Origin of the sequence: Candidatus Poriferisodalis sp., assembly GCF_965214215.1 — a bacterium.
GTDB lineage: Bacteria > Actinomycetota > Acidimicrobiia > Acidimicrobiales > Poriferisodalaceae > Poriferisodalis.
This window is the reverse complement of record NZ_CBDCBD010000002.1, coordinates 346030-403169: the sequence shown is the minus strand read 5'-3', so window position 1 is coordinate 403169 and position 57140 is coordinate 346030. Positions and strand designations below refer to the sequence as shown.

Below are 57140 nucleotides of genomic sequence, written 5' to 3'. Positions count from 1 at the left end.
GAATGGGGCGGCCGGGTGCGTGCGCTACGGGTAGTGGGCACGAGCGGCGAGCACACCTTCTCATTCGATCGCTGGGCGCGCGATCCGTTCCGCAGGGCATTCCCGGCACTCGTGCTGTCGGACTGGTATCGCTTCCCGCAGTTCGACGGCGGCCAGTCGCCGCGTGAGCCGGCGCCGTCGATTGCCGAGGCGCCGCTGTGGGTGCTCAAGGCCGACGGGACTGTCGGGGCACATGGGCTGGCCCGCCACTACGGCGATGCGTCGGAGCTTGAGCTTGACGCGGACTTTGTCGACATCGCGGCAACCTCGACCGGTAAGGGCTATTGGCTGGTCACCGCGTCGGGATCGGTGCATGCATACGGCGACGCGCGGCACCATGGCGATACAGCGGGGACGGATTTCGCGGGCGACGTCGTCGCTATGGCTCGGCACCGGACGGATGGCGGATACTGGCTGGCGACTTCGGGCGGCGACGTGCTGCACTTCGGCGACGCGCCCCATCACGGCGACGTCACCAACATCAGCGAAGCAGCCGTCATCGTTGACGTCGAGGCGACCCCGTCGGGCGATGGCTATTGGCTGCTCGCCGCAGACGGCAACGTGGCGGCGCTGGGAGGCGCCTCCGATCTGGGCGATGCGGAGATGGTCGCGGTCAGCATGGCCGCCACGCCTGATGGTGAGGGTTACTGGCTCCTGAGTTCGGCCACTGAGGTTGCAGCTTTTGGCTCGGCGTCGCGGCTTGGCTCTCGTGGCAACGAGCCGAACCGCCTGAATTCGGTGTCGATGGTGTCCTCTGGCACCGGCGACGGCTATTGGCTGGTGTGGAGCGACGGCACCAGCTTCAACTACGGAGATGCCCCGGATTACCGCACGAGCCGTGCCGGTCCGGGAGTCGTAGCCGCTGATTCGGTGCAGTAGAGCATCGTGGGAGTTGTGACCCGCCCATGAGCTCGCCGACCTCGCAAGAGGCAACAGCACCCGCTGCGACCGAGCCGGTGGCCCCCGCACCCCAGCCGGCGGTCGCTGCAATCGTCACGGCGGGGTCGAAGTGGTCCGACACCGAATTCACTTTGCGGGCATTGGCCGCTCAGGACTACCCGCGGCTCGCCGTTCTGGTGCTGTGCGACGCAGACGGTGTTCAGCGCGAACGGGTCCGAGAGCTGTATCCCACCGCCGCAATCGCCGATTCGGTGTCGTCTCGGACAGGTCGCGGTCGCCGAGCCCAACGCGGGCGCATGGGCGCTGTCAACAATCGGGGAGCTTCGCTGGTCCGCGGAGCGGACTACCTCCTTTTCCTTTCCGGTCGCGTCGCGCTCGCGCACGACGCCGTCAGTCTGCTCATCGAAGATGCCGAGAACGTCCCGGGACGGATTGTCGGCGTCGCCGGCCCCAAGCTGCTCGACGCCGAGGACGGCTTGACGCTGCGCGATCTCGGTGGCACCGCGGATCGCCTTGGAGTCCGGATTCCGGTTGCCGGCCTCGACGAGCTGGATCAGCAACAGCACAACGAGGCCCGTGACCTGTTTGTGGCGCCCACCGAGGCGATGCTCGTGCGCGAAGACATCTTCCGCATCGTCGGCGGATTCGATCCGGCGCTCGAAGGCGACGGCGCCGTGGTCGATCTGTGCTGGCGCATCCAGCTCTCGGGCGCACGGGTCCGGATCGTGCCGTCTGCTACCGGGACCCTGCGGACCGGTCCGACCGTCCAACGCCATGGGCCCTCGGCACGTCAGCACGAGCACCGGGCCCGGCTGCGTACCATCTCGAAGTGCTACGGGTGGGTGCACCTGCTGCCAGCGGTGGCGCTCGCAGCCGTACTCGCCGCAGGCGAGGTGTTGTTCGGGGCGCTACGTGGCCGGTTCGCTCAGGCCTCCGACGTGGCGCTGGCGTGGCTGTGGAACGCCCGGCACATCGGGGGCACCTTCGCGCTGCGAGGCGCCGCCAAGAGGTACCGGCGGGTGCGAGACGTGGATCTGCGGCGACTGCAACAGGGCGGCTCGGTACGGGTCGCCGACTGGTTCCGCTACCGCCTGAGTCCCGAAGGAGGACTGGCCGCGCGGACCACGATCGATGAGAGCATCCTGGGCACCTGGCGACGCAACGCGCATCGAACGGTGTGGGTGGTCTGGCTGGGAGTGATCGGCCTGATCACGTTCGGTTCTCGTCACCTGCTGACCGGCGGGATTCCCGCATACGGCCAGTTCACGGCATTTGCCGATGTCGGCACGATGGTCGGGGCGTACCTGGATGGCTGGCGCGACAGCGGGGTCGGTGCAGCCGGGATCGGTCATCCGGCGATGGGCTTGCTGGGCCTCGGTGGAACCGTTGTCTTGGGCGCAGTCGGTCTGTTGAGGAACATTGCCATCTGGGGTCTGGTGCTCACGGGCCTGATTGGCATGTGGAGGCTCTGTGACACTCGGTCACCCCGAGACGGACCGAACCGCAATGGCCGATTGGTCGCTCTGGTGCTGTACGCCGCGTGCCCGCTGCCGTACAACGCGTTGGCCAGCGGCCGCTGGGACGTGTTGTTGGCCTACGGAACCGCGCCGGCGATCGTGCTGCTCGCAAGCCGACTGGTCGGCGCTTCGCAAGCGCCGCAACCACGCGACGGAAGCCGGCGTGCCACCGTCGCCAGGGTGGCGTCGCTCGCCTTGCTCCTCGCGGTGGCGGCAGCATTCGAGCCGTTCATGCTGGTGCTGGCGTTGGCTGCGGGGCTGGGGCTCGCAGTCGTCGAGTTGGTGCGACGCGCGGTACGCCGCGAGCGGCTCGGTGCGCCGGTCGCTGGCTTGCTGCAGGTCCTGGTCGCGGTGGCGCTCGCCGCAATTGCGCACCTTCCCTGGCTGATCGAGTTCGATTCGCTGCGGGAATACCTCGATGTGTCGCTCGGCAGCCGCACGCCGTCGACACCGTCATCGCTGTCCGAGCTGCTGCGTTTCCAGACGGGCCCACTCGGCGAATTGCCGCTCAGTTGGGGTCTGATAGCTGCCGCAGCGATACCTCTGCTGGTCGCGCGCGGCGGGCGGTTGTGGTCGTCGGTCCACGGCTGGGCGGTGGCGCTGGTCGGTTTCGCCTTTGGATGGGTCATCGTGGCTGGTTGGGCAGACACCCTGGCGGACGGTGTGAGCCTGCGACACTCGCTTGCCGAGGTATCGCTGGCGTTCGGCGCCGTCGGCCTGTGCTGGACAGCGGCGACGGGTCCCGCAGCTCTCGCCGCCGGCGGCGACGCACCACCCCGGACGCGCAGCGCGATGGTTTTGCTGAGCGGCATTGCTGTGGGCGCCATGGTGCTCCCGACCGCGTGGGCATCGATCGACGGCAACTGGTCGGCACCGAGCTTCGACCACCGAGTGCCGCTGGGACTCGTCGACGACCGCGGTGTCGGACCTGACTACCGGGTCCTGTGGCTCGGCGCTCCGGAGGTCTTGCCGCTGCGTGGTACCGATCTCGGCGTCTCCGGACTCGCTGCTGCGACGTCAGTGCGGGGCTATCCCGATGTCCGGCATGCGTTTGCGACGCCGCAGACGCTCGGCAGCGAACGCTTGGCAGACGCCGTTCGGATCGGGCTGGCGGGTGACACGCTGCGACTGGGACGGCTGCTGGGATCATTCGGCATCAGGTATGTCGTGGTGGTGGAACGCTCGGGGCCCTCCTATACCGACGGCTGGGACCGGCCGGTGCCGCCTGCGGTGTCCGAGGCGCTCGCTTCCCAGATCGATTTGCGCCCGCTGGCAGCAGATCCGTCGGTCCAGGTGTTTCGCAATGAGGCCTGGTGGTCCTCGCGGTCACAGTTCGAAATGCCGATCCCGACGGGCTTCGCCACCGACCCGGTGGACCTCGTGGTCAGCGACTTGACCGACGGCATCGGCGTGTTCACCGATTACCGGTCCGTCACAAGTCAGCTTGGACCGGTGGGCATCGGCCCGGTGCTGGTTGCCGAGACCTACGACCCGGGATGGCACCTCGAGATCTCCGGTGAGCGGACTGAGCCGACCCCGGCTCTCGGCTGGGCGATGCGCTTCGACCCACCCGAGGGCGGCCAGGCCGAATTGCACTTCGAGCGATCGAGCGCCGCGGCCTCCCGGATCATCGCCCAGGTGCTGATCTGGCTAGCGCTGATCTGGGTGGCGATCGGCCAGCCCACCCCGCTCGCAGACCGCTTCTCTGCCCTTGTGCGAAGGACGGCGCAGGGGTCTGGGCGGCGCAGCGGTTCCGGCGGCACCGTGGTCGACTCATGAGGACGGCGCGGCCATGAACATCTTGCGGTGGCTTCCTCGGCTGCTGATCCCGCTGGCAATCGCGGCGGCGCTGGTGATCGACGCGCTCGACGACCGAACGCCGCTGTCAGCCGTCGTCGAAGACCCCGAAGCGCTGACGCAGGTGGTGGTTCCGCCCCCCGATGCGTTGACGTCGAGCTGGTTTTGCGCCGTCGTCGGCATGCGGGCACCCGTGCAGGGCTTTGGAGAGGTCACCTCAGAGCTACTGCTGACGAACATGACCGCCGAGACGGCATCGGTGTCGGTCGAATTCCGTGGTCGCACGACAGGCCGGCAGTTTGTGACCGCAGACGTGGCACCTCACAGCACCGGGGTTGTCACCACTTCGGATTACGTGCGTGACGAGGTCATCGGGGCCTTGGTGGAAGCCACTTCGGGCGGGCTGGCCGTGACGCGGCGACTGGTCTCCCCGCTGGGGGTCGACGAGGCTCGCTGTTCGAGCACGCTGGCGCCGAACTGGTTTGTCCCCGTCGGCGACACCCAGGCCGACGCGTTGGGCGTGTTGGCAATCATGAATCCGCTGCCGCGCGATGCGATCGTCGACGTCACGTTTGCTTCGGAAGCGGAGTTCGGACCGTTCGTGGCGCCCGCGTTGACCGGTGTGGTGGTGCCGGCGTGGAGCACGGTTGTCGTCGATGTCGGCGAGCATGCCCGTCGCCGAGACGTCGTGGCCGCATCAGTCAGTGCCCGTACCGGCCGCATCGCGGTGGATTCGTTCTTGGCCTACGACGGGAGTGTCGGGCGACGCGGCCTGGCTGCGGAGTTGGCCTCTGTGGCCTCTGGCGACCGGTGGCTTGTGCCCGTGGCCGGCATCGATGACCGGACACATCTGTGGTTACGGGTCTTCAATCCCTCTGACGACGTTGCGGAAGTCTCGGCGTCGGTCGCGTCTCACGACTCTCGCAGCGACCGTGTGGCGTTTGCCGTTGCATCACACGATGTCATGGAGCTGCAGGTCGAACCTCCAGGCGAACTTGCACCCGGACTCGCGACACTGCTTGCGCCGACCGGTGCCCCCTTCGGAATCGCTGTCGAATCACAGAACGGCGTTCCCATCGTCGTGTGGGCCGAAACACTGGTCGGCAGCGCTGCCAGCCCGCTGACCGACATCGGTGCCGCATCCGCCAGCGTCTCCGCCGCTGGGAACACCGAAGTTCCCGATTCTGGCGGCGAGTCCACCACGGTGGTTGCGCAAACGGGCGGTACTCAGGGTGCTGACGCGCCGGTGGGCGACGCTGCATCCGACGAAGGCGATGACGAATCGCCAGTCGAGATACTGCCCCCGGTGCACCGAGCACAGTCGGGTCTGGCGTTCGTGCCCGGCATCGTTCGCACCAGCGACCGGTGGCTCGTGGTCATCGCTCCCGAATCGGGAGGCGAGGCACTGCTGACGATCATGACCGATCCACTCGCGGCAGCCGACGCGGATGGCTCGCAGGACGATGATTCATCGGTCTCGACGAACAGCGATCGCCGCGTGGTGGTCGAAACGCTGGGCCGCGAGACCGTCGCCTTCATCGACGTGCCAGCATCGGGCGTGGTCACGCACCGGCTGGCGAGCGGTACGACCCGTCTGCTCGTCTCCGACACGCCGTTCGCAGTGCTGCTGTGGCAGGCACGGAGCGGGACTCAGGGGCTGAGCGTGGCTCACCCGCTGGTGTGGTGAGGGGCTGATGGAGCGCTTCATCATCGCTGCGCTGCTGATCGTCGCTGCGATCGCAGTCGCCTGGCTGATCCAGCGTCGCCGCGGCGCACATGGCGCAGCGGTGCCACGGTCCGAACTGCCTTCGGCCGTTGACCTCGGTGCGGTGGGCATAGCGGTCGGCCCGGCGTTGGTGGCCTTCACCGAAGAGACCTGCCGCACGTGTGCGGCAGTGCTCGCTGTGGTGCGCGGCCCCGCGGGTGCGGGACTGCCTGTCGCCGAGGTGTCCTTCGGCAATGATCGAGAGCTGCATCGTCGCCACGGCATCGACACCGTGCCCACGACGGTGGTGGTCGATGTCACCGGTCAGGTCATCGACGGCTGGGTCGGCAGCGTGGATCTGTCCGCACTGGCCGCGGCACTCGCGCAAGTGGCGCGCGGCCCTGAGCCCTCGCCGGGTTAGTCGGCTACGTGAGGCGGGGGCGCCGTTCGCTCGATGAGCGGGACGTCGGGCGCAGCGTTGTCGTCGGCGACCGGATCGTCTGCGTCCGATTTGGCTGGGGTCTCGAGCTTCCCGTTGCTGGCCCCGTCTGACCCATCGGGCGTCGGCTCGGCTACGAGCGCCCCGATCTGGGAACCCGTGACGGTCTCGTGTTCGAGCAGGGCAGCCGCGATCCGGTCCAGCGCAGGGCGGTGATCGACGAGCGCTCGGCGCGCACGATCCTGCTGCGTACGCAGGATCCGTTCGACTTCTTCGTCGATGACCCGGGCGGTCTCATCGGAGTAGTCACGCCCCGACACGAGGTCCTCGCCGAGGAACACCTGTGCGTGTGATCCCCACGCCATGGGCCCCACACGGTCGCTCATGCCCCATTCCGAGACCATCTTGCGGGCCAGCTCTGTGCCCTGTACCAGGTCGTTCGCGGCGCCGGTCGAGGTCACGCCGAACACTGTCTCCTCGGCCATGCGGCCGCCGAACAGCACGGCCAACCGATCTTCGATGTATTCCTGGCTATAGGCGTGGCGTTCCTCAGGCAGCTGCATGGTGACGCCCAGAGCCTGGCCGGTCGGCAGGATGGTCACCTTGTGAACGGGGTCGGCATGGGGGAACAGCGTGGCGATCAGTGCATGGCCGCCTTCGTGATAGGCGGTGACTTCCCGCTCCCGCTCGGAGAGCGCCACCGACTCGCGTCGCTGGCCCATCAGCACTCTGTCGCGCGCTGCCTCAAAGTCTGCCTGTGCGATCGTTTCGGAGTCGCGCCGCACGGCGTGCAGTGCCGCTTCGTTGACCAGATTGGCCAGGTCGGCACCGCTCATGCCAGGAGTGCCCTTCGCCAGGGCCTCGAACAACACGTCGTCGTCGGTCTTCTTGTCCTTGGAATGCACAGCCATGATCGCCAGCCGCTCTGAGTACTCGGGCAGCGGCACAACGACCTGGCGGTCGAACCGACCGGGGCGCAGCAACGCGGGATCCAAGATGTCTGGCCGGTTGGTCGCAGCCATCATCACGATGCCGCCGCTCTCCTCGAATCCGTCCATCTCGGCCAGCATCTGATTGAGCGTCTGCTCGCGCTCGTCGTGCCCGCCGCCGAGGCCTGCCCCACGTTTGCGGCCAATCGAGTCGATCTCGTCGATGAAGATGATCGCTCGGCCCATCTTGCGGGCGCTCTGGAACAGGTCGCGCACGCGGCTGGCGCCGACGCCCACGAACATTTCCATGAAGTCTGAGCCGGTCACGGACAAGAAGGGCACCCCGGCCTCTCCTGCCACAGCCCGGGCAATGAGCGTCTTGCCGGTGCCGGGAGGACCGACCAGCAGCACGCCCTTGGGGACCTTGGCCCCGATCGCTGTGAAGCGCTCCGGTGTCTTGAGGAAGTCGACGACCTCGGTGATCTCCTGCTTCACGCCGTCGTACCCGGCAATGTCGTCGAACTTCGTCGAGGGGCGCTCGGTGGTGTAGGTCTTGGCCTTGCTCCGGCCGATCGACATGATCCCCGACATCTGTCCCTGAGCACGTCGCTGCATCCACCAAAAGAGCAGGAAGATCAGGCCGAAGGGCAGCAGGAAAGGCAGCAGGCTGACCAGCAGGTTGGGTCGGTCGGTGTGGAACTCGATGGACACCCCGCGCTCGCGCAACAGGGCGAGATCGGTCTCGGGCAGCTCGAGGGGACCTTCGGAAGAGAACGTCGAGCCGTCGATGTACTCGCCGCTGATCTCTCCGGTGCCGTTGGTGATCGTGACGCTGTCGACGCGTCCCTCCGATACCTGCGCGATCAGACCGCTGTAGTCGACGGGATCGCGATCTTCATTTCGCAGCAGTCCTGGCAGGAACATCACCGACAGCAACACCATGGCGAGCAGCCAGATCGACCAGCGGGGCCAGCGTTCGTTTCGCCGGCGGGTCCCCGTTCCTCCCGACGAGTTCGGCTGCGCTGAGTGATCGCTCGAGCCGTCTTCGACTGGCGCGTCGGGAGACTCGCCGACGCGCGGCTTGCGCGCACGGGAATGCCGCTCGCCCGAGGGCACCTCAGATGCCATGTGCTCATGCTATGGCGGCGCTCCATCGACCAGTAGCCGCGCTGTGTCACCGACACGACAGCGGTACCCCCGAACGCCAACAGCAGACCGCAGCCGAGCCCGCGACAGGCTGACATTCACGAACCGTGGCGGCGGGCATGGGCCGCCTGCGGTAGGGCGCGTGTCGTGATCGTTAGCCTGCGCGCGTGCCGACGGTGACCGTGCGCCCCACTCGCGCGGGGCCGGTGCTGCGGGCGTGGCTTGAAGCTGCGGTCGTCGTGGCGAGCTGTGTGGCCGTGGTGGTGTGGCTCGACCCCGGCGGGTTGGTTTCCACAGCCACGCCCACTGGTGGGGACATGGGCGCTCACGTGTGGGGTCCGGCGTTCCTGCGGGACGAGCTACTGCCGTCGGGCTCGCTGCGCGGCTGGTCGCGCGACTGGTATGCGGGCATGCCGACGGGGCATTTCTACATGGTGGTGCCGTACCTGCTGGTGGTCGTCGCCGACGCGGTGCTGCCCTCCTACAACGTGGCGTTCAAGCTGGTGGCGATCAGCGGGGTCGCCACGATGCCCGCAGCGGCGTGGCTGATGGGCCGGCTGGCGGGCTGGCCACGCATGCTGCGCTCGCTGCTGCCTGCAGCGCTGCTGCTGTTCGTCTTGGACGTGAATTTCACGATCTACGGCGGGAATGCAGCATCGACGCTGGCAGGCGAATTCGCGTTCTCGATCGCGCTCTCGGCGACGCTCGTGTATCTCGGCATGTTCTGGCGCTCGCTGGAGCGGGGGACGGGGCGCGCGCGGGCGAGCCTGCTGCTGGCGTTCGTGGCCCTGTGCCATCCCATCCCGCTGGTGTTCGCCGTCACGGCCAGCATCTTGATGGTGGCCGTGCGCGGCCTGCACGCGCTGCCTGACCGCATCGGCCGGCTGCCGGCGATGGGCGCGGCGGTCGTGGCGATCGTGCTGTGGGCGGCCGTCTGGAATGTCACCGAGGCGCCGTCGGCCCGGCTGGCTGTGCCCGTCGCCGTGGTCGCGGCGCTGCTGGCCACGGAATGGCGTCGGTCTGCTCATGCGCTCGTCATCGGCAGCATCGGCGGGGCGCTGTCGGCCTTCTGGACGGTGCCGTTCGTCGTCCGACGGGCATACCTCAACGACATGGGCTGGGAGCGGCTCGCGTCCGTGCGCGAGCACCTGTTCTTCACCGACGAGATCAGCGGCGACGGGACGCACCACAGCATCACCTGGCTGCTCGTGCTGGCAGGTGTCGGCGCCGCAGTCGGCCTTGCGCGCTGGTATCGCCCGGCGATGATGTGGTCGGCCATCGCTGTCACGATGGCCATGGGTTTCATCCACTGGCCGCAGCACCGGCTGTGGAACGCGCGCATCCTGCCCTTCTGGTACTTGGCGGTGTACGTGCTGGCGGCGATGGGCCTGTGGCTCATCATCGACGGGCTGACGCGTGCAGACTCCAACAGGTCTGACGGCAACGGGATCCACCTCGCTGCCGCGGCGCGCTGGGTGCGCGTGCTGGCTCCGATTGTCGCGCTGGGGGCTGGGGCAGGCCTGCTCGCACTGCGATTCGGCGACCTTCCCGGAACCCGGCTGGACGCAAGCGGGGACACTCGTTGGGGCCCGTTCACGGTGTCCGCAGACGACCGCAACTTCGTCCGCGGCTGGGCGCGGTGGAACTTCCGCGGCTATGAGGGACGCCCGTCATATCCCGAGTACTACGAGTTCGTCACTGCGATGAGCGATGTCGGCGCCACGCCCGGCTACGGCTGCGGGCGCCTGCTGTGGGAATACGACCGTGACATCGTGGGCGCCTACGGCACCCCGATGGCCCCGATGCTGCTGCCGAACTGGACGGACGGCTGCATCGCCTCCATGGAGGGCCTCTACTTCGAATCGTCACCCACGGTGCCGTTCCATTTCCTGATGCAGTCGGAGCTGTCCGCAGCGCCGTCACGTCCGATGCGTGGCCTCCCGTACAACGCTTTGAATTTCGATCTGGGCGTGCCTCACCTGCAGATGTCTGGCGTGCGTTACTACGCAGCCTTCAGCCCCGAGGCCACTGCGGCGGCGGACGAATCGGCAGACTTGCAGCTCATTGCCTCGGCGGCGCCATGGTCGATCTACCTCGTTGCAGACAGCGATGTGGTGTCGGCGCTGCGGTTCGAGCCGGCAGTCGCACCCGATGTGCCACAGGCCGGACGGGCATGGACCGATCCAGCCGCGATTTGGTGGAACGACCCCACGGCATGGGATGTGCCGATTGCGGCAGAGGGGCCGCAGCACTGGTCACGGGTGTCGCTGCTGTCGGCCCCGAATCCTCACGCAGCGCCTCCCGCTTCACTGACTCGATTCAGCGCAGCACCACGGCGTGCACTGCCACCGGTGCAGATCGGCGATTTCGAGTCGGGACAGGACTGGCTGTCGTTCTCGGTGGACCGGACCGAGGTGCCGGTGCTGGTGAAGGTCTCATACTTCCCGAACTGGTCGGTGAGCGGCGCCGACGGGCCCTACCGGGTGACTCCCAACTGGATGGTGGTGCTTCCCACCGACGAACACGTCAAGCTCACCTATGGCGCCACGGCGGTCGAGTACCTCGCCTGGCTGGCAACGCTGCTCGGAGCAGTCGCTCTCGCGCTGGTCGCCGTGCGGCCGCCGGCCCGTTTCGGTCGCTCGCCCGCGGCGCGCGGCTTCGATCCCGAGCGACCGGCAGCGGAGTTGGGCCCCGCGCCGCCCGAGGTGTCGGTCGTTGTGCCGGCCTACCAAGCTGCGCATCTCGTCGGTACCGCCGTGTCGGAGATCAGCGCCGCTCTACGTCGAAATGAGGCTCTGAACGGCCGAATGGAGATTGTCGTCGTCGACGATGGTTCGACCGACGGCACAGCTGAGGCGGCTCGGCGAGCCGGGGCCGACGTCGTGGTGTCGTCGGAAGCGAATCGCGGCAAGGGCGCGGCGGTGCGAACGGGAATGCTCGCAGCGAGCGGTCGTTTGCGACTGTTCACCGACGTGGACCTGGCCTATCCGCCCGGCCAGCTCACCGAGCTCGTCGATGCACTCGACCGCGGGGCCGATGTGGCGCTCGGGAACCGGCGCCATGCGCAAGCGCGCACCATCAGCCCGGCGGCGCCCGCTCGCGCGATCGCGAGCCGGATGTTCAACGCATTCACCCGCCTCGTGCTGCTCCGCCGCTACCGCGACACGCAGTGTGGCTTCAAGGGCTTCACCGCTGAGGCTGCCCAGGAAATCTTCAGCCGTGCCGTCATCGACGGCTTCACCTTCGACGTGGAGGTCCTGTACCTCGTCGAGCACCTCGACCTGACATCGGTCGAGGTGCCCGTCGCCGTCGACCATTCAGCGGACACCACTGTCCGGCTGGTCGCCCAGTCGCTCAAGGTCGTGACCGATATCTGGCGTATCCGTCACCGCGCCGCAGCAGGCGCCTACGACACGCCCCGAGCACCGGCCGTCGACACAACTCCCGATTTGACCTCTTAGGCCTGGGCGTCTTGGACCTCAGCCGCCGGACTGCTGGGCAGGCTCTTTGGGTGCGGCCTTCGCTCGTTGCTCGCGACCACGGCCATGAGCGGAGCGGGCCGTGATGAGCCCGGTGTCCGTTCCTTTGGAGCTGCGCGGTGCCGAGAGCGAGATCGCGGAACCGTCACGCCGCTGGGGCGCTGCTGAGAGAACAGGCCGGCTTCATCTAACAGCACCCGGTCCTCGTACTCGTCGAACCACAGTGCTTCGGGGTTCCGGCCGACGATGGTGACTTTGCCTCGGTCTGGGGCACTGGCCGGATTGCGCAGGACCTTGAAGATCACCACGCCGTCCTCGGCACCCCGCAGACCGGCAATCGGCCCGTCGGTCACCGCCGAGACCTCCGTCTTGCCCTTGTAGTGCACGATGGTCAAACGGGCGTGCGACTCCACGCCCGACAGCCCGCGCTGCGAGTCGTTGAGAAGCTGCCATGCGGTCTCAATGGGCACGTTGAACGCCTTGTAGGCGACGATGTTCCTTCCGCAGAAGAAGTAGTGGTTCTCGACGCCGACGCTCTTGAGCGTGCGCTGGAGGATCCGCAATGCGTCGGCGTCGTCGTTGACGCCTGCGATGATCGGAGTCTGGTTCTCGACGCTGATCCAGCCGCGTTCAACCAGCGAGTCGACCGCTCGCCGGGTGTTCTGACGCCACTGAAGGAACCCCTTGACATCGGCAATGTACTGACCGTCGGGATCCTTCAGCAGGAATTCGTCTGGATGGTTGAAGTGGATCATGAACCGCAGCGAAACATCCGGATAGATCTCGTGAAAGCGATCGATCATCGCAAAGAAGGCTTCGTCGAAGCGGTCCGGGTAGAAGGCCAACTCCTTGGTGCCCACGCGGATGGCTTCGGCGCCCGCCTCTGCCAAGGCCGTGAACCATGCTGCCAGCTTGGAGTTCGGCAGCACCATCGGGTCGCCGCCTGACAAGAGAACCTCACGCAGCTTCGGCCTGCCGGTCTCGGGATGAGATCCCCCATTTGCCGCAACGGCGTCATTGTGCGACCGGATGTACTCAGTGATCTCGCCAACTTGTGCGAGGCCTTTCTTCTTGACTGTGCCGTCGGAGCGCTCAATCTCCTTGCGCCCGATCAGTTCCTCGCGATAACAGAATCTGCAATGAGCTGAGCAAGTGGAAATAACGTAGAGCAGCGCCATTTCATACTTGTGCAGCAGTCCCTCGATTGGGCTGTAGTCAAGTTGGTTCGCTGGGTCCGGATCGCCTTCGAGATCTGTCGTTTCGTCTGGTGAAGCCTTTACCAGCTTTTGTATTGCTGAGCTTGACGTAGCCATTTCAAAGTAGTGGCGGGTCAGCTTGACGGGCATCCTTGCTTCAACATCGCGTTCAGTGCCGCGTAATTTGCCTAAGTTGTTGAGCTCTTCCTTGCTATAGAAATTGCGGAATTCCTCAGGCGCGGAGCCACTCATGAAGGGTTCGAGACCATTAACTATCTGACGGTCGTACCTGGGGTTCTCGACCTCGTCAAGTACCAATTGTTCTCGTTCTGTTGGCTGATATTTCCTCTTGATCATCGCCTCGCTCGCTCGCTTCAGGCAGGTTCGCATCCCACTCTCTGAAGCCACCCTAGGGAAACGTAGGTGCAAATTGCAAGGGCGTTGCCCGCAGCAGCCGCGCACTGCTGCGCGGAACTACCCTCTTCGCGCCGCCAAGTTGCGCGCGAAACGTGAGCTTCGATAGCCGCAGAATCTGGCGAAAGCACGGGTCTCGCGACGGCCGCAGACAGCGTTGCGAGACGCACGGCTTAGGCTTCCGCAGCACTATGGCGGACAGTATCGATCCTGTGCCCGAGGACGTATTGCGTGGGATCTTCAAGGCATATGACATACGTGGCATTTGTCCCGACGAGCTGAGTCCGTCGGCTGCGCGTGGCATCGGACACGCCTTCGCTGAATGGTCCGCAGCCAAGCAGATCGTGATGGGGCGAGACATGCGCCCAAGCGGCGTTTTCCTGGCCGACGCGTTCGCTGAGGGAGTCTTGGCGGCCGGGGTCGATGTCATCGACATCGGACTGGCCTCGACAGACCTGCTCTACTTCGCGTCCGGCCACCTGGACATGCCCGGTGCGATGCTCACCGCTTCGCACAATCCGGCGGCCTACAACGGCATCAAGCTGTGCGGACCCCGAGCCGCGCCAGTGGGTGCCGACAGCGGGCTCGCCGAGATAGCGGTGCGCTCGACGCGGGGTGCCCGTTCGCCCGTCGGCGGGGGCCGACGCGGCAGGGGTGACCTGCTCGACACTTTTGCAGCACACGTCCGTTCGTTCGTCGACGTCGCATCGCTTGCGCCCTTGCGGGTGGTGGCCGATACGGCCAATGGCATGGGGGGCTATGTGCTGCCGGCGGTGTTCGAGCCGCTGCCGTTGGATTGGGAACTGATGTACGGCGAACTCGACGGCACGTTTCCCAATCATCCCGCCGATCCGATCCAGCCTGAGAATCTTTCCGATCTCAGCGAGCGCGTGCTGAGCACCGGCGCCGACGTCGGGCTTGCGTTCGACGGCGATGCCGACAGGGTCTTTCTCGTGGACGAACGCGGCCGTGCTGTCAGCGGATCGCTCCTCACGGCGCTGGTGGCCCAGGCGATGCTGCGTCGCAGCGGGCCGGGGCCGATCCTTCACAACCTGATCTGCTCTCGCGCCGTGCCTGAGGCGATCACCGAGGCGGGCGGTCAGCCGTTGCGCACTCGCGTCGGGCACAGCTACATCAAGTCCGAGATGGCTCGCACGGGGGCGGCTTTCGGGGGCGAGCACAGCGGCCACTACTACTTCGCCGACAACTTCGGCGCCGACTCCGGCCTGATCGCTGCGCTGATTGCGCTCGAGCAGTTGAGCACGGTCTCGGTGCCGCTGTCGGAACTGCTGGCCCCTCTCGACCGGTACGCATCCTCGGGCGAGATCAACACCCCTGTCGCCGATATCGACGAGGTGGTGGGTCGGGTATCGGAGCACTTCTCCGGTCTCGCGCAGGATCGTCTCGACGGTCTGACGGTTGACGGCGGCGACTGGTGGTTCAACCTGCGGCCTTCCAACACAGAGCCGCTGTTGCGGTTGAATCTCGAGGCGCCCGACACTGCGGCGGTGAACGAGCGGGTGAGTGAGATCAGGCCACTGCTGGCATGATCGCCGCATGGATTCGCAACCGACGCCACGCGGCTGGCGCTCCGAGCACCTCGCGGACCCGCATGGGACTTGACCCCGCGCTGGCGCAATTCCTGGCCTGCCCGCAGGACAAGGGACCGCTCTATTTCGTGGCGGACCAAGATCTGCTCTACAACCCTCGCCTCGCGCGTGCTTACGCCATCAACGACGGGATTCCGGTGTTGCTGATCGACGAGGCTTCCGCCGTCGATCCTGCCGCTGCCGCAGCGCTGGATGCGCGCATCGCCAGCGATGAGCTCAGTCCGACGTTCGACCAATGACCGACACCTCGCAGTGGCCGACTGCCGGCACCGGAAGGTGCCTGTGATGACTCCGACGACGGGTTCAGCGGTATCTGGCATCGACACGATGGGGATGGCGGCTGCGGTGGCCGGACTGCCGGCTCAGATGCAAGACGCCTTGGCCGCGGCGCAAGGCGTGAGCGGTCTAGCTCGCAGCGGCCCGAGCGACGATGCGTCGATTTCGAACGTGATCGTCATGGGCATGGGCGGATCGGGCGTGGCCGGAGACATCATCTCGGCGCTGGCGGCGCCCCAGATGCGCGTCCCGGTAGCTGTCGCCAAGGGTTACGAGTGCCCTGCGTTCGTCGGCCCGCAGACGCTTGCCATCGCGGTCTCGTTCAGCGGCAACACCGAAGAGACGCTTGAGGCGGCCACGACTGCTCACAACGCCGGTGCCTCGATGATCGCCGTCACTGCCGGCGGTCGGCTGTCTGAACTGGCCGCGCAATGGGGGGCTCCGCTGTACGAGGTGGACGCCAGCATTCCGATGCCCCGGGCCGCGGTGGGCGCCATCTCGGTTGCGCCGCTTGTGGCGCTCGAGCGCGCTGGTCTGCTGACGGGCGTCGCCGATTGGGTGCGCGCCACGGCGAGTCAGCTGCAGGTGCGCCGGGACAGCGCCGGAAGCGATGCTGGCCCTCCCCAAGGCATCGTGCGAGCGATCGGCGAGGGCGAGATGCTGCCGGTTTTCTACGGCGGAGGGGCGCTGGGGGCCGTTGCTGCGGGTCGAGCCAAGGCCCAGATCAACGAGAACGTCAAGATCCCTTCCTACGCCAGCGCGATGCCCGAGCTCTGCCACAACGAGCTCGCAGGATGGGATCTGGCAGGCCCGCCGGAAGACGGCTCGCCGCTGGCGGTGATCGCGCTGCGGCACGGCTTCGAGCACCCCCAGACCCGGCGACGTTACGACTTTGCCCGACGCGTCCTGGAAGGCGCCCGCACAGCGGTGCCGTACTGCGAGTTGTACGCGAACGGCGACGGCGAGATGGCGCAGCTGTTCGACCTTATTTTCCAGGTTGACGTCCTTAGCCTTCGCATTGCCGCAGCAGCCCAGCGCGACCCTGGGCCCATCGGCGTGCTCACCGAACTGAAGGATTACCTTGCCCGACATTGACTTCGAGGTTGCTGATCTCAGCCTCGCGGCAGCAGGCCGCCTGCAGATCGAATTGGCAGAGACCGAGATGCCCGGCCTCATGGCCCTGCGTGCGCAGCACTGCGATTCTCAGCCGCTGCGCGGCGCACGCATCACCGGCTCACTGCACATGACCGTCCAGACCGCTGTGCTCATCGAGACCCTGGTTGACCTCGGTGCGCAAGTGCGCTGGGCGTCCTGCAACATCTTCTCCACCCAGGACGAGGCCGCCGCAGCAGTCGTCGTCGGGCGGGACGGCGGCACGCCCGACGAGCCGCGAGGCGTGCCGGTCTTCGCCTGGAAGGGCGAGACGCTGGCTGAGTACTGGCACTGCAACTACCGCGCGCTGCATTGGCCGGACGGACCCGGGCCCACGCTGATCGTCGACGACGGCGGCGATGCGACATTGATGGTTCAGCTCGGTGCCCGCTACGAGAGCGACGGCGACGTTCCCGAGCTCCCATCCGAAGGCCCCGACGCAGCGTCGCCCGACGAGGTGGTGTTGCACGGCTTGCTCGCTGATCTTCGACAGACCCACTCAGGCCTGTGGACCGAAATCGCTGCCGGCGTCCGCGGGGTCTCCGAGGAGACAACGACGGGGGTGAACCGGCTCTACGAGATGGCAGCGCGCGGGGAGCTGACCTTCCCCGCCTACAGCGTCAACGACTCGGTGACCAAGTCCAAATTCGACAACCTCTACGGCTGCCGACACTCGCTGCTCGACGGCATCAACCGGGCGACCGACGTGATGCTGGGCGGCAAGGTGGCCTTCGTGGCGGGCTACGGCGATGTCGGCAAGGGGTGCGCGCAGGCGCTGCGAGGCCAAGGCTGCCGGGTCATCGTCTCCGAGATCGATCCGATCAATGCCCTGCAGGCCGCCATGGAAGGCTTCGAAGTCGATCGGCTCGAGAATGTGCTGGGCATTGCTGACATCTACGTCACTGCCACGGGCAACCGCGACATCATTTCCGCTGAGCACATGTCGCGAATGAAGCACCAAGCCGTTGTCGCCAACATCGGCCACTTCGACAACGAGATCGACATGGCTGGACTGGCTGCGATGTCCGATGTCCAGCGACGGTCGATCAAGCCGCAGGTCGACGAGTTCGTGTTCCCGGGCGGGAACTCGGTGATCGTGCTGGCCGAAGGCCGATTGGTGAATCTTGGCTGTGCTACTGGGCATCCGAGCTTCGTGATGTCGATGAGCTTCACCAATCAGGTGCTTGCTCAGCTCGAATTGCATGCACGCGCGGAAGAGCTTTCCGCCGATGTTCATGTGCTTCCGAAGCGCCTGGACGAGGAAGTGGCCCGCTTGCACCTCGACAAGCTTGGGGCCAAGCTCACCCGGCTGACGTCCGGACAGGCCTCGTACCTCGGTCTGGATGTCGACGGTCCGTACAAAGCAGACCGTTACCGCTACTGAGTGCCGTTACAGCCGATTGAGCGTCGTCGTGCCCGCGGCGAGGGCGGCAGTGACCTCTGCCCCCGCGATCCGGCAGGTCGCAACGTCGCAGAGTCCCCTGCCGCCCTCACCGCTCGGTGATCTGTTCGTTCGCCTTGTCGCCTCTTAATTCTCTTGGTGGGCGATGTCCGCAGCCGTATGGTCCAGCGGGTGCTGTTTGAGGTTCGGTGCGCTGGCTGTGGGGCGTTGGGATGGTGTCCTTGTGCGAGGTGCATCGCAGCGCTCGCCGATCCTGAGCCGGCGTGGATTGCGGGTGCGCAATCGGTCGCGCTGCTGTTCTCCCACGACGATGTCGGGCGCGAATTCGTTCATGCGCTCAAGTACCGGGGCGAACGGGCCATTGCCCGCTGGCTGGGCGACTCGCTGGCGTTGGCACATCTCGCCGCGCGTGACGGCCCCGCATCGATTGACCCCGCGGCGATTGACACAGTCACCTGGGCGCCGACGACTGCGGCACATCGCCGCGCGCGCGGCTTCGACCAAGCCGAGACACTGGCCCGCAGCACGGCTCGGGCGTTGGGAGTGCGTCCGGCGAAGCTGCTCCGGCGCGTCGGCTCGGCAGCGCAGTCAGGCGCCAGCCGCGATGTGCGATTGGCAGGTCCTCGCTTTGAAGGCCGCTCGCGCGCTGGCGGATGCCGGGTCCTGCTCGTGGACGACGTGGTTACCACGGGTGCCACGCTGCGAGCGGCGACGGCTGCGCTGGTGGGTGCGGGGGCACAGACCGTCCATGTGGCAGCGTGTGCTCGACGGGGTCGTGACCGCGTCCCCGCTGATGCCTAACATGGCACTCCCTTCAGTTCGAGCGGGGCGACAACCGCCGTGCGCCTGCTCAGAAAGCCGAGGCGATGCAAATCACCATCACGGGTCGCAAGGTTCAGGTTCCCGACGATGTACGGGCTGCGGTAGAGCGGAAGATCGGAGCACTGGATCGATTCGTCGCTGGGCTGGATCGTGCTGAAGTGGTATTCCGTGAGGAGAAGAATCCGCGCATCGCTGAGCGGGAGCAGGTGGAGGTGACGCTGCTCGGTCACGGTCACCATGTGCGCGCCTCGGTCGCTGGTGTCGATCAGCACCAGGCGGTCGATCTCGCGGTGGGCAAGCTCGGCAAACAGCTGCGCAAGCTCAAGACCCGCGTCGTGCGACGGCACCGTCCCAATCTGCACCGCGACGAGACCCATCATCCGCTCGCCCGGCTCGAAAACGACCTCGTCAACGGTGCTGCGGCGCCCGAGGCGGCGCCACGGCCTGATGATCCCGAGTGGGTGCCCCGCATCGTCCGCCGCAAGTCGTTCGACTTGGAGCTGATGGATCCCGCCGAAGCCGTGACCCGCATGCAGCTGCTGGATCACGATTTCTTCCTCTTTGTGAACGCGGAGACTGGCAAGCCCGGTGTGGTGTATCTGCGCTCAGATGGCGACGCGGGCCTCATCGAGATCGACGACTGAGAGCCGGGCTGCGACAGAAAACTCTCGGCTCTGGTGTCGGGGGGCAGCGGTAGCCTGCGCTTGTGGCTCTGTTTCAGCGCGTGCTCCGTGCCGGGGAAGGCAAGAAACTGCGCCTGTTGGAGCAGTTGGTCCCCGAGATCAACGCCGTCGAGCCGGAAGCTGAGCGCCTCTCCGACGACGGGCTGAGGGCTCGCACGGGCGAGTTTCGAGCTGAACTCGAACGCGGCGCCGATCTCAACGACATCTTGGTGGATGCCTTCGCGGTCACCCGCGAGGCGGCGCGACGGGTCATCGGTCAGCGCCACTACGACGTGCAGCTCATCGGCGGCGCGGCACTGCACTTCGGCTGGGTGGCCGAGATGCGCACCGGTGAGGGCAAGACGCTCGTGTCGACCTTGCCGGTGTATCTCAATGCGCTTGCCGGCAAGGGCGTCCACATCGTCACTGTCAACGACTACCTGGCCGCCCGCGACGCCGAGTGGATGGGGCGCATCCACCGCTTCCTGGGTCTCGATGTGGGGCTCGTGGTGCCTGGTCCCTACGACGCTGCGCACAAGCGTTGCCAGTACGACGCAGACATCACCTACGGCACCAACAACGAGTTCGGATTCGACTACCTGCGCGACAACATGGCTCCCTCACGGGACGCCCAGGTCCAGCGAGGGCACAACTACTGCATCGTGGACGAGGTCGACTCGATCCTCATCGACGAAGCCCGCACACCGCTCATCATCAGCGGCCGGGTTGCCGACGCCGCCAAGCTGTATCAGCAGTTCGCACGGATCGCTTCGACGATGACGCGCGACGTCGACTACGAAGTCGAGGAAGATAAGCGCAACGTCGCCGTGCTCGAGCCGGGCATATCCAAGGTCGAGCGGGCGCTCAACATCGACAACCTCTACGACGAGGTCTCGGCCAACCTCGTCCACCAGATGAACGCGGCGCTGCGGGCCAAGGAGCTCTACCGCCGCGACAAGGACTATGTCGTCTCGCACGGCGAGGTCAAGATCGTCGACGAGTTCACCGGCCGCATCCTCGAAGGGCGCCGCTGGAGCGAGGGTCTCCACCAGGCGGTCGAGGCCAAGGAGGGGGTGGCGATCAAGGAGGAGAATCAGACGCTCGCCACCATCACGCTGCAGAACTACTTCCGCCTCTACGACAAGCTCGCCGGGATGACCGGCACCGCCACCACCGAGGCCGCGGAGTTCAATGGCACGTACGGGCTTGACGTGGTGCCGGTGCCAACCCACCTGCCCGTGGCGCGAGACGACCAAGGCGACCTCATTTACAAGACCGAAGCGGCCAAGCTCGAGGCCGTCGTCGACGATATTTCCGAGCGGATCGGCACTGGCCAGCCGACGTTGGTCGGCACCGTCAGCGTCGAGAATTCCGAGAAGCTGTCAGCCGCGCTGGAGCGCCGAGGCATCGACCACAACGTGCTCAACGCCAAAGAGCACACGCGCGAGGCCGAGATCATCGCGCAAGCCGGCCGGTTGGGCTCGGTCACCGTGGCCACCAACATGGCCGGCCGCGGCGTCGACATCCTGCTCGGCGGCAACCCCGAGGGGATGGCGCGCCGCGACCTGCTGCGCGAGAAGCTCGATCCCGACGATCCAGCCAACGCAGCAGATCTCGCGGCGCGCGCGGCGCGCTACGAGCCCGAGTGCAAGGTCGAGGGAGACGCCGTGCGCAAGCTGGGCGGCCTCTACGTGCTGGGCACCGAGCGTCACGAGTCGCGACGCATCGACAACCAGCTTCGTGGCCGTTCGGGCCGCCAGGGCGATCCAGGGGCGAGCCGCTTCTACCTCTCGCTGGAAGACGACCTGATGCGCCTGTTCGCGACAGGCGCCGTGAATTGGGTGATGGATCGCACGCTGCCCGATGATGTGCCGCTCGAGGCGAAAATGGTCACCAAGGCCATCGAGCGGGCGCAGAACACCGTCGAGCAGAAGAACGCCGAGGTTCGCAAGAACGTTCTCAAGTACGACGAGGTGATGAACGAGCAGCGCAAGGTCATCTATACGCGGCGGGAGCAGATCCTCGGCGGCGACGACCTGCGCACCGAATCGCTCGGGTATCTGCGAGATGCCGCCGAGGCAGCGGTGCTGGATCACTGTGCGAGCGAGGTCCCTGCCGAATGGGACATCGACGGGCTGCTGGCCACCATCGGCACCTATTGGCCCACCGAGCTCACGTCCGCTGAGCTCTCAGGCGATCAGCTATCGCGCCGGCGCGACTGGAACGTCGACGACGCGGTCGAGTTGGTGTGCGCCGACGGTGAGCACCACTACGAGGCGCGTGAGGCCGAAATCGGGCCCGAAGCGATGCGCGAGGTGGAGCGCCAAGTGATGCTGCGTCTCATCGACCAGCGCTGGCGGGAGCATCTCGCCGACATGGATCATCTTCGCGAGGGCATCCACCTGCGCGGCATCGGCCAGAAGGACCCCGTCGCGGAATGGCAGCGCGAGGGCTTCGACATGTTCGGTGCAATGCTCGAACGTGTCTACCGCGACTTCGTGACCTACGTGATGCACGTGCAGATTGCGCCATCGCCAGTTGACGGTGCAGCAGCTTCCGGGGCGGCGTCGCCGACGGCCGGACCTTCGGCTTCGACACCAGCAGGCGGCGCAAGCCGGACAACCGACGTGCAGTACACGGCACCAGACCTCACTCCTTCGACGGTTGGAGCCGGCAACGGTGCATCCGAAGCCGGTCCCGCACCGTCGGCGCCACGGGGCCCCAGCGGTCCGTCGCAGTCACGACGGATTGCCGCTGCGTCGGCTGGCACCGTGGTCAAAACAGCCCAGGAAAAGCTGGGCCGCAACGATCCCTGCCATTGCGGATCGGGCCGCAAATTCAAGCACTGCCACGGCCGCTAAGAGGCTGAGCCGTCACGATGAGCCGAACCTTGAGCGACCTCGCCGACGCGTTGGCCGACCTCGATCGGCGCGTGGCCGAGGCACATCAATACCTGCGGATCGACGAGGCGCGCACCGTGGCAGACGGACTGGAGACTGAAGCCTCCGAGCCGTCGCTGTGGGACGACCCCGACCGCGCCCGCGCGGTCACGACTCGCCTGTCGCGTGTTCGCGACGACATCGAGCGATGGGAACGGGCGCGAGCAGACGTCGAAGACGCTGCAGCGCTGGTCGAGCTGGCAACCGAGGAGGACGACGCCGACCTGCTCCCCGAAATCGACGAGGTCGTCGAAGCGGTCGAGCGCCGGCTTGCTGACATCGAGCTGATGGCACTGTTCAGCGGCGAGCACGATGACAACGACGCGGTGTGCGAGATCAACTCGGGTGCCGGGGGCACCGACGCGTGCGACTGGGCCGAGATGCTGCTGCGCATGTACCAGCGCTGGGCCGAACGCAACGACTTCAGCGTCGAGCTGACCGAGGCCACCGACGGGGGAGAGGCCGGCATCAGCTCCGCAACCTTTCTCGTCAGGGGGCGGCATGCCTTCGGATTCCTCGCGGCCGAACGGGGTGTTCACCGATTGGTGCGCATCTCGCCATTCGATGCGCAGTCCCGTCGGCACACGGCGTTTGCCTCCCTGAAGGTCGTTCCGTTCTTCGACGAGGTCTCCGACGAGGTGCCGATCGACGAGAGCGAGTTGCGCATCGACACGTACCGCTCGTCGGGGGCGGGTGGTCAGCACGTGAACGTCACCGATTCCGCCGTGCGCATCACGCACCTGCCGACGGGCATCGTCGTGGCGTGCCAGAACGAGCGCAGCCAGCACCAGAACAAGGATCGGGCCATGCAGATGCTGGCAGCGAGACTCGCCGACCTGCAGCGGACCGAACGCGAGGCCGAGGTAGCCGCGCTGGCCGGTGAGCAGCGCGACGTGGCGTGGGGCAGCCAGATCCGTTCCTACGTGCTGCACCCGTACCAGCAGGTCAAGGACCTGAGAACTGGATTGGAAATCGGCAACGTGGATGCTGTGCTTGACGGTGAGCTGAACGGTCTGATGGAGGCGTGCCTGCGCTGGCAGCGCTCTCAGCGGGGAGCGGACTGAGTACTCGGGGTGCCTGAGTTTCGGCGGATTGCTGGCGTACCGTTGGATTCAGCTTGTTCTCACACGGCCCTGCTGAAATTCGACTCGCCGGCATCCAGTGCAGCGATGCCGGCGGGCACAAACCGGCTGCACTACCTGAGGGCGCGCATGATTCGCTTCGACAACGTCACGAAGATCTACAAGGGCGAGACGCGGGCGGTCAACGCCGTGACGCTCAACATCGAAAAGGGCGAGTTCGTTTTCCTCGTAGGGCCGTCGGGCTCGGGCAAGTCCACGATGCTGCGCCTGATGACGTGTGAGGAGAAGGTCACCGACGGCGACATTCACGTGGCAGGCAAAGACTTGTCCAAGCTGAACAGCTGGCGCGTGCCCTTCCTGCGACGAAACATCGGCTCGGTCTTCCAGGACTTCAAGCTGCTGCCGAACAAGACCGTCTACCAGAACGTGGCCTTCGCCCTCGAAGTCATCGGTCGTCCCGAAAATGTCATCCGCACGCAAGTCCCCGCCATCTTGGAGCTGGTCGGCCTCGAGGATAAGCACCGGCGCTTTCCCCATGAGCTCTCGGGTGGCGAGCAGCAGCGGGTCAGCGTTGCCCGGGCGTTTGTGAACCGGCCGCTCATCTTGCTGGCCGACGAGCCCACCGGAAACCTCGACCCTGACACCTCAGAGGAACTTACGTCGCTGCTGGACCGAATCAATCGCACCGGCACCACCGTGGTCATGGCCACGCATGATCAGGCGATTGTGAACCGCATGCGGCGCCGGGTGGTGGCGCTGCGGCACGGCGAACTTGTGCGTGATGAGCAGCGTGGCGCCTACGGCGCCGAGACCGCGCCTGCGAAGGCTGCCGCGCTCGAGGCAGCCGATGGGGACAATTCGTGAGCCGCATCCGCTACTTCGCGCGGGAGACCTGGACCAACATCCGGCGCAATCTCACGCTGACGTTCGCCGCGATTCTCACCGTGGCTGTTGGTGTGATGTTGGTCGGCATGGGGCTGATGGCGGGCTATGCCAGCGGCAACGCGCTTGACCGCTGGGAGGGCGGCGTCCAATTCGAGGTGTTTCTGAACCCCCAGATCGATCCCAGCCAGATCGATGCGCTCGGCATCGAGCTGCAGAGTCATCCCGAGATCGACCGCATCGAGTTCTTCAGCTCTGAAGAGGCCTACGCGCTGGTATCCCAGCAGATGGCCGACCAGCCCGAGCTGCTCGCTCAGGTGTCGCCTGAGGCGTTGCCCGCGTCGTACCGCGTCGTGCCCCGCTCGGTCGAGTCGGAGCTGATCGAGTCGCTGGCTGCACAATTCCGCCAGCGGCCCGGCGTGATGTCGGTCCAGACCGGTCGAGAAGAGGTGGACGCCATCCGGACCTGGTTCACCTCGTTCCAGGGCATCGTTCTGCTGCTGTCGATCGTGCTGTCTGGGGCCAGCGTCATGCTCATCTTCAACTCGATCCGCGTGGCGATGTTCGCCCGGCGGCGCGAGATCGAGGTCATGAAGCTGGTCGGCGCCACGAACAGCTTCATCCGTTTCCCGTTCATGCTCGAGGGCATGCTGCATGGACTCATCGGAGGCATCATCGGCGCGATTGCTGCGGGCGCGCTGCGAGGCCATGTCGAGGGACTGTTCTCGCGTTCGGAGATCTTGGCGTTCTTCCGGTCGTTCGTGGTCACGTCCAGTCAGTTCACGACCGTGGTGTTCGTCACCGTGATCGCCGGCGTCGTCGTCGGGATTCTCGGCTCAGCGTTCGCAGCAAGTCGCTTCCTCGACGTGTAGAAAAGCCGCCTACACCGCCGCCCGCCTCGTAGGGCGGCAGCTAGGACAGGGGGCGAAGTGCCGGAGTTCGAGACGATCCTGTACGAAGTTGACGACCACGTTGCGACCATCACGCTCAATCGCCCGGAGCGGTTGAATGCGTTTAACGGCCAGATGCTTCGTGACGTGATGGACGCCATCGACCTAGTCGATGCCGACGACGACGTGCGCGCTGTGATCTTCACCGGCGAGGGTCGCGGGTATTGCGCTGGGGCGGACCTCAGCGGCGGTTCCAGCACCTTCGACATCGAGAGCCAGACCGACGAGCAGAAGGCCGTGCGGGCGTCCGAACGCAGTTCCGGCGGCGACATGGAATGGATGCGCGACGGCGGGGGGCTGCTGACGCTGCGCCTGTATGAGTGCAACAAGCCGCTGATCGCTGCGATCAACGGGCCTGCAGTCGGTGTGGGCGTCACGATGACGCTGCCGATGGACATCCGGCTGGCGTCCACGAAAGCCCGCATCGGCTTCGTGTTCGCCCGGCGGGGACTGGTGCCCGAGGCCTGTTCGTCGTATTTCTTGCCACGCGTGGTCGGGCTGTCGAAAGCGCTGGAGTGGTGCTTCAGCGGCCGCGTCTTCGATGCCAACGAGGCTCTCGAAGGCGGCCTGGTGCGCAGCCTGCACGAACCTGACGATCTGCTGCCCGCGGCCCGGGCGATTGCGGCCGAGATCGCTGAGAACACCTCAGCGGTTTCCGTGTCCGTGATTCGCCACATGCTGTGGCGGATGCAGGCCGCCGATCACCCGATGGAGGCTCACAAGATCGACTCGCGGGGGATCTACCACCTCGGGCGCGGCGCCGACGCGCATGAAGGCGTGACCTCGTTCCTCGAGAAGCGACCGCCGGAATTCACGCTGCGCCCGACCCAGGACCTGCCCGACTACTTCCCGTGGTGGGACGAGCCCGAATTCAGCTAGCGGAGGCTGAGCCGCAGGCGAAGCCGTGGCTCGAGCGGCCCGTGAGCGCAGCGAACAAGAGCGGGCAACAACTGGGGACGGGTGCAGATTGTTCAAATCCACGCGTCGCCGCCCGGAGGGGGGTCGTCTCCCCAGCCGGTAAGTGCGATGCCGGCGACGCAGGCGGCGACGGCGAGCCCGAAGGCGGGACCGAAGCTGTCGAACCAGTCTGCTGTTGCGCCGCCGAGCGGCGGCCCCGCCGCCAGGCCGAGGCCGAACACGATCGTGGCGACCCCGTAGGCGGCACCGAATTCGTCGCCCGAGAGGTTGTCGCTGACCCGGGCTGCGATCGAGGTGATGATGCCGGTGAACGCCGTGCCGAAGATGAACGCCGAGGCCCACGCCAGTGCCTGCCCGCCCAATGCGAGCAGGGGATATGCCGTCATGAACACGACGGAGATCAACGACACCGCGAACCCGATGGTGGCGGTGCGCCGCCTGCCGAGATGGTCGGCTGAGCGCCCGAAGATCGGACCGCCGGCGATGCTGCCGATGCCGATTGACGAGAAGGCAATCGCAGCGTCCCGAGCTTCGAAGAGATCCGCGTAGCCCTCGAGGTGGTCCACGATCAACGTGAGCACCGTCGTGACCACGAAGGCGTGCAGCGTGTAGGCGGTGATCAGCCGCCCGGCTTGGGGCACTTTGGCGAGTGCAGCGCGAGCGCCGCCGAATCCCGTGCGACCAGGTGTGCGTGACCATCTGCGCACAGCGACGGCGAGGGCGACCAAGACTGCTGCGCCAATGATGAACTCAATCCGGTACACGTTGCGCACATGGCTGAGATCCGCCGCGGCGGGCACAGCCGCCCCAGGTTCAGCGCTGTCGGGACGGCTCAGAAGTCCGTCGATGGCGGCTGCCGCGACCATGCCGCTGCCGACGCCGCCCGTCATCCAGCCGGCCGCAGCACCTCGGCGCTCGGGCCCGAGCAGCTCGGCGGCGAGCCCGGGGGTTCCTACCCACACGCCGGCCGCGCAGAAGCCCGTCAGCGCCAGCGCGAAGGCAGCGACACCCACGTTCGGGCTCCATGCCAGCAGGGCCAAGCCGGCTACGTTCCCGGCGACGCCGATGCGCACAGCGCCGCTCAGGCCGGTGCGTCCCACGGTCAGCGCCACGACCAGCGAGCCCACGACATACAGCAGCAGATTCAGCGAGCCGAGTGCGCCGGCGACCGTGTTGGACAAGCTGAACCCGTCTCGCAGGTCGGCGAAGAGCAGCGAGTAGGTAAAGCGACCGAATGACTGCGACACTCCCGCTGCCGCTGCCAGCGTCAGCAGGGTGACGATCCGTCGCGCGCGACTGAATGAGTCTGCATGGGTCGCAGAGGTCATGACGATCTCGTTCGCGGGCTCATGGCGCTCGGCTGGCCGAGTCTCGCTCGCGGGGATGCGAGCGACCTAGTCGTGCGGCCAAGTGACGGCGGGAACCGGGGGCCGCTGGCGGTAGATCGTCTCTGTCGTGATCACCCGGCGGGGCGAGCGCTGCATGTCCGCGAACTTCGCGACGTCGGCGCGGATGACCTCCCGGTCGTGGTCGTCGCCGAAGAACCGCTCGCGCATGTCCTCCTGCGAGGCGAACGAGACCAAGGCGAAGCCGTCATAGGACGGCCCGTTGAGCGTGGCGACGACGCTGAGCTGGGTGTAGTCCCACATGCCGGGGTGATGCCTCAACGCCAGCGGGGCGTGGGTGTCGCGCCAGTGTCTGTCACCCTGGGCGTGGGTCAAGTCGGGGTGATGGACCATCGGGAAGATGGCGGTCAAACCCGGTGACGGCGCGCCGGGGTCGGCCCCCAGGGGGCGCTCGCGGATGATGCGTGAGAACGCCAGGTAGGTACCCACTGTGCCGGCGCGGGTGAGCGCGTCGGCGGAGTCGGTCATGGCGCGCACCAGCGTGCGAAACGGCAGTTCGCGGCGGTCGTCGGGGTCGGCCGCGTAGCACACGCCGCCGACGCTGGCCGCTACTTCCGCAGCGGCCTCCGGATCGTTCCCCGTGACGACGAGCTCGTGCATGCCTGAAACCTAGTGCTGGCCTTCGGGCACCGCCGAGACCGGCTGCTGGCCTCGAGTGGTGCCCTGCGGGTCGATCCCGGGGGCAGGATGGAGGCGTGCTCGAAATGGACGAGGCGCCCTTCGCCGAATTGGTGGAGCAGGCGCTAGAGGAGATTCCCGACTCGCTGCGCTCGTTGATGGACAACGTCGCCATCTTCGTGGAGGACAGGGGCGACGAACCGGACCTGCTTGGCGTTTACGAGGGAATCCCGCTGACCGAGCGCCACGACTACGGCGGGCTGGTGATGCCCGACAGCATCATCATCTACCGGCTGCCAATCCTGGAAATGTGCGAGACGCCCGACGATGTCGTCGAAGAAGTGCTGGTGACGGTCGTGCACGAGATAGCGCACCACTTCGGCATCGACGACGACCGCCTGCACGAGCTCGGCTGGGACTGAGTTCGACGGCCTCGCGCTCTCAGACGCGGGCCAGCAGTCACACCCGGCCGAGGCCGAGGTCCAACCGGCCGCGTGCAACGTTGGTGGCGAGTACCTCGGTGGGTCCCTCCGCGAGCCGCAGCGCCCGCACTCGTCGCAGGATGTCGGCGAGCGGATGGCCCTCAACCAACGCCGTTCCACCGACGAGCTGCACTGCGTCGTCACAGATCCGGCTCAACGTCTCGGTTGCCAGCGACTTGGCGGCCATCACCTCGTTGACGGCGTTCTCGCCGGCGTCGAGCAGGCGCGCTGTGCGGTAGAGCGCGCTTCGAGCTGCGTAGGCGGCGATCCGCATGTTGCCGAGCGACACCCGCTCAAGGTCGGTTCCGGGGGGTGCTGGGCCGTCGGCATCGCCCCGGCGGTTTGCTCGCTCGACGAGCGACTGCTCCACAAGATCGATGGCGAACCGGCACTGGCCGATGCAGTCGGCTGCAATAGCCATCCGGGTGGCGCTGATCTGACTGAGCGCCCGTCGCAGGCCGCGCCCTGCCTCGCCGATGACGTGGGCGGCTGGTACTCGAACGTCGGCGAACGTGAACACGGCGTGGTGGCTGCCGTCGAGCGTGCCGAATCGCCTCTCGAGCGTCACGCCAGCCAGAGCGGTCTCGATGAGCACCATCGCCGGGCCGATCTGGTCGACCTCGACCAGCGCGTTGATGAAATCGGCATCGGCACCGCCGGTGACATACGACTTCTGTCCGTTGATCACCAGTTCGTCCCCGTCGCGCACTGCCCAGGTGTGCCGTGGCGCATCGGCGGGCTCGGTGAAACCGAAGCCGCCGCGCATCTCTCCGGCCAGGTACGGCAACAGAAACTGCGAGCGCAGTGGTTCGTCGACGTTGGCGAGCACTCCTGGTGAGGGGCCGAAGATTCCCTGGAAGTGGCCCGCATTGCGGCTGCCGAGCGTGTCACGCACGATGGCCAGCGCCAGCGAACCGGCTTCGCTGCCGCCGAGGGCTCTCGGCTGGGTCATGCCGAACACACCTGCCGCTCGCGAGGCCTGCCGGATCGCTGCCGCGAGATCTCCTGGCGCCTGCTGATCGACCAGCGCTGCAATCTCGCTGGCAAGGCGCTCGGCGTTGCGCAGCACCTCGGTGTGCTCGGCGTCGAGGAAGTCAGGCATGACCGGCGAGGGTTTCCGCGCTCAGCCCAGGTTGCGGGCGAAGAGATCAGCGAGCCGTTCGTAGTGCAGTTCGGCGCCCTCGGGCGAGAAGCAGTAGCGCTCGGGAAAGACGAAGCCATGCTCCGTGCCGGGATAGGTCTCCACGGTGTGTCGTACGCCGGTCGTGGGCAGGTGAGCCTTCAGCGCTGCTGTTTCCTCGTCGCTGACGTAGATGTCGTTTTCGGCAATGCCGAAGTACAGCTCGCCCGACACGTCTGCGAGTCTGTGGTGCGGCGAGTCATCTTCATCGGTCACGATGCCTGCGCCGTACAGCGACGCAGCGGCGGCGAAACGATCCGGGTAGGCGCTCGCGGCCGCCATCACGAGTCGCCCGCCCATGCAGTAGCCGACACCGCCGACCTGGTCGGCGTCGATGCCCTCGCGAGATTCCAGCCAATCGAGCATGACGCCGGTGTCGGCGATGATGCGGGGATTGGTGATGTTGCCCGCCAGGCCCATCATGAATTCGCGCACGGGCAGATAGTCGTCGTCGCCGAGCCGGTTGGCGTCGATGTCGACGTGTCGCGCCAGCCGGTAGAAGGAATTCGGCAGAACGACGGCATAGCCCATGGCGGCGATGCGTCCCGCGATGTCAACCAGCTCGGGCCGGATGCCCGACGCGGGCATGTACACGATCACAGCCCGCAGCTGCCCATCACGCCCGGGCGTGATCACGTGGCAGTTCATGGTGCCGTCGGCCGTGGTCAGATCGACCTCCGCGACCGTGGTGGTGTAGCGCTGCTTCGACATTTTGCTCATCCTCTAGGCGGTTTGGGCGTGGACCAGTGGGAAACCCATCAACTCCTCATAGAAGCGGTGCGTCGCCTCCAAGTCCTTGGTTGCGTATGCGACGTGGTGAAGTCCCATGGCTGCTCTGGTGTCCCTTGCCGTCGTTCGCTTGGCGGTTGCCAGTCTCGCAATTTGCGGGCTGTCTGTGTGCAGGCCTGCTTGATCGGCGACTGCGGCCGCCTCAGGCTGTCACATCCCGACTGACAGCTGTGGCCGCTGCGGAGGAGGCAGGGCCTCTGCGCTCGTGCTCTTAGCGGAGCGGGAACGTCGCGACGTCGGCGTACTCGCCCCACGGTGTTGACTCCACCAAGCTGATGTGCGATACGTCGAACGCGTCGTTCAGCTGCGGCCAGTCCGCCGACGGCTGCCGCCTACGGAATCGGGCCACCGTCATGTGGCCGACGAAGGGACGGTCGGGGAGCGGATCGCCGACGAAGCGCGTGGCTTCGCCGACGGAAGCCGCCAGTTCGTCGACTCCTTCGGCGGGCAGCATGAGCACGTCTCGACCGAGTCGCTGCGGGGATGGGCCCAGCGTCACGCGAGCGTTGGGAAACGAGCCGGACGTCAGCGCGCTGAGGACCTCGTCCTGATCGCATTCGCCGAGGAATCGCAGTGTGATGTGCAGCCGGCGGGCTTTCGTCCAGCTGACACCTGGTGCGGCTTGTCGCGGCAGTTGCGCCAAGTCCTCCACGACAGAATCGGGTGGCCACACAGCGACGAACAGACGCGGCACGGCGTGAAGCTAATGGCCAGTCGGGGCATCGAAGTCCATGCCGAGGCGGATTACGCTCGCCACCGTGGGCCGATTCCTGCAGCGTTCGACGGTGCTCTTCGCCTGCTGTCTCGCCAGTGCAGGTCTTGTGGCCAGTTGCAGCAGTGACAGCGACGAGACGCCGCAGACGCTGGTCCAGGACGCGGCGACAACCACCGTCGCGATCATGCCGACGACGGATGCCACGACCAACGATGCGGCTCGTAGCTCGCAAGACGATCGTGACGACGACAACCGCGACGGTGCAGTCGACAACCGTGAGCTGGGCGAAGTCGATGGGGACGATCGTCACCCCGACGATCACGATGACGACGGTGTAGATGAGAGCCGCGACGGCGATGGTGGCGACGACCGTGAATCCGGCGATGACAGTGACGACGGCGACGACAGCGACAGCGAGTCGGGCGGCAAGGACGAAGGTCGGGACGACGACGACAGCGACAGCGAGGGCCAGTCGGGTCGCGGGGACGAAAGCCGGGACGACGACAGCGACGACGACAGCGACAGCGAGGGCCAGTCGGGTGGCGGGGACGAAAGCCGGGACGACGACAGCGACGACGACAGCGACGACGATGCCGGCGACGGCCACGAATCGGGCGATGGTGACGACGATGACGACAGCGACGACGACGACGGCGAATCAGGCGATGACGGCGAGAGTGGCCAAGTAGAGGAAGCCGACCAGGAGAATGACGAGTCCGGCGACGACGAAGCCACCAAGGATGAAGAAGGCACCGCCACGCAAGTCGAGCCGACCGAAGATCGCCCCCGGGTGCTGGCGCTGGCCGTCCCCCAGCTGAACGGAGCGACCCTCGATGTCGGCGCGTTGGCCGGCAGGGATGTGCTGCTGTGGTTCTGGGCGCCGTGGTGACCGACGTGCCAGCGGGAAGCGCCTGCGGTCGCAGCGCTGAAGACACAGCATGGAGACAACCTGGTGCTCATCGGCATTCCCGGGCGTGACTCCCAGTCCGCAATGAACGGATTCGTGAGCACCTACGGGGTCGGCAACATGCCGCACCTGCCCGATGAGCAGGGCGATCTGTGGACGAGGTATGGCGTCAGCTACCAGCCTCGCTGGCTGCTGATCCGCACCGACGGCACCGAACAAGCCGGCGGTGGCGAAATTCCCGCTTCAGTCGTGACCGACGCCCTCACCCCCGGTTGATGCGGGCGTGGGCTGGTCGCACTCGGCATTGGTGAGCAGTTCCCTCAGGAGCGCCGGGGGGTCGTCTGCCACTACCAGAGCTTCCCCGACTAGGGCGGCGTCGTAGCCGGCCTGGGCAATTGCGCTCATCGGTGTCCCGCCTTGGACGCCGATGCCAGAAGCTGCCACGACCAAGATCTCTCGGTCGATCCTGGTGAACCTGTCGAAGTAGCGGCTGACCCGCACCGCCTTTTCGTAGTCGACGGTGAACTTGGTCGACTCGGGGTTGTCACGCTGGTTGATCGCGATCATGTAGGCGCCGAGGTCGATGGCCGCCTCGAACTCAGCTTCGTCTCGGACCTCGGTCAGCACATCCACGCCGAGCGACAGCGCCAGTTCCTGCATGGGCGGCAGCCGTGCCGGGTCGATGTCGGCCAGGATGACGAGCATCGCATCGGCACCCATCTCGTGACTGTCGCGCACGTCGTCGAGCGTGCGCAGAAAGTCCTTGCGAAGCACGGGCAGACCGGTCACCGCCTTCGCAGCCTGCAGGTCTTCAGGCGAGCCGCCGAATCGCTCGCGCTCGGTCAACACCGACAGGCACGCCGCCCCGCCCGACTTGTACTCCGATGCGAGATCCGCCGCGTCAGCATCGGCTCGCAACGCCCCCCGCGAAGGCGACCGCCGCTTGATCTCGGCGATGACTGAGAGCCCCTCTTCCCGCAATGCGTCAGCGAATCGATGCCCGACCGCGACCGAGCCGGTGTTGGTGTCGTCGACAGCCGGATTGTCAGCAGCCATAGGAACGAACACCCTCCACGAGTCGATGGCGTCGGCTTGGTTGGTTCGAGACTCTACGGGTCCCACACAGACCTAGACGAAGAGTTCCAAGCAGTCGGTGTTGGTCTGGGGCAAGCAAGCCGCCAAGTCAGGTTTGCTGCCGAGTCGTGAGCAGGTCGGAGCGGTCACCGGCGCCGATCCGCCCCAGCGGCTGGTAGCGGAAAATGATTGGTTTCATGAAAGAAATAGAAATACATTGACATATCATGAACGATGATCTCATGAATGACGACGGCGGTGAGATCCAGCGACGCCAACTCCGTGCGGCCGGGGTGCTGGTGGCGTCCGATGCCCGTCTGCGGCCGACCACCACGATGGTCGCCGATGATGAGGCCGGCGACACGGTCGCAGTCGCCACAGTGCTGCTCGACGTGACCCGCCCAGATTGCATCGACCGGGTAGTGACCTGGCTGCGAGACACCGCAACCCTGCTCGAGACCATCCGTGAACTCGAACGCTGAGCATGATCGAGCCGTGTGGCGCGGTGCCCGAGTCTCGCAAGGCACGACTGCGGGATGTGCGATGGCAGCGGAATCTGGTCGGGTGCTCGTGACCGGAAACATCGGCGCCAACTGCCTGTGGCCAGGGACGTAGGAATGGTATTACCGAGTTATACTCCGCGTATGAAGGTCGCTGTCTCCATTGTGGACGATGTGTTCCAAGCCGCTGAGGAGCTGGCTGCACGTGAGCAGTGCTCACGCTCGAGCCTGTACACGCGTGCGCTCAGACTGTTGCTGGCCGACATTCAGCGTGACGAAATCACCGAACGGCTGAACGATGTGTACAGCGCAGAGTCCTCCGAGCTTGACCCAGTGCTGCGCGCGTTGCAGGCGCGTGCATTGTCGGGGGATGCTTGATGCGTCGCGGCGACATTCGCTGGGCAGATCTCGGTGAGCCCCTTGGGTCCGAACCCGGTTTCTCTCGACCGGTGGTCGTCGTCTCCGATGACAACTTCAATCGCAGTCAAATCGCAACCGTCATTTGCGTCGCCATCACGAGCAATCTTCGGCTTGCTGCCGCACCTGGCAACGTGGAATTACCTGCCGACGGGTCGGGTCTGGCTCACGACTCCGTTGTCAACGTCTCCCAAGTGACCACTATCGACAAGACGGCGCTGTCTGAGCCGATCGGTGACGTCGATGCCGACACTATGGAACGCATCGAACAGGGCCTCTTGCTGGCCCTCGGCCTGTCTTCCCCACTGCGGCGCTGGTGACTACCGCGTCCGAGTTGGGCGCGGATGGGCAGGTCAGGGGGCGGGGTAGCGTCGCTTTGGTGCTGAGGGATCTGGGGGAGCTGCCTCGTACGGTGTGGCCGAGAGCCGTGGTGTACGGCGCCGTTGCCGCTGTGTTGATCGGCGTCCCCTCAGATGTGATCGACACGCCGATCTTCGGCAGGCCTGTCGAGACGGGGTGGCTCGACTACGTGATCCTCGTGGTGACGTCGGCTTTCATCGGCTTGATCTTTGCGATCCGCCCAGCCGCGGGCAATGACGCAGTGACCGAAGCGGCGGTGGAACGCCAGGGCACCTCCACCATCTGGGGCGGGTTCGTGTCGTTCCTCGCCGTGGGCTGTCCGGTGTGCAACCAAGCCGTCGTTGCGCTCGTGGGAATCTCGGGGGCGCTGTCGTGGTGGGCGCCAGTGCAGCCCGTCGTGGGGCTGGCCGCCCTTGCGCTCCTCGTGTGGACGCTGCGCAAGCGGCTGCGCACGTATCAGGCCGCCGCCTGCCCGCTTCCCACGTCGTAGACGAGGCCTGCGCCGTAGTCGAGCGTCGAGCGCCCGGTCGGTCAGTCGGGTGGTGCAAGCTCAGCCCGAATCCTGTGCCGGGTGATCCACAGTCGCAGGAGGATGAGCGCCGCGAGCAGGAACGCCGTGCCTCCGTAGACCACGATCGGGACCGCCTCCACGAGCACCCCGTAGTAACCCCACAAGATGCCCTCGCCTGCGGTGAGCACCCACGTCAGCGGGGCCACGCCGACCGGCGCATACATACGCCACGCGGCATACACCGACGGCCCGAGGTAGAGACCGTTTGACAATCCGAGCACCGTGCCTAGGTCATTCCAGCCGGCGACACGCTGCAAGACCACGCAAGCCACGCCCACGGCGATGCCGGAAATCACCGCTAGGCGTACGTCGGCGCCGTTGCGCCACAGCAGGTACAGAACCACTCCGAAGCTGATGACCGCCGCGAGGATTGCGGGGATCGTGACCCAGAATTCCTCGGCGATCACGTACGCGATCCAGCCGATGTTGATCACCATGCCGATCGCTGCCCAAGAGGGCGAGGTGCCTTCGGTTCGCTTCAGGCGCAAGAGCCGCACCACCTGCGGCACCACTTGCACAAACGTCACTGCGGTGGCCACGCCGGCGACCAGCACAGCGAACTGATCCTGCGTCATCGACGTTCTCGCAGCCGACGCCGGCTCGACGCCGGTCGGCGTTCGCCATCGTGGTCGGCCGTGTGTGCCCTCGCCATCTTGCGAGTCTCGCACCCGACGCCGGTATCCAGACCACGCCCCGAACGTGCATCCGGGAGTGATTGCATGTTGCATAGTCACTTGTGATCGACGACGACAACGAGCTGAAGACCCGGCGGCGCACGCTGACCGGCGTCGCAGCGGTCGCTCTCATGTCGCTCATCGCGGCCGTCGCACAGTCCTTCGGCCGGTTCACCTACGGGGTGCTGCTCCCCGCTGTCCGCGACGACCTCGGTTTGTCGAACACCGTCGCCGGCTCGCTCGCAACCGTGAATATGGCGGCGTACTTGGCAGGCAGCCTGGTCGTCGCGGCGGCGTCGAGCCGTTTCCGGCTGCTTGGGGTGATGCGAGTAGGCGTGGTGCTCGCAGTCATCGGCCAGGCGCTGGCCGCGATCGCCCCGGGCCCGCTGGTGCTGGGGGTCGCTCTGGCGACCATGGGCATGGGCGGAGCGCTCGCGTGGATCCCCGCCCCCGTGGTGACGGCTGATGCGCTCGCGCCCGACAAGCGAGCTTTCGCGGTGGCTGCGCTCGGCGCAGGCATGGGGCTCGGCGTCGTGTTCGGCGGCCAGCTCTCGGGCTTCGTCCGCTCGACGATGGGCGATGCGTCCTGGCGGAACGTGTACCTCATCCAGCTGCTCATCGGTGCCGCCATCGCGGCCGCAGTTCTGCTGTTCATCGGGCATCGCCAAGAGCGCTTGGCGTCGGGGACTGGCATCGGCGGGTTCTCCACGCTGAGGCGCCTGCCTGGATGGGTGCCCTTGGTAGGCGCGTTCACGACGTTCGGGCTGCTGTATCTGCTGGTCATCGCCTTCTTGACGACTCGGCTGGAAGACGACAGCGGCTGGACGAGCTCACGAGCTTCGCTGGCCTTCACGCTCGTCGGCATGGCGATGATCTTCGGTGGGCCGCTATTCATCGCTCTGTCCGAGCGCATCGGCACACGCGCCACGCTGGTGATCTCATTCGCGGGCTGGTCGATCGTGACCACGCTGGTCCTGCCGGGCTGGTTTGTGCCGACGCTGGTGTTGTGCGTGATGATCGGGCTGCTGTTCTCAGCCATGCCGACGGTGCTGACCGTGTACGTCGTCCAGAACACCACCACCGACAACTATGGACCGGCGTTCGCCGCCACGACGTTCTGCTTCGGCATGGCCCAGATGATCTCGCCGCAGCTCGGCGGCTTCGTGGCCGACGCCGCGGGCTCGTTCACGATTGTGTTCTTGCTGTCGGCAGCGCTGGGCGTGGTCGGCATGTTCGCGTCGCTTGGACTGCCGCGCCGGTCGAGCCCCGGATTCCCGCCGGTGCCGGTGGCCCCTTCTCTGCTCGACTGGCGAAAGATCGACATGACCTACGACGTCGTCCCAGTGGAGCGCGCTGCGACTCACTGAAGGGTTGAGCCCTTGCCTGTGCGCAGGCGGCCGTGCGGGCGGCGTTGCTGCTGTGAGCAAAGCGCAATACACCCCGAAGCGAGAGCGGTACTGTTTGGCGTGTGACGTCACAGCCCGAAACGGCCACTGTGGCCGAACTCAAAGAAATTCTCTCCGACCCAGCCGGCCGCATTGAGCTCCACGAGTTCATCGACGAGGAAACGCTGCGAACTATCGACGCCATTGGGAGCGCCGACTGCGAGGGGTACGACGAATGCATACGGGCATACGAGCACGCTTCGGGCGAGCTGATCAGGCTGCTCGTCACCGGTGCCTACTTCTCCAACTGCGCCGACCATGACAAGGCCTGGGCGCACGCCGTGCGACTGCTGGCCAATCGGATTCCGTACACGAGTTCTGCCGACGGGCCCGCCATCAACCTGCAGCACCACGTCACGCTGCTGGCGATCTACGCCGTCGCGTTCGGCGCCGCTGCTGCAGACCGGATCGACCCCATCGCGAGGATCATCGGGACGGTGCGAGCCGAGGAGGACGGCAGGGTCGGCCGAGTCACCTACCTGGTCAACTGTGATCGGCTCAAGCGTCCCGACGAAGCGCCGATCCAGGCCTCGCTGCGTTTGTGGATGACACTGCGCTCGATCACCGACGAGTTCATCCCCAAGACCACCGAGGATGCCCTGTTCGACGCTGCGCTCGACGAGATCGAGTACTTGCTTGGCGTGACCCACGGCCGGGACGCGGCGGAGGGGACCGGCCCCGTGGGTTATGGAGCGATTCAAGTGCTCGCCACTCGTATTGCGCCTGATCGTCTCGTGCGGCGCAATCTCGATCTGCTGATTGCCCACGACGCCTTCCAGAGCGCAGACGAGTTTTACATCTGCCGCGAGCGCTACAACAAGAGGTACGCCGCGGAAGCCCGAGTCTGACGGCGATGCCGATGATCCAAGGGGACGGCGTTCGGCTGTACGCGGAGGAGGCCGGTTCTGGGCATCCCATTGTGTGGCTGCACGAGTTTGCAGCCGACTACCGCACGTGGGAGGCCCAGGTTCGGAGGTTCGGCCGCAGCCATCGATGCATCACCTACAACGCCCGCGGCTATCCGCCTTCTGAAGTTCCGCAGAACGATGCGGACTACACGTTCGAGCGCGAGCGGGAAGACCTGGGGGCAGTGCTCGACAGCTTCGGGATCGAGCGCGCCCATGTCGTCGGTCTCAGCATGGGCGCCTACACCGGGCTGATGTTCGCGCTGCGGCATCCGGAGCGGGTCACGTCCCTGCTGTTTGCCAGTGGCGGGTCCGGAGCATTCGGCGACACCCGCAAAGCGTTCTTGGGCGAGGTTCGCGCCGCCGCTGAGTCGATAATCGAGCACGGAATGGAGGCTGCGGCGGACGGAATCGCTGTCGGCGCTACCCGCGTCCAGCTCCAGAACAAGGACCCGAGGGGCTGGGAGGAGTTCAAGCAGTATCTGTCAGAGCACTCGGCTGTCGGCTCGGGGCTGACGATGCGCAACTTCCAGGCCGGGCGCCCTTCGCTGTATGACTTCGAAGCCGAGCTGAGCCAGCTCGACGTCCCCGTGCTGCTGGCCGTCGGCGACGAGGACGACCCGGTCATCGAGACCAACGTCTTCCTCAAGAGAGTCCTTCCACGGGCAGGCCTGTGGATCGCCCCACGCACCGGCCATGGAATCAACCTCGAAGAGCCCGCTGCGTTCAACCAGATGGCGGCAGATTTCTTTAGCGCAGTCGAAGCCGGTCAGTGGACCCGCCGCGACCCACGCGCCGCTCCGGCCAACCCCACACTCGGCGGTGCTCAACCCCAGTCGTAGTCGGAGCCAAGGACCTCGCAACCGGCTCAGTCCCAGTCGGCGACGCAGTCGCCGCCGGGACTGTCAAGAAGTTTGTGTAAATGGCGTGGTCTGAGGGTCCGCAGCGTTGGGCTGTGGGCCGGGAAGTATCATGTCTGTGACTGATCAGAATATGTCGGCTGTGCCGGCGGGAGAGGCCGTCGGCGATGGTTGCCACATCTGACGGGCGAGCGTCAGTCGGCGGTCCACACACGCGAGACAGGCAAGGCCATCAGTCGTTCGTCGAGCCGATAGGCGCGCGCGCCGGTATGCAGGACGATGCCGCATACGAAGTCGTCGGGGGCTTTGTTGCGGAGCCAGCGGAGGTGACGTGCATCGGGGATGTCCACATGGGAGGCGGACTTCACCTCGATGGCCACGAAGCGGCCGTCGGCGGCCTCTGCGACAACGTCGATCTCGGGGCCTCCGCGTTCGCGTAGATGGTGCAGCCGGATATCGCCGTCGAGCCATGTGGTCTGGCGGTGCAGTTCGTTCACGACGAACGATTCCAGCAGGTGGCCCCGAGCCGGATCGGTGGGCCGTGCCAAGGACTGCGGGTTCTTACCGAGTAAGTGCGCAGCAAGGCCGCTGTCGGCGATGTGCACTTTGGGGCGGCGGACGATCTTGCTCGACAGGTTGCGCGACCAAGCTGGCACCAGCAGCACTAGGTAGGTCATCTGCAGATAGCCGAGATACGCCTCCAGCGTGCTTCGGCTGCCGAGATCGATGGCTCGATGAAGGTTCGCGAAGACCATCTCGCCCGACGTCCGAGCCGCGAGCAACGCCAGCAGCCTTGGCAGCTCGCGTACGCGGCGAGCGCCCGACAGGTCCTTGATGTCACGTTGAGTGACTGTGCGTACGTAGTCGCGAAACCACGCGCTGCGAGCGCGTGGCGGCATCGAAGCGGCTTCGGGAAAGCCGCCTGCGCAGATTCGTTCGAGATAGGCGGCGAGGTCCACGCCCGATGGCTTGTCGTCGAGCAGGCGCTCATGGTCGTCGAAGGCTGCACCGAGGAGGTTGTCATCGGTTCCGTGCAGCTCGCCTTGTGTGAAAGGCCAGAGCTCGAGAAATGTCGCCCTCCCTGCAAGCGATTCGGAGATTGTGGGCACGGTCAGGAAGTCCGCAGAGCCGTTCAGCAGGTACTGCCCGCGGCTGCTGTCGTCGTCCACGACTGTCTTGATGGCGCGGACCAACGGCTCGCCGGCTCGCTGGACCTCATCGAACGAACGCGGTGTCTCGCCGAATTCGGCAAATGCTGTCGGATCTGCCAACGCTGCCCGAAGCGTCGCCTCATGATCGAGACGCGCGAAGGTTCCCCTTCCGCTGAGCGTATGCCGCACCAGCGTGGTCTTGCCCGCTTGACGGGGACCGGTGATCACCGCGACCCTGAAACTCGCCAGTGCTTCGCGAACCAACGGTTCGAGACGTCTCGGAATCTCCTCCACTCTGGCCCACTCTCGCTTCTACTGAACAAAACGTCGTCTATCTGTTGAACGTTTCGTCCGCACGCTACTGGCAGAAACGTCGGCTGCGATCGCTCACCGCCCCGACCGCTGCTACGGCACATGGCCGGCATTCACGCATGGCACCGAAGCGTGCGAAGGGCTGCGAAACGGCTACCTCGAATAAGTCGACGTCGTCGTGTGGGGCAAAGCGCCACGCTTCGAACAAGCCCTCGAAGCCGCCCGCAGCCTCGACCTCACATGACCGGTCTCGGCTGAAAACTCAACAGCGCCGATAACCCGACTCCGCCTAGCGCACAGTCTCTTCGACGCATTCGCGGAACAGGACTTCGTGCGCGCATGTCCATGCGTGGAGCCTGGCACGGGTAGGGGCATGCGGGGATCCGAACGACGCGAGGATGAGCACCATGGCTTCGTGCTGTATCCATTGCGCTGCCCCCGGGGTTGTCCCGTGGCGTTCGAGCGCTGAACGCAGATTCGCTGCGCGCTCGGCTCGGACCTCAGCAGTGCTGCCGACCAGGCTGAGCACGGCATCCGTCCCAGCGGCGTAATTCTCTTCGGAGGACAGTTCGCGGGTGAGGGGTGTGAGATGCCCGAGCGGCGGCATGATTCCCACTACACGATGCCCATTGGGGGCGAGCGGAGCATCGGCGACGGCTTGCTCTCGCAGGTCTGCCAATCCGGGCGCAGCTGCAGGCGCTTCGAAGCACAGCTTGAAGATTTCGCGCCAGAGCCCGCCCACCGCCGCCGCGTCCAACAACACCCGACCCGACTCCACCGTGCCCTGCATCCCCACATTGTCCCGCGCGCACCCACACCCCACGCGGAAATCGCAGCCAATAGATCAGCAGACGCTAGGGGAGCCGTTCGCAGGCATCCTTCGACTGCGGCTCTGATGCCGGTTGACCGTTGTATCCCGGTGTACGAGGTCACTCGTCTGTACTCAGATCCCGACGTGGAGGTGGCGGGAATCGAACCCGCGTCCTTCAACGTTTCGGTGAGTCTTCTCCGAGCGCAGTCGCTAAGGGATTGTCGGGAGACTGAGGGCAGCGACACCCTGCATGTCTCCGTAGCCGTCTGTGCGTGTCCCTGCCGCCCCGTCGGCACGGGCGGCAGGCGAGCCCTGCAGATGATGGCACCGACGCCCGCAGGACTGGGGCAATCGGGCCGAACTCACAACCTGAGATCAGGCTGCGAGCACCAGATCGTCTTGATCGACGTTGGCGTTTGTATTTTTTTCCGGCTCTTTAGCGTGGATCCGGAGACCACGGCTCGCTTCTCTCACTTCAACCGTCAAAGTCGAAACCGATCACCCCCAAGGCGGTTGCGGAACCCACGCTGTGCGGGCTCCCTCGGCGGGCTACAACCCTAGCGACGGGTTGCGACACCAAACGAACGCCTTGCCACCTCAGTTGCAGAGACCGTTGTCGCCGGTGCCGCGGTGGCTGTAGCACAGGGGTGTCGCCATCACGTTGCGCAGCGTGAATGGGCCGCCGGCCGTGTCGACGTTGTCAGCCCTCCAGTCGCCGGCCGGGTCGGCGGAGATCAGCAGTCGGTAGCCGCGCACGGAATCGTCTGCCAGCCCAACCACATCGACGGTGATCTCCGCCAAGCCGTCGATCGCCCTGGGCGCGGCCGTCACCCGGATGCGCGACGCAGGCTCGTCCGATGCGAACGCAGCAGCGACCACGCTCGCGAGCTCGGTCAGCGTGGGTGCGGTCGGCGTGCTGCCCACCGCACTCTGGACCTGAGCCGTCATGTCGAGCCGCACGCTGGGCGTCAGCGGCGCGAGGTATTTGCTGCTGGCCCAGCCGATCACCGGTCCGACTTGGATTTCGTGCCAGGTGCTGGTGGTGAGATCTCGTGTGCGACCGGTGGCCGTGATGCCGTCGAGGCTCAACGTCGCAATTGAGTCCTCAGCGGCTGGATCGCCGACCTGCAGCTCGCTGTTTGCTGGATCGCCGGGAGCGATGCGCAGCGAGAGCGTGGCCACGACGCTGCCGTTGGGAACGTCACGGACGTTGAGGAAGTCGTCGTGGCTGACGCCGACCACGCCAAGCGGGGTTCCGGCGGCCGGCCCGAATTCGGCCGGCGTGCCCGGCAGCGGCGCCGAGGTGGGCGGCACCGAGATGGTCGGTGGGGGCGCCGTTGTCGCTGGCGCCGGAATCGTGGTCTCTGCCACGACCGGCGGCGAGCCTGTCGTGGCGGTTGTAGCGGCGGTCGCGGTCTCGTCGCTGACCGGGGCGGTGGTCGGAGCGGACAGATCGCTGGTCTGCGGCGTCACTTCGTCTGTGGTGGCGCTCAGGGCGACGAACAGCGACAGCACCGAGATCACCAGCGCTGCGAACGCCATGGCCGCTGTGAATCTGTTCGTCATGATGCCGCCGCTTTCGCCGTCGTGGCCCTTTACCTGTACCGCAGTTCGGCATCACATCGGCGGCACCGGCCGCCGAGTCGAGTGGTCGGCTGTTTCGCGGTGCATTGGGCTTTGACGGCGAGAATGCCGGGGTGAGCAAGCAACGATCGTGGGCGAACCCGTGGGGTGATGCGCGGTTCGGCGGCGCGTGCGTCATTGTCGCCGGCGGTGCCCCGCTCGCGGAGGCCCGTGGCGGCCAGATGCCTCGCGAGGACGGCAGCCCGTTGCTGCCGCATTGGCTGACGGCCATGGCGCTCGTGGTGACCCAGGAAAGGCTGAGGCGGGGGAGGTGGGTGAGTCGGGTTCGGGTGACCGACGATGAGACGGCCCGCGATGCGGTGGCCCAGCTGCGCGCCGACGGTCACGCCGCCGTGCTGGGACCGCCCGACGAGGCGCATGGCGTTGGTTGGCTGAACCGCAACCGGGCGGTGCCTGTGGGGGAGAAGTCGGCCCTGTGCTTCCCGTGGGCAGACGCCGAGGCCCCGGCAGTCGTTGAGATCGATCCTGGCGGAGCATTTGGAGCCGGCACCCACCCGTCCACCCGGCTACTGGCCGAATGGCTGGCGGGGGAGCTGACTGGCGGCGAGCGGGTCCTCGATGTGGGGTGCGGCAGCGGGGTGCTGGCCCTGGTGGCTGCCCGACTGGGCGCGGCTGAGGCGGTGGGGATCGACATCGAGCCAGCGGCAGTTTCGGCGGCGCAGGCCAACGCCCGGCGCAACGGCCTCGACGGAGTGGCCAGCTTCAGCACGGCCCTTGTCGGCAGCTCCGAGCTCGGCACATTCGACGTGGTGGTGGCCAACATCACTGCCGACGTGCTGATGCCGCTCGCCGGCGACATTGCCGCACGGGTCGCACCGGATGGACGGCTCGCCGTCAGCGGCATCTCCGCAGCGCAGACTTCGTCAGTCGCTGCCGCCTATCGCCCCCACGGCATCGAACTGGTGGACCCCGTCCGGCTCGACGACTGGGTGGCTGTAGCGAACAGACGATCGGACGACGCGACGGCATAAAATATGCTCTGCCGCATATGCAGGGGTGACAGTATGCGCACCATGATCGTTCTGACCGACAACCAGCACGCCCTCGCCAAGCGCAAGGCAGCCCAGCAAGGCATCTCCCTGTCGGAGTACATCCGCCGGCTCGTCGACCGAGATCTCGAAGAGGAGGAGGCTCCGGCGCAAAGCATCACAGCCCTCTTCGGGCTGATCAACAGCGGCGGTTCGAACATCCGGAATAACAAGCAGCAGATGATCGGCGAGGCAATCGACAAGTACTACGCCGATAAGGGCTTGTGAGCCCAGGTGGCGAAGTTCGTCGACACCAGCGTCTGGTACGCGGCTGTAGATGAGAGCGATGCCGACCGGGACATCGCTTATTCGCTCCTGACCGACCATGAGTCATCGCTCGTCACCAGTGATCACGTGCTGGTCGAACTGTGGAACCTTGTGAACGTCCGGACTCACCACGTGGCAGCGAACCAAGCAGTGAGCGCGATCCGCGCTTCGCGGACCCGAATCGAGTGCACCACGGACCACGATCTTCAAGCTGCCGAGTCGATCCGGCTCAAGTTTGAAGACCAGGGCTTCTCGTTGACCGACAGGACGAGTTGGGCGCTCATGGAACGACTCGGGATCTCCGAGGCGCTGTCTTTGGACGTCGACTTCCGGGTGTATCGCTACGGCCCCGAGCGGCGTCGAGCGTTCAGGGTGCTGCCATAGTTCGCCGTTCTCGCGGCAGTAAGTCGGCGGGGCGACGGTGAGGATTCATGCCCGCTAGGAGCCCGGCGCTGGGTAGTTGGCCCAGGCGGTGACACCTTGGTAGCCACCGTCGACTGTGATCGTTTGGCCGGTCACGTAGCGGGATTCGTCGCAGGCGAGGAACGCGACCACATCGGCGATCTCTTCGGGCACACCCCAGCGGCCCAGAGCGATGTGGCGCTCGAGGCCGTCGGCGAGGCCGGGGATCTCACGGCCGGCCTCCCACATCTCGGTGATGATCAGCCCCGGCGCCACTGCGTTCACCCGGATGCCGAAGCGCCCGTAGGTGGCTGCCTGCGAGCGGGTGAGCGAGTCGAGCGCGGCTTTGGTCGCCCCATAGGTGGGCAGCTCGCTCACGCCCACCGAGCCGGCAATCGAGGACATATGAATGACCGAGCCGTGCCCGCGCCCGCCCATCTGGCGGGCCAGCGCCCGGGTGAGCTCGAGCGGCGCCAGGTAGTTCAATTGCAGCACGGCTTGGTCGCCGCCGGGTTCTCGAAGCTCGCCCCGGCCAGCGTTGTTCACCAAGATGTCGACTCCGCCCAGCGCGTCGACGGCAGCGGCAGCCAGCTTGGCGCCGGCTCCCTCCGCGCTCAGATCACTCTCGAGCACCATGGGGTCATACGGCAGCTCAGCCGCAATGCGGTCCAGATCGTGGGCGGTTCGTGCCGCCAACGCCACCCGAGCGCCATCTCGTGCCAAAGCCCGGGCGCAGTGCTCGCCGATGCCCCGGCTCGCTCCGGTCACCAGCGCCGTCCGTCCGCTAAGCCGCTCCGCCATACCCGGGTTCCTCCGTCATACACGCTGTCGCGCACTTTGTGCCGCATCAGTCTGCGTCAGACCGCCCGCGCCTGCTCGGTCGACCCGCCAAGGCGCCACGCGGCTCCATGAAAATGAGGTCAACGGACCGTTGCCGATTGCCTAGCGTCAGGGTCGTGGCGACAACGGGAACGGGCGGAGGGACGCTGCGCATCACCGGCGCTCACGTCCACTTCGACCGGACGAAGGCACTCGACGGGGTCGACCTCGCCGTCGGCGATGGCGAGATGGTCGTGTTGCTCGGCCCTTCGGGCTGCGGCAAGACCACGCTGCTGCGCGCAGCCGCGGGGCTGCAGCCGCTCGATGCCGGACGGATCGAGCTCGACGGGCGTGACCTGACCGGCCGTCGCCCCGACCAGCGCGGCATCGGCCTGATGTTTCAGGACGAAGTGCTGTTCCCGCACTACGACGTCGAGGGCAACGTTGCCTTCGGCCTGCGCATGGCCAAGGTGCCCCTTGCGCAACGGCGTCGGCGGGTTGCCGAAGTGCTCGAGTTGGTCGGATTGGCGGGTTTCAACGGCCGCGACGTCGCAACGCTGTCAGGTGGCGAAGGGCAACGTGTCTCGCTGGCTCGGGCGCTCGCCCCCGAACCGAGAGTGCTGCTGCTCGACGAGCCGTTCGGCTCGCTGGACCGGCTGCTGAGAGAGCGGCTCATCAACGAACTGCGGCCGGTGCTCGACGAGGTCGGCGTCACCGCCGTTCACGTCACCCATGACCATCATGAGGCATTTGCCCTCGCGGACCGCATTGCGGTGATGGCGTCAGGCCGGTTGCTGCGGATCGGCACTCCCGAGGAGGTCTGGACCGACCCCCAAACCGCGCAGGTTGCTCGATTCTTGGGGCACACCAACGTGTTCGACTCCGAAGTGCCGCCCATGCTCGTCAGGGCCGCCGGACGCCAGGGAAGCTTCGTTCTGCGCGCTGATCGCATTGAAGTAGTGGCAACTGGCTTTGACGGCACGGGCGTCACGGGCGATGATCGGTTCGCGCGGCTGCCCGCCACGGTGGTCCGGCGTCGCTTCCGCGGCGACCGCTACGAGCTGCGGGTGGAGGCCGACGTCGGCGGGGTCGCTACTACCTTGGATGCCATCACTCCCCACGGCCCAGCAGTCGGTGCCGGCGTTCAGCTGCACATCGGCCCAAGCGCCGTGCTCGCGCTCGTGTCCTGACACGCTGTCTGTCAGGCCGAGGATTTCGCCCCGACGGGCGCACCGTCCCGCCGAGCCAGCACCTCAGCTGATCCAGGGGCGCTAGATGCCGATGTCTTTGAGGTTGTAGTCCGCGATGGCCTCGCGGGCGGCGTCGTTCCAGACGAATTCGTGCTCGCGGCCCGCATTGGGCTGGTAGACGAACGGCGTTTCGGCCTCGAAGCGCTTGGAGCGAGCGTCAATGGCCCAGCCGATCACACGCGACCGCTCGGCGATGTAGGCCTCGTCATAGAGCGAGATCGGGTTGTGGACGCCGCCGCTGCGCACGCCGAACACCGATCGGCGGCGGTGGAAGCCGAAGTTGAGGGTGACCCGGGGCCGTTCGGACGTGTTCGCGAACGAGCCGTGAATGGCTTGGCGGCTGGTGATGGCTACGTCGCCGGGGTCGCACACGACCGGGACTGCGTCGGCGAGGCGGTCCGAGCCGGCGGCGAGGCACATGGCCTTGATGTCCACCTTGCCCATGCGATGAGAGCCGGGCACCACCCACAGGCCGTTGGTGGCATCGCAGCCGTACAGCTGGGCCATGAAGTTGAAGCCGTGGGTGCCCTCGTCGAGTTCGGGATGGTCCCAGTGCGTCCAGCCATCCTGGTGCCACGCCACCGATCCGCCCAATCCGGGCTGCTTGATCCACACGACCTCGTTGAACGGGGTGAAATCGGGGCCGTTCAGTGCCTGCGCGACGCCGAGCAGACCGGGATGGCCGTACAGCCGCAGGCATGCTTCGGAGAACTGCAGCGAGCCGCTGATGACCTGCACGACCCATTCGGGCGCTTCGTCTGGCGCCGAGGGCTCGAACATCTTGAACGGATGACGACCGTGGGCCACATCGGTGCCGCCGTAGGGGTCGGTCAGCGGGCGGACGAAGCTGACGTTGCGACCCTGATGGCCGGCGCCGAGCGCGGGCTGTCCGTGACGGTCAGTGGTGGCGTCGGGCGCAGTAGGGCAGCGGTCCAGCATGTCGATGACGTCGGCCTCGATGTCGGCTAGCTCGTCAGGCTCGAGCACGCCGGTGAAGACGTAGAAGCCGCAGCGCGAGTACGCCGCGACGATCTCGGGGTGCAAGTCGCCGTCGTCGGTGAACCGGATCGGGCCGCGATTGCCGAGTTGCATCGCTCGTTCGGTGCCGGCCGCTCGGTAGGCGACCATCTCGTCCTCGACATCGCCGTAGTTGACGATGGGCACCTCTGCCAGCCCGAGCGTTGCCGCACCTGCACTCATGTCACACCCCCGTACCAGGGTCTGGGGCATGCCGAGGTGCCCCTGCCGTCCCTGTCATTCAACCACGGCGCGAGGCCCTCCTACCGGGCTCGGTCCTGCGTCCCGGGGGTGTCATCGGCCGGTGCTGGCCTTCGCAGGTCCCGCTCGCGGCCGTGTTCGGAGGGCTCCCAGTAGATGTTGGCGGCCACCTCGTCGGGCCGGTGCTGCTGTGGCACCCAACCGCTCGGATCGTCGTGCGGGTACTGGTATCCATCGCTGTGGCCCAGCGATGCGGCGCCTTGGTAGTGGGCGTCGCGCAGGTGAATGGGCACCTCGCCGGCACCAGCGATGCGGGCGTCGGCCTTGGCTCGGCTGAGCGCGACGGTGACCCGGTTCGACTTGGGCGCCGTCGCCAAGCGCACGACGGCGTGCGCCAAGTTGAGCTGGGCCTCGGGCAGGCCGACGTACTCGACAGCTCGGGCAGCCGCTTCGGCTACCAGCAGGGCTGTGCTGTCTGCCATGCCGATGTCCTCGGAGGCGAGGATGACCATGCGGCGGGCGATGAAGCGCGGATCCTCCCCGGCGTCGAGCATGCGGGCCAACCAGTACAGCCCGGCATCGGGATCCGAGCCGCGCAGCGATTTGATGAACGCGCTGATCGTGTCGTAGTGGCCGTCGGCGCCATAACGGACGGCTTTCGCGTCGACGGCGTGCTCTGCATCGACCAACGCGACGTGTGGACTTCCGGCAGTCTCGTCAGGCACCGCATGGGCTGCCCCGCTGATCTCCATGGCTTCGAGCGCCTCTGATCCCCCGCGCTGGGTGGCCAGGGCCACAGCCACCTCCGTGCTCGTGAGGGCGTGGCGGCCGTCGCCTCCGCTGCGGGCCGCGATGTGATCGACGGCGTCAGCGTCGGCGGTGGCACCCTCGGCCGAGAGCGCCCGGTCGATGAGCGTCCGTAACGCAGCATCGTCGAGCGGTTCGAGGCGAAACAGCGTCGAGCGTGACAGCAGCGGCGGGTTCACCTCGAAGTGCGGGTTCTCGGTGGTGGCACCGATGAGCACGATCAAGCCGTCCTCGACCGCTGGCAGCAGCGCATCCTGCTGGGCCTTGTTGAACCGGTGAACCTCGTCGAGGAACAGGATCGTGCCCCGTTCGAGCTCGCCGATGCGCAGCCGAGCCTCCGCTATCACTTCGCGTACATCCTTGACTGTGGCGCTCACAGCCGACAGCTCGCAGAACTCCTTCGCCGTGCTCGCTGCGACCACTCGGGCCAAAGTCGTCTTGCCGGTGCCCGGAGGCCCCCACAGGATCACCGACGACAAGCGGTCCGCCTCGATCAGCTCGCGCAACGGCCTGCCGGGAGCGAGCAGATGGTCCTGACCCACGATCTCGTCGAGCGACCTGGGTCGCAGCCGCGCCGCGAGCGGCGCCCTCCGGTCCAGGCGTTCCCTGCCAGCAGCTTCGAACAGCCCCTCGCTCACGCCCCGACGGTACGCGCTCGCGTCACGTCGCCCATCACGACCTCGGCAGCACGGCTCCGCCCGATGCGCGGATCACAGGTCTGGATGATCCTCCTCGTAGGCACGGATGCGCTTGGCGAAGCTCAGGTCGTGCCCGGCGGGGTCGGTGATCGGGAACATGCGCTCTCCCCAGGGCGCATCGCGGGGCGGTGCCTGGGGAGTGAGGTCTGCGTCGAGCGCCTGCTGGTAGAGCGCGTCGACATCGTCCACGTGGAAGATCACCCTGCCCCAGCCGGTCTCGGCCTCGACAGGGCTGGCCACCGCGATCAGATTCACGAAGCACGCGCCGCTGCGCAAAGTGCTGAACGGCGCATCGTCACCGCCGTAGGTGAGCCGGAAGCCCAGAGCCTCATAGAAGCGCACCGATACCGCCATGACCGAGGTCCGCAATGTGATCGCATTGATCGTCTCGACAGATGCCACAGCCACATTCTCGTCGCCCGATCGAGCTGCGGGCGACCGCCCTCGGCGAACTGCCAGCAGCGGGCCCCTGCCGCCGCGCGCCCGGGCTCTCCGATAACCCGGGAGCACGCGTCCGTAGCATGAAGCAATGAGCGAGTACGCCCACGTGGATCTGCTTCCCACGGGTCCCGCGGACGTGACCTACCGGCACCTCACGTCGGATCACGTCTCGACGGTCACCGCCGCAGGTCGGCGCTTCCTCCAAGTCGAGCCCGAAGCGTTGCGGATGCTCACCGCGGAGGCCATGCGCGATATCGCCCACCTGTTCCGCACGAACCACCTGGCGTCATTCGCGGCGATTCTGGACGATCCAGAGGCATCGCCCAACGACCGCTTCGTGGCGCTCGAACTGCTCAAGAACGCCAACATCGCGGCTGGGGGAGTGCTGCCCAGCTGCCAGGACACCGGCACGGCGATCGTGTGGGGCCACAAGGGCGAGCGGGTGCTCACCGGCACCGCTGAGAATCCCGATTTCGACGATGCCGAGGCCATCTCCCAAGGCGTCGCCGACACCTTCCTCACCTCGAACCTGCGTTACTCCCAACTCGCCCCGCTCGACATGTTCACCGAGCGCAACACCGGCAACAACCTGCCTGCCCAGATCGAGATCTACGCATCGCCGGGCGACGAGTACGAGCTGGTCTTCATGGCCAAGGGCGGAGGCTCGGCCAACAAGAGCTTCCTGTTCCAGGAGACCAAGGCGCTGCTCAATCCCGAGAGCCTCACCGCGTTCCTCGACACCACCTTGCGCACGCTGGGCACATCTGCCTGCCCGCCGTACCACCTGGCGGTCGTCATCGGCGGCACCTCAGCCGAATTCGCCGTCAAGACCGCCAAATACGCCTCGGCCAAGTACCTCGACACGCTCCCCACAGCGGGCAGCGAAGCCGGCCATGGCTTCCGCGACCTCGAATGGGAAGGGCGGGTCCTCGAACTCACCCGCGAGTTCGGCATCGGGGCGCAGTTTGGCGGCAAGTACTTCTGCCACGACGTGCGGGTCATCCGGCTGCCCCGCCACGGCGCCAGCTGCCCCGTGGCGATCGCCGTTTCGTGCTCGGCCGACCGCCAAGCGCTCGGGCGGATCACCGCAGACGGCATCTTCCTCGAACAGCTCGAAACCGACCCCGCCAGGTTCCTGCCCGAGACCGATGAGCAGGAGCTGACCACCGGCGTCGTGCCAATCGACCTGAACCAGCCAATGGACGCGATCCGCAACCAGCTCACCCGCCATCCAGTCAAGACCCGGCTGTCGCTGACCGGAACGCTCGTGGTCGCCCGCGACATCGCCCACGCCAAGCTCAAGGAACGCCTCGACGCCGGCGACGGCTTGCCCGACTATCTACGCGAACGCCCCGTCTACTACGCCGGTCCCGCCAAGACCCCCGAGGGTTATGCGTCGGGCTCGTTTGGCCCCACAACCGCCGGCCGCATGGATTCCTACGTCGAGCAGTTCCAGGCCGCCGGCGGCAGCCTCGTCATGCTCGCCAAGGGCAACCGCTCCCGTCAGGTCGTCGAGGCCTGCGCTCGCTACGGCGGCTTCTACTTGGGCTCCATCGGCGGCCCCGCAGCCCGGCTGGCGAAGGACTCGATCCGCAAGGTCGAAGTGCTGGAATACCCCGAACTGGGCATGGAGGCCGTCTGGCAGATCGACGTCGAGGACTTCCCCGCGTTCATCATCGTCGACGACAAGGGCAACGACTTCTACAGCGAAGTCTCCACTGTGCCTGTGCGAGCGGAAGCGCTTCGCCCCCGCTCGCGACAATAGAAAGCGGGAGGGCTCCGCCCTCGCTCGCGACAATAGAAAGCGGGAGGGCTCCGCCCTCGCTCGCGACGATAGAAAGCGGGAGGGCTCCGCCCTCGCTCGCGGCAATAGAACTCAGTCGCGCCAGGACAGGATCACGTCGAGCGGGTTGATGTCGCCGACGGTGAACCAGATCGATGCAGCGATGCCCGCCGCTGTCAGCAGGACCATCGTGACGATGGTCGAGCGCGGCAGCTTCCCTTCGGCATCGGACGGCAGCCGCTCCCGCACCTTGCGCAGCAGCCGATCCGCCCAGGCCACGTCACGGGCAAGAATCGCGAGGCCGACGGCGATCACGAGCATGCCCGGGCCGGGCAGCGGCAGCATGATGATGCCGAGACCGACGACGCCGAGGCCCACGCCCATCCGGACCATGCGCACCATGACCTGACGCCACGCCTTGCGCCGGGTCGGCTCGCGTTCGCCGGTAGCTAGCTCGGCATCGATCGCCGCCTCGCGGAATCGATCGCTTCGCGTGGGATCGTCGAAGTCTGAGTCAGCGGCAGTCGGTACTGGTTCGTTCATCGGTCTCCTCGCAGAGGGCGCAAGAGCGGCAATAGTGTGGCGCGTCCTGAGCGCCGCGCAACGCCGATTCGTCGTGTGTTCGCAAATCAGCCCTGCAGACCCACTCGACAACGAGGAGCGCCGACTATGCCGACGGTCGACAAGTCCATTCCGATCACCTGGAACGTGGGCGACGCTCGCCTCACCCGGATAGCTGAACTTGAGGTTCACTGGCCGTTCGGCGTCCTGCTGCCCGGCGCCGAGGACGTCATCGACGACTATGACTGGCTGCGGCCCGACTTCGTCACCGACGACGGACGCATGCGCCTGTCGATGCACGCGGTGGTCATCGAGTCCGGGGGCTTGCGCATCATCGTCGACACCTGCGTCGGCAACGACAAGTCGCGGCCGGGAGCACCACCGTTCGAGCAGCTCTCCACGCCATTCCTTGAGGACTTCACCGCAGCAGGATTTGACCCCGCGACCATCGACTTCGTCGTGTGCACCCACCTGCACGTCGATCACGTCGGCTGGAACACGTGCCTCGTCGACGGGCAGTGGGTGCCGACGTTCCCGAACGCCCGCTACCTGTTCGTCCAGGCCGAGTACGACTACTGGCGCTCCGAGCCGCAGGACTACGGGCCGGTCTTCGAAGACTCGGTGCAGCCGATCACCGACGCTGGCCTCGCCGACCTCGTCAGCCCCGACCATCGCATCAACGACGAAGTGTGGTTCGAGTCGACACCTGGCCATACCCCGGGCCACGTCAGCGTCATCATCTCCTCAGCGGGGGAGCAGGCGGTCATCACCGGCGACATGATCCACCACCCGCTGCAGTTCGCCCGCCCCGACATGGCCTCCAGCGCCGACTACTCCGCCGACGGCACCTCCACCGCCACCCGCCTCGACGCCTTCCCCCGCTGGTCCGACGGCCGGCTCGTCATCGGCACCCATTTCGCCGGGCGCACCGCCGGCCACATCGTCGCGACCGACCAGCCAGACAGCTGGATCTTCGCCCCCTAGAACCGGAGCCGGTAGGCGCAAATGCCATAGCTGCGGAGGCGGCAGGGGACTCTGCTACGTTGCGACCGGATCCCTGGCAAATGCACGGCGAATTCGCGGATGACGCCATTTGAGAAATGCGGAGAGTTGCGTATCTCTCGCCTGCTGGATCGCGGGAGCAGAGGGTCCTGCCGCCTCCGCAGCGGGCGCACCTAGCCGCGGGGCTCTCGCGGCAGCCGCAGGATCCGCTCGCCGATGATGTTGCGCAGGATCTGCGTCGTGCCGCCCATGATCGTGTAGGCGGGCGCGTAGGTCACATTGCGCGACACCCGGTTCGACAGCATCGTGTCGGCACCGGCCACCTCGCCCACGAAACGGGAGACGTCCTGCTCGAACTCGGTACACCACGTCTTGGTCACCGCGGAGTACTGCGGGAAAGGAGTCTGGCGCAGCACATTGCGCAGCACCATGTCGCGGCCGATCCGGTAACCAGTCTCGATGCGAGCCATCCGCTGGCGAACGAGCGGATCGGTGGTGTCGGCCCGGTCCTTCATGTCCAGGTACAGCCGCTGGTTCGACGCCAGCCGGTCGATGCCGCCCCGCTCGTGTTCGAGCTGGCGCATCGTCTGGGAGAAGCTGTTGTTGAGTTCGCCCACCAGATTCTCGACCGGCACCTCCACATCGTCGAAGTACACCTCGTTGAAGTGCGCATCGCCGGACGCATCGCGGATCGGTCGAACCTCGATGCCAGGGGCGTCCATCGGCACGATCAGTTCGCTCATGCCCTTGTGCGGCGGCGCGTCGGGGTCGGTCCGGCAGATCAGGTAGCACCAGTTCGCCGCGGCGGCGCCGCTGGTCCAGATCTTCTGGCCGTTCACGATGAACCGGTCGCCGTCGCGCACTGCCGTCGTGCCGATGGCTGCCACATCAGAGCCGGCGTCGGGCTCGGACATGCCGATGCACCAGCGCGACCGGCCCGCACGCATCTCGGGCAGAAACCGGGCCTGCTGTTCTGCGGTGCCGTAGGTCAGCAGCACCGGGCCAATCTGACGATCGGGAAAGAACGAGCTGGCCATCGGCGCACCGCCCAGCAGAAGCTGCTCGGTGACCACGAACCGCTCGACCTCGGGCCGACCGTCGCCGCCGGCCTCGACGGGCCAGCACATCCCGATCCAGCCGCGCGCACCCAGCCGGAGCGTGAACTCCTCCGAGTAGCCGACTAACCAGCTGTCGTCGATGGTGAACAGATCCGCAGTCGCCTCCCGCACCCACTCGGCAGCTTCGTCGGCCAGATCGGTCAGCTCCTGGGGCCAGCGATAGTCCATCGCCGAGACCCTATGGCGCATCGGCCGGGCGTGTTATTTCACCGACCATCGGCGGTCGGCGAGGCTCCACGGGGTCATGGGGGCTGAGTTGTATTCTGCGCGTCCATCCGCTTGCCAATGCGCCCGACGTGAGGATGTGCACATGAAGCGAGCCAGTCACGGCATCTCGGCACGGGCAGTGGCCATCACGCTGGTGGTGACATTGATCTGTCAACTGGCGGTGCCCGTCGCCGCCAGCGAGCACGGCGGCGAGCCGTCGGATCGCGGCGCGCTGATGGAGCTGTACGAAGCGACGAACGGGGACGGTTGGGAGCGCAGCGATCTCTGGGGCTCCGCGGCGCCGCTTGACCAGTGGTATGGCGTCGCGACCGACGGCGACGGCCGGGTGGTGCGCCTCGAATTGACGTCCAACGGGCTGTCGGGCGAGCTGCCTGCCGCAATCGGCCAGCTCACCGGTCTGCAGCGTCTCGATCTTGGCGACAACGACATCTATGGGGAGATTCCTCGGGCCATCGGCGAACTCACCGACCTCCGGGTGCTCGACGTGCAGAACAACCGGCTCTATCGCCAGATCCCCGCCGAAATCGGCAACCTCACCAACTTGACGGTGCTCGACGTCAAACGGAACGCACTGTGGGGCGCGAATCCCGCCGAACTGTGGCAACTCGAGAACCTGCGCGTGCTCGACATGCGAGGCAATCGCTTCTCAGGCGAGTTGCCCCCCGAATTGGGGGAGTTGGCTCAGCTCTCGCGCCTGGCGATCAGTCACAACCGCTTCTGGGGCGAGCTCCCCGCCGAGATCGGTCAGCTCGACAATCTGGAATGGCTCGATGTGAGCTACAACAGCCTGTCGGGCGAGATTCCGGCCGAGATCGGCGAACTCTCCAACCTGCAATGGCTCGACGCCGCCAACAATCAGCTCACCGGCGAGATCCCCTCAGAAATCGGCGACCTCAGTCAGCTCATCGCACTCAACCTGCGAGGCAACCAGCTCACCGGGTCGATCCCGGCGGCGTTGGGAAGCCTCGGCGATCTCGAAGACCTCGACATCAGCGCGAATGGGTTGACCGGGGAGATTCCCGCCGAAATGGGCCAGCTCGCCGAGCTCAGACGGCTGCACCTCAGCCACAACCGCCTCGAAGGGTCGATCCCCCCGGAGTTGGGTGATCTGGACGAACTGCGATACCTGTGGCTGGAAGACAACCAGTTGGCGGGGGAGATTCCCGCCGAAATCGGCCAACTCGCCAAGCTCATAGAACTCCGGCTCGATCAGAACCAGCTCACGGGCGTCATCCCCAGCCAGATCGGCAACCTCAGCAAGCTCCAAGTCCTGCATTTGGCTGACAACCAGCTCACCGGTGCCATCCCCGCTGCCATAGCGAACGCCAAGCGCCTGGCGGAACTGCGACTTGAACGCAACCTGCTCACCGGCCGGATCCCCAGCGGCCTCGGCGGGCTCACGGCGCTGAAACACCTCGACCTCAGCGACAACTCGCTCTACGGGCAGATCCCCTATGCCCTATGGAGTCTCACCGAGCTTCGCCAGCTCCGGCTCGACGACAACGAGCTGTCGGGCCCGTTAAAGACGGCCGTCGCGAACCTCACAAAGCTCACCGAGCTCGATGTGAGCAACAATCGCCTTTCCGGCCCGATACCGGTCACGATCACACGCCTCGCCAACCTGCGCGAACTTCGATTGGCAGGCAATCGGCTGAGCGGTCTCATTCCCTCGCAACTCGGCAAGCTCAGCGCGCTCGAGCACCTGGATCTCAGCGGAAACTCGCTCACCGGGACGCTGCCGACCAGCCTGGCTCGGCTGACGAAGCTCGAGCAACTGGTCCTGCACGACAACCAGCTGTCGGGTGTGATCCCCGCTTGGCTGGGCGACTTGGACCGGCTGATCAACCTCGACCTTTCCAGGAACGCTCTGACCGGCCACATCCCGCCCGCCCTCGGCGACATGGCCAGTCTCGAGCGCATATCGCTCAGCGTCAATCAGCTCGAAGGCCCGCTCCCCGCCGAATTCGGCAATCTGGCGAACCTGCGGATCCTCTTCATCCGCTACAACCGGTTGAGCGGCGAGCTCCCGGTCGAGCTCGGCAATCTCAGCTCGCTTGTGCGGCTCAACCTGTGGCACAACGAGTTCACCGGCCCCATTCCCGCCGAGCTGGGCAACCTGGTCAACCTCACACGGCTCGACCTCGACGACAACGAGTTCACCGGCCCTATTCCCGCCGAGCTGGGCAACCTCGTCGAGCTGACCGAGGCGTGGCTGCGAGGCAACCAGCTGTCCGGCGAGATCCCTGCCGAGCTGGGCAACCTCACCAAGCTGCGGCGCCTCTACCTCGACGGCAACCAGCTGACCGGTGCCATCCCGGCCGAATTCGGCGCGCTCAGCAGCCTGCGGCGACTCTGGCTCCAAGACAACCAGCTGACCGGAGCGATCCCCGCCGAACTCGGTTCGCTTACCGAGCTTGAGCAGATCATGGTTGGCGGCACCA

Annotated in this window: 52 protein-coding genes and 1 other RNA gene (2 of these 53 only partly in view); 33 read left to right on the top strand and 20 right to left on the bottom strand. The window is 66.3% G+C overall.

Annotation, left to right across the window (positions count from 1 at the left end; genetic code table 11):
* The 4 genes in view from ACOOF5_RS02070 to ACOOF5_RS02055 are tightly spaced (at most 26 nt apart) and all read left to right on the top strand, a layout consistent with a single transcriptional unit that may run on beyond the window.
* A protein-coding gene (locus ACOOF5_RS02070; RefSeq protein WP_420436092.1) for a cell wall-binding repeat-containing protein crosses the window boundary here: on the top strand, nucleotides 1–918 show its 3' portion. It extends 2313 nt beyond the left edge of the window; 918 of the gene's 3231 nt are visible here — the last part of the coding sequence; its start codon lies beyond the left edge, outside the window; it ends in the stop codon at nucleotides 916–918.
* A 26-nt stretch (nucleotides 919–944) separates the two neighbouring features.
* Nucleotides 945–4235: a hypothetical protein gene (locus ACOOF5_RS02065; RefSeq protein ID WP_420436090.1), complete on the top strand. Its 3291-nt coding sequence runs from the start codon at nucleotides 945–947 to the stop codon at nucleotides 4233–4235.
* A gap of 13 nt (nucleotides 4236–4248) precedes the next feature.
* Complete coding sequence (locus tag ACOOF5_RS02060; RefSeq protein WP_420436088.1) at nucleotides 4249–5940, top strand: hypothetical protein; 1692 nt, start codon at nucleotides 4249–4251, stop codon at nucleotides 5938–5940.
* Nucleotides 5941–5947: 7 nt separating this feature from the next.
* Nucleotides 5948–6379 (top strand): hypothetical protein, encoded by a 432-nt coding sequence (locus tag ACOOF5_RS02055; protein WP_420436086.1) that lies wholly within the window; start codon nucleotides 5948–5950, stop codon nucleotides 6377–6379.
* On the opposite strand, the gene ftsH is transcribed toward ACOOF5_RS02055, so the two are convergent.
* Nucleotides 6376–8454: an ATP-dependent zinc metalloprotease FtsH gene (gene ftsH, locus ACOOF5_RS02050; protein WP_420436084.1), complete on the bottom strand. Its 2079-nt coding sequence runs from the start codon at nucleotides 8452–8454 to the stop codon at nucleotides 6376–6378. The genes ACOOF5_RS02055 and ftsH overlap by 4 nt on opposite strands.
* Before the next feature lie 185 nt (nucleotides 8455–8639).
* Here ftsH and ACOOF5_RS02045 point away from each other — a divergent pair, with 185 nt between their 5' ends.
* Nucleotides 8640–11933, top strand: coding sequence for a glycosyltransferase (locus tag ACOOF5_RS02045; protein ID WP_420436082.1), 3294 nt, complete (start codon nucleotides 8640–8642; stop codon nucleotides 11931–11933).
* Here ACOOF5_RS02045 and ACOOF5_RS02040 read toward each other — a convergent pair.
* Nucleotides 11930–13555 carry a KamA family radical SAM protein gene (locus ACOOF5_RS02040; protein ID WP_420436080.1) on the bottom strand — a complete coding sequence of 542 codons (1626 nt, stop codon included), beginning with the start codon at nucleotides 13553–13555 and terminating at the stop codon, nucleotides 11930–11932. The genes ACOOF5_RS02045 and ACOOF5_RS02040 overlap by 4 nt on opposite strands.
* 218 nt (nucleotides 13556–13773) lie before the next feature.
* Between ACOOF5_RS02040 and manB the strand changes: the two genes are divergently transcribed.
* The 11 genes from manB (at nucleotide 13774) to ACOOF5_RS01985 (ending at nucleotide 26217) form a co-directional block, all read left to right on the top strand.
* A complete protein-coding gene (manB, locus tag ACOOF5_RS02035; protein WP_420436078.1) occupies nucleotides 13774–15111 on the top strand; it encodes a phosphomannomutase/phosphoglucomutase in 1338 nt (445 codons plus the stop codon).
* Nucleotides 15112–15173: 62 nt separating this feature from the next.
* On the top strand, nucleotides 15174–15410 hold the full coding sequence (locus ACOOF5_RS02030; RefSeq protein WP_420436076.1) for a Trm112 family protein: 237 nt from the start codon (nucleotides 15174–15176) through the stop codon (nucleotides 15408–15410).
* A 46-nt stretch (nucleotides 15411–15456) separates the two neighbouring features.
* Nucleotides 15457–16542, top strand: a complete 1086-nt coding sequence (locus tag ACOOF5_RS02025; protein ID WP_420436074.1) for an SIS domain-containing protein — start codon at nucleotides 15457–15459, stop codon at nucleotides 16540–16542.
* Nucleotides 16538–17983 (top strand): adenosylhomocysteinase, encoded by a 1446-nt coding sequence (ahcY, locus tag ACOOF5_RS02020; protein ID WP_420436323.1) that lies wholly within the window; start codon nucleotides 16538–16540, stop codon nucleotides 17981–17983. Before ACOOF5_RS02025 ends, ahcY begins: the two co-directional genes overlap by 5 nt.
* A 189-nt stretch (nucleotides 17984–18172) precedes the next feature.
* Entirely contained in the window at nucleotides 18173–18802 is a 630-nt protein-coding gene (locus ACOOF5_RS02015; protein WP_420436072.1) for a ComF family protein, read from the top strand.
* A gap of 65 nt (nucleotides 18803–18867) precedes the next feature.
* Nucleotides 18868–19467 carry a ribosome hibernation-promoting factor, HPF/YfiA family gene (gene hpf / locus ACOOF5_RS02010; protein WP_420436070.1) on the top strand — a complete coding sequence of 200 codons (600 nt, stop codon included), beginning with the start codon at nucleotides 18868–18870 and terminating at the stop codon, nucleotides 19465–19467.
* A 62-nt stretch (nucleotides 19468–19529) separates the two neighbouring features.
* Nucleotides 19530–22346, top strand: coding sequence for a preprotein translocase subunit SecA (gene secA / locus ACOOF5_RS02005; RefSeq protein ID WP_420436068.1), 2817 nt, complete (start codon nucleotides 19530–19532; stop codon nucleotides 22344–22346).
* Nucleotides 22347–22375: 29 nt separating this feature from the next.
* Nucleotides 22376–23488, top strand: a complete 1113-nt coding sequence (gene prfB, locus ACOOF5_RS02000; RefSeq protein WP_420436321.1) for a peptide chain release factor 2 — start codon at nucleotides 22376–22378, stop codon at nucleotides 23486–23488.
* Between the two features lie 147 nt (nucleotides 23489–23635).
* Nucleotides 23636–24370, top strand: a complete 735-nt coding sequence (gene ftsE, locus ACOOF5_RS01995) for a cell division ATP-binding protein FtsE (RefSeq protein WP_420436319.1) — start codon at nucleotides 23636–23638, stop codon at nucleotides 24368–24370.
* Nucleotides 24367–25260 (top strand): cell division protein FtsX, encoded by an 894-nt coding sequence (locus ACOOF5_RS01990; RefSeq protein ID WP_420436066.1) that lies wholly within the window; start codon nucleotides 24367–24369, stop codon nucleotides 25258–25260. The genes ftsE and ACOOF5_RS01990 overlap by 4 nt, the downstream gene beginning before the upstream one ends.
* A gap of 57 nt (nucleotides 25261–25317) precedes the next feature.
* Nucleotides 25318–26217: a crotonase/enoyl-CoA hydratase family protein gene (locus tag ACOOF5_RS01985; protein WP_420436064.1), complete on the top strand. Its 900-nt coding sequence runs from the start codon at nucleotides 25318–25320 to the stop codon at nucleotides 26215–26217.
* 92 nt (nucleotides 26218–26309) lie between these two features.
* Here ACOOF5_RS01985 and ACOOF5_RS01980 read toward each other — a convergent pair whose 3' ends face one another.
* Together ACOOF5_RS01980 and ACOOF5_RS01975 are read right to left on the bottom strand one after the other, a co-directional pair.
* Nucleotides 26310–27584 carry an MFS transporter gene (locus ACOOF5_RS01980; RefSeq protein ID WP_420436062.1) on the bottom strand — a complete coding sequence of 425 codons (1275 nt, stop codon included), beginning with the start codon at nucleotides 27582–27584 and terminating at the stop codon, nucleotides 26310–26312.
* Between the two features lie 66 nt (nucleotides 27585–27650).
* On the bottom strand, nucleotides 27651–28262 hold the full coding sequence (locus ACOOF5_RS01975; RefSeq protein ID WP_420436060.1) for an EthD domain-containing protein: 612 nt from the start codon (nucleotides 28260–28262) through the stop codon (nucleotides 27651–27653).
* A 95-nt stretch (nucleotides 28263–28357) separates the two neighbouring features.
* Here ACOOF5_RS01975 and ACOOF5_RS01970 point away from each other — a divergent pair, with 95 nt between their 5' ends.
* Nucleotides 28358–28702, top strand: coding sequence for a metallopeptidase family protein (locus ACOOF5_RS01970; RefSeq protein WP_420436058.1), 345 nt, complete (start codon nucleotides 28358–28360; stop codon nucleotides 28700–28702).
* Between the two features lie 37 nt (nucleotides 28703–28739).
* Here ACOOF5_RS01970 and ACOOF5_RS01965 read toward each other — a convergent pair whose 3' ends face one another.
* The 4 genes from ACOOF5_RS01965 to ACOOF5_RS01950 form a co-directional block, all read right to left on the bottom strand.
* Nucleotides 28740–29864: an acyl-CoA dehydrogenase family protein gene (locus ACOOF5_RS01965; RefSeq protein ID WP_420436056.1), complete on the bottom strand. Its 1125-nt coding sequence runs from the start codon at nucleotides 29862–29864 to the stop codon at nucleotides 28740–28742.
* A 21-nt stretch (nucleotides 29865–29885) separates the two neighbouring features.
* Entirely contained in the window at nucleotides 29886–30653 is a 768-nt protein-coding gene (locus tag ACOOF5_RS01960; RefSeq protein WP_420436054.1) for a dienelactone hydrolase family protein, read from the bottom strand.
* Nucleotides 30654–30665: 12 nt separating this feature from the next.
* Nucleotides 30666–30770, bottom strand: coding sequence for a VOC family protein (locus tag ACOOF5_RS01955; RefSeq protein ID WP_420436052.1), 105 nt, complete (start codon nucleotides 30768–30770; stop codon nucleotides 30666–30668).
* A gap of 172 nt (nucleotides 30771–30942) precedes the next feature.
* Nucleotides 30943–31425, bottom strand: a complete 483-nt coding sequence (locus tag ACOOF5_RS01950; RefSeq protein ID WP_420436050.1) for a 2'-5' RNA ligase family protein — start codon at nucleotides 31423–31425, stop codon at nucleotides 30943–30945.
* Between the two features lie 37 nt (nucleotides 31426–31462).
* Between ACOOF5_RS01950 and ACOOF5_RS01945 the strand changes: the two genes are divergently transcribed.
* A complete protein-coding gene (locus tag ACOOF5_RS01945; protein WP_420436048.1) occupies nucleotides 31463–32335 on the top strand; it encodes a hypothetical protein in 873 nt (290 codons plus the stop codon).
* Nucleotides 32336–32449: 114 nt separating this feature from the next.
* Nucleotides 32450–32629 (top strand): hypothetical protein, encoded by a 180-nt coding sequence (locus ACOOF5_RS01940; RefSeq protein WP_420436046.1) that lies wholly within the window; start codon nucleotides 32450–32452, stop codon nucleotides 32627–32629.
* Here ACOOF5_RS01940 and ACOOF5_RS01935 read toward each other — a convergent pair.
* Nucleotides 32597–33409 carry an indole-3-glycerol-phosphate synthase gene (locus ACOOF5_RS01935; protein WP_420436044.1) on the bottom strand — a complete coding sequence of 271 codons (813 nt, stop codon included), beginning with the start codon at nucleotides 33407–33409 and terminating at the stop codon, nucleotides 32597–32599. The genes ACOOF5_RS01940 and ACOOF5_RS01935 overlap by 33 nt on opposite strands.
* 245 nt (nucleotides 33410–33654) lie before the next feature.
* On the opposite strand from ACOOF5_RS01935, the gene ACOOF5_RS01930 reads away from it, so the two are divergent.
* From ACOOF5_RS01930 to ACOOF5_RS01915, 4 genes are all read left to right on the top strand, one after another.
* Nucleotides 33655–33909 carry a hypothetical protein gene (locus ACOOF5_RS01930; RefSeq protein WP_420436042.1) on the top strand — a complete coding sequence of 85 codons (255 nt, stop codon included), beginning with the start codon at nucleotides 33655–33657 and terminating at the stop codon, nucleotides 33907–33909.
* Nucleotides 33910–34071: 162 nt separating this feature from the next.
* Entirely contained in the window at nucleotides 34072–34305 is a 234-nt protein-coding gene (locus ACOOF5_RS01925) for a hypothetical protein (protein ID WP_420436040.1), read from the top strand.
* Complete coding sequence (locus tag ACOOF5_RS01920) at nucleotides 34305–34664, top strand: type II toxin-antitoxin system PemK/MazF family toxin (RefSeq protein WP_420436038.1); 360 nt, start codon at nucleotides 34305–34307, stop codon at nucleotides 34662–34664. The genes ACOOF5_RS01925 and ACOOF5_RS01920 overlap by 1 nt, the downstream gene beginning before the upstream one ends.
* Nucleotides 34665–34723: 59 nt before the next feature.
* Nucleotides 34724–35194, top strand: a complete 471-nt coding sequence (locus ACOOF5_RS01915; protein WP_420436036.1) for a hypothetical protein — start codon at nucleotides 34724–34726, stop codon at nucleotides 35192–35194.
* Nucleotides 35195–35235: 41 nt separating this feature from the next.
* Here the strand turns inward: ACOOF5_RS01915 and ACOOF5_RS01910 are convergent, their stop codons facing one another.
* On the bottom strand, nucleotides 35236–35850 hold the full coding sequence (locus ACOOF5_RS01910; RefSeq protein ID WP_420436034.1) for a PQ-loop domain-containing transporter: 615 nt from the start codon (nucleotides 35848–35850) through the stop codon (nucleotides 35236–35238).
* Between the two features lie 161 nt (nucleotides 35851–36011).
* Between ACOOF5_RS01910 and ACOOF5_RS01905 the strand changes: the two genes are divergently transcribed.
* From ACOOF5_RS01905 to ACOOF5_RS01895, 3 genes are all read left to right on the top strand, one after another.
* Nucleotides 36012–37316: an MFS transporter gene (locus tag ACOOF5_RS01905; protein WP_420436032.1), complete on the top strand. Its 1305-nt coding sequence runs from the start codon at nucleotides 36012–36014 to the stop codon at nucleotides 37314–37316.
* Nucleotides 37317–37417: 101 nt separating this feature from the next.
* Complete coding sequence (locus ACOOF5_RS01900) at nucleotides 37418–38242, top strand: hypothetical protein (RefSeq protein ID WP_420436030.1); 825 nt, start codon at nucleotides 37418–37420, stop codon at nucleotides 38240–38242.
* Between the two features lie 5 nt (nucleotides 38243–38247).
* Nucleotides 38248–39141: an alpha/beta fold hydrolase gene (locus ACOOF5_RS01895; RefSeq protein ID WP_420436028.1), complete on the top strand. Its 894-nt coding sequence runs from the start codon at nucleotides 38248–38250 to the stop codon at nucleotides 39139–39141.
* Nucleotides 39142–39353: 212 nt separating this feature from the next.
* On the opposite strand, the gene ACOOF5_RS01890 is transcribed toward ACOOF5_RS01895, so the two are convergent.
* The 4 genes from ACOOF5_RS01890 to ACOOF5_RS01875 form a co-directional block, all read right to left on the bottom strand.
* A complete protein-coding gene (locus ACOOF5_RS01890; protein ID WP_420436026.1) occupies nucleotides 39354–40604 on the bottom strand; it encodes an ATP-binding protein in 1251 nt (416 codons plus the stop codon).
* A gap of 307 nt (nucleotides 40605–40911) precedes the next feature.
* Nucleotides 40912–41412, bottom strand: coding sequence for a hypothetical protein (locus ACOOF5_RS01885; RefSeq protein WP_420436024.1), 501 nt, complete (start codon nucleotides 41410–41412; stop codon nucleotides 40912–40914).
* A 163-nt stretch (nucleotides 41413–41575) separates the two neighbouring features.
* Nucleotides 41576–41939, bottom strand: a transfer-messenger RNA (tmRNA) gene (gene ssrA, locus ACOOF5_RS01880).
* Nucleotides 41940–42030: 91 nt separating this feature from the next.
* Nucleotides 42031–42999, bottom strand: coding sequence for a hypothetical protein (locus ACOOF5_RS01875; RefSeq protein ID WP_420436022.1), 969 nt, complete (start codon nucleotides 42997–42999; stop codon nucleotides 42031–42033).
* Between the two features lie 131 nt (nucleotides 43000–43130).
* Here ACOOF5_RS01875 and ACOOF5_RS01870 point away from each other — a divergent pair, with 131 nt between their 5' ends.
* From ACOOF5_RS01870 to ACOOF5_RS01860, 3 genes are read left to right on the top strand one after another with little or no spacing between them, the layout of a single operon-like run.
* Nucleotides 43131–44048 carry a 50S ribosomal protein L11 methyltransferase gene (locus ACOOF5_RS01870; RefSeq protein WP_420436020.1) on the top strand — a complete coding sequence of 306 codons (918 nt, stop codon included), beginning with the start codon at nucleotides 43131–43133 and terminating at the stop codon, nucleotides 44046–44048.
* Between the two features lie 42 nt (nucleotides 44049–44090).
* Entirely contained in the window at nucleotides 44091–44333 is a 243-nt protein-coding gene (locus ACOOF5_RS01865; protein WP_420436018.1) for a hypothetical protein, read from the top strand.
* 6 nt (nucleotides 44334–44339) lie between these two features.
* Nucleotides 44340–44756, top strand: coding sequence for a type II toxin-antitoxin system VapC family toxin (locus ACOOF5_RS01860; protein WP_420436016.1), 417 nt, complete (start codon nucleotides 44340–44342; stop codon nucleotides 44754–44756).
* A gap of 54 nt (nucleotides 44757–44810) precedes the next feature.
* Here ACOOF5_RS01860 and ACOOF5_RS01855 read toward each other — a convergent pair whose 3' ends face one another.
* On the bottom strand, nucleotides 44811–45575 hold the full coding sequence (locus ACOOF5_RS01855; protein ID WP_420436014.1) for an SDR family NAD(P)-dependent oxidoreductase: 765 nt from the start codon (nucleotides 45573–45575) through the stop codon (nucleotides 44811–44813).
* Between the two features lie 155 nt (nucleotides 45576–45730).
* Here ACOOF5_RS01855 and ACOOF5_RS01850 point away from each other — a divergent pair, with 155 nt between their 5' ends.
* Nucleotides 45731–46783 (top strand): ABC transporter ATP-binding protein, encoded by a 1053-nt coding sequence (locus tag ACOOF5_RS01850; protein WP_420436012.1) that lies wholly within the window; start codon nucleotides 45731–45733, stop codon nucleotides 46781–46783.
* A gap of 81 nt (nucleotides 46784–46864) precedes the next feature.
* Here ACOOF5_RS01850 and ACOOF5_RS01845 read toward each other — a convergent pair whose 3' ends face one another.
* The 3 genes from ACOOF5_RS01845 to ACOOF5_RS01835 all read right to left on the bottom strand — a co-directional run bounded on the left by ACOOF5_RS01845 (nucleotide 46865) and on the right by ACOOF5_RS01835 (nucleotide 49968).
* A complete protein-coding gene (locus ACOOF5_RS01845; protein ID WP_420436010.1) occupies nucleotides 46865–48043 on the bottom strand; it encodes a phytanoyl-CoA dioxygenase family protein in 1179 nt (392 codons plus the stop codon).
* 80 nt (nucleotides 48044–48123) lie between these two features.
* The gene (locus ACOOF5_RS01840) at nucleotides 48124–49506 is read right to left on the bottom strand and encodes a replication-associated recombination protein A (protein ID WP_420436008.1); all 1383 of its coding nucleotides are present in this window, start codon (nucleotides 49504–49506) and stop codon (nucleotides 48124–48126) included.
* Between the two features lie 72 nt (nucleotides 49507–49578).
* Nucleotides 49579–49968, bottom strand: coding sequence for a VOC family protein (locus tag ACOOF5_RS01835; RefSeq protein ID WP_420436006.1), 390 nt, complete (start codon nucleotides 49966–49968; stop codon nucleotides 49579–49581).
* Nucleotides 49969–50095: 127 nt separating this feature from the next.
* Between ACOOF5_RS01835 and ACOOF5_RS01830 the strand changes: the two genes are divergently transcribed.
* Entirely contained in the window at nucleotides 50096–51772 is a 1677-nt protein-coding gene (locus ACOOF5_RS01830; protein ID WP_420436004.1) for a fumarate hydratase, read from the top strand.
* Nucleotides 51773–51883: 111 nt separating this feature from the next.
* Here ACOOF5_RS01830 and ACOOF5_RS01825 read toward each other — a convergent pair whose 3' ends face one another.
* A complete protein-coding gene (locus ACOOF5_RS01825; protein WP_420436002.1) occupies nucleotides 51884–52192 on the bottom strand; it encodes a PGPGW domain-containing protein in 309 nt (102 codons plus the stop codon).
* A gap of 267 nt (nucleotides 52193–52459) precedes the next feature.
* Between ACOOF5_RS01825 and ACOOF5_RS01820 the strand changes: the two genes are divergently transcribed.
* A complete protein-coding gene (locus ACOOF5_RS01820) occupies nucleotides 52460–53335 on the top strand; it encodes an MBL fold metallo-hydrolase (protein WP_420436000.1) in 876 nt (291 codons plus the stop codon).
* A gap of 191 nt (nucleotides 53336–53526) precedes the next feature.
* Here ACOOF5_RS01820 and ACOOF5_RS01815 read toward each other — a convergent pair whose 3' ends face one another.
* Nucleotides 53527–54639 (bottom strand): acyl-CoA dehydrogenase family protein, encoded by a 1113-nt coding sequence (locus ACOOF5_RS01815; RefSeq protein ID WP_420435998.1) that lies wholly within the window; start codon nucleotides 54637–54639, stop codon nucleotides 53527–53529.
* A gap of 142 nt (nucleotides 54640–54781) precedes the next feature.
* Here ACOOF5_RS01815 and ACOOF5_RS01810 point away from each other — a divergent pair, with 142 nt between their 5' ends.
* On the top strand, nucleotides 54782–57140 hold the 5' portion of the coding sequence (locus ACOOF5_RS01810; protein WP_420435996.1) for a leucine-rich repeat domain-containing protein. 1808 nt of this gene lie beyond the right edge of the window; the window shows 2359 of its 4167 coding nt (coding positions 1–2359); the start codon lies at nucleotides 54782–54784; its stop codon lies off the right edge, out of view.

What these genes read in the sequence shown, in the direction of transcription:
- ftsE (WP_420436319.1), top strand. Translation starts at nt 23,636, where the DNA reads ATGATTCGCTTCGACAACGTCACGAAGATCTACAAGGGCGAGACGCGG.
- ACOOF5_RS02030 (WP_420436076.1), top strand. Translation starts at nt 15,174, where the DNA reads ATGGGACTTGACCCCGCGCTGGCGCAATTCCTGGCCTGCCCGCAGGAC.
- ACOOF5_RS02025 (WP_420436074.1), top strand. Translation starts at nt 15,457, where the DNA reads ATGACTCCGACGACGGGTTCAGCGGTATCTGGCATCGACACGATGGGG.
- ACOOF5_RS01875 (WP_420436022.1), bottom strand. Translation starts at nt 42,999, where the DNA reads ATGACGAACAGATTCACAGCGGCCATGGCGTTCGCAGCGCTGGTGATC.
- ACOOF5_RS01930 (WP_420436042.1), top strand. Translation starts at nt 33,655, where the DNA reads ATGAACGATGATCTCATGAATGACGACGGCGGTGAGATCCAGCGACGC.
- ACOOF5_RS01820 (WP_420436000.1), top strand. Translation starts at nt 52,460, where the DNA reads ATGCCGACGGTCGACAAGTCCATTCCGATCACCTGGAACGTGGGCGAC.
- ACOOF5_RS01975 (WP_420436060.1), bottom strand. Translation starts at nt 28,262, where the DNA reads ATGCACGAGCTCGTCGTCACGGGGAACGATCCGGAGGCCGCTGCGGAA.
- ftsH (WP_420436084.1), bottom strand. Translation starts at nt 8,454, where the DNA reads ATGGCATCTGAGGTGCCCTCGGGCGAGCGGCATTCCCGTGCGCGCAAG.
- ACOOF5_RS01925 (WP_420436040.1), top strand. Translation starts at nt 34,072, where the DNA reads ATGAAGGTCGCTGTCTCCATTGTGGACGATGTGTTCCAAGCCGCTGAG.
- ACOOF5_RS01945 (WP_420436048.1), top strand. Translation starts at nt 31,463, where the DNA reads ATGCCGAGGCGGATTACGCTCGCCACCGTGGGCCGATTCCTGCAGCGT.
- ACOOF5_RS01885 (WP_420436024.1), bottom strand. Translation starts at nt 41,412, where the DNA reads ATGCAGGGCACGGTGGAGTCGGGTCGGGTGTTGTTGGACGCGGCGGCG.
- ACOOF5_RS02065 (WP_420436090.1), top strand. Translation starts at nt 945, where the DNA reads ATGAGCTCGCCGACCTCGCAAGAGGCAACAGCACCCGCTGCGACCGAG.
- ACOOF5_RS01830 (WP_420436004.1), top strand. Translation starts at nt 50,096, where the DNA reads ATGAGCGAGTACGCCCACGTGGATCTGCTTCCCACGGGTCCCGCGGAC.
- hpf (WP_420436070.1), top strand. Translation starts at nt 18,868, where the DNA reads ATGCAAATCACCATCACGGGTCGCAAGGTTCAGGTTCCCGACGATGTA.
- ACOOF5_RS01865 (WP_420436018.1), top strand. Translation starts at nt 44,091, where the DNA reads ATGATCGTTCTGACCGACAACCAGCACGCCCTCGCCAAGCGCAAGGCA.
- ACOOF5_RS01825 (WP_420436002.1), bottom strand. Translation starts at nt 52,192, where the DNA reads ATGGTGCGCATGGTCCGGATGGGCGTGGGCCTCGGCGTCGTCGGTCTC.
- ACOOF5_RS01910 (WP_420436034.1), bottom strand. Translation starts at nt 35,850, where the DNA reads ATGACGCAGGATCAGTTCGCTGTGCTGGTCGCCGGCGTGGCCACCGCA.
- ACOOF5_RS02055 (WP_420436086.1), top strand. Translation starts at nt 5,948, where the DNA reads ATGGAGCGCTTCATCATCGCTGCGCTGCTGATCGTCGCTGCGATCGCA.
- ACOOF5_RS01980 (WP_420436062.1), bottom strand. Translation starts at nt 27,584, where the DNA reads ATGACCTCTGCGACCCATGCAGACTCATTCAGTCGCGCGCGACGGATC.
- ACOOF5_RS01855 (WP_420436014.1), bottom strand. Translation starts at nt 45,575, where the DNA reads ATGGCGGAGCGGCTTAGCGGACGGACGGCGCTGGTGACCGGAGCGAGC.
- ACOOF5_RS01955 (WP_420436052.1), bottom strand. Translation starts at nt 30,770, where the DNA reads ATGGGACTTCACCACGTCGCATACGCAACCAAGGACTTGGAGGCGACG.
- ACOOF5_RS01845 (WP_420436010.1), bottom strand. Translation starts at nt 48,043, where the DNA reads ATGAGTGCAGGTGCGGCAACGCTCGGGCTGGCAGAGGTGCCCATCGTC.
- ACOOF5_RS01965 (WP_420436056.1), bottom strand. Translation starts at nt 29,864, where the DNA reads ATGCCTGACTTCCTCGACGCCGAGCACACCGAGGTGCTGCGCAACGCC.
- ACOOF5_RS01960 (WP_420436054.1), bottom strand. Translation starts at nt 30,653, where the DNA reads ATGTCGAAGCAGCGCTACACCACCACGGTCGCGGAGGTCGATCTGACC.
- ACOOF5_RS02060 (WP_420436088.1), top strand. Translation starts at nt 4,249, where the DNA reads ATGAACATCTTGCGGTGGCTTCCTCGGCTGCTGATCCCGCTGGCAATC.
- ACOOF5_RS01815 (WP_420435998.1), bottom strand. Translation starts at nt 54,639, where the DNA reads ATGGACTATCGCTGGCCCCAGGAGCTGACCGATCTGGCCGACGAAGCT.
- ACOOF5_RS01895 (WP_420436028.1), top strand. Translation starts at nt 38,248, where the DNA reads ATGCCGATGATCCAAGGGGACGGCGTTCGGCTGTACGCGGAGGAGGCC.
- ACOOF5_RS01935 (WP_420436044.1), bottom strand. Translation starts at nt 33,409, where the DNA reads ATGGCTGCTGACAATCCGGCTGTCGACGACACCAACACCGGCTCGGTC.
- ACOOF5_RS01920 (WP_420436038.1), top strand. Translation starts at nt 34,305, where the DNA reads ATGCGTCGCGGCGACATTCGCTGGGCAGATCTCGGTGAGCCCCTTGGG.